Genomic DNA, 57671 nt, shown 5'->3' on the forward strand with positions numbered 1-57671 from the left:
CGCTCAACGCGGAGCTGGAGCTTCGCGTGGGGGAGCGCACCGAGGCCCTCTCTTCGGCCAACGCGGAGCTGCGTGACAGCGAGGCGCGCAAGGCGGCCATTCTCGAGGGCTCGCTGGATGGCATCATCGCCCTGGACGAGGCCAGCCGCATCCTCGAGTTCAACCCGGCCGCTGAGCGCATCTTCCGGCTGCCCCGGGCCCAGGCTCTGGGGCGTGACTTCCTGTCGCTGGGGCTGGCAGCCTCTGTCACTCCCGAGCAGCAGCAGCGGGTGCGGCGCGCGCTGCGGGCGGACGCCGAGCCGGGCCTGGCCACGCGCCTGGAGCTGTCCGGTGTGCGCGCCGATGGGGATGTGTTCCCCTCGGAGTTCACCCTGATCCGCGTGGCGGCCGAGGGCCCTCCCCGCTTCACCGCCTATGTGCGCGACATCACCGAGCGCAAGGTGGTCGAGCGGATGAAGAGCGAGTTCGTCTCCACGGTGAGCCACGAGCTGCGCACTCCGCTCACCTCTATTCGCGGCTCGCTGGGCCTGCTGGAGGGCGGCATCATGGGGGTGCTGCCCGCTCCCGTGCTGGACATGGTGCGCATCGCCCGCACCAACACCGAGCGCCTCATTCGGCTGATCAACGACATCCTCGACCTGGAGAAGATGGAGGCGGGCAAGCTGGAGCTGCGCCTGCAGCCGGTGGAGGTGGCCGAGGTGGTGGAGAGTACCTTCGGCGGCGTGCGCGCCATGGCGGACGCGGCCAAGGTGGCGCTTCGCTCGGAGGCCGTCGGCGCGGGCCTGGTGCGCGCCGATAGGGACCGGCTCATCCAGGTGCTCACCAACCTGGTCTCCAACGCCATCAAGTTCTCTCCCGCGCAGGGCGTGGTGACGGTGCGGGCCTCGCGGGAGGCGGGTGGGCTGACGCGCTTCGACGTGGTCGACCAAGGCCCCGGGGTTCCGCCGGAGAAGCGCGGGCGGCTGTTCGGCAAGTTCCAGCAGCTCGACAGCTCGGACACGCGCTCCAAGGGTGGCACGGGGCTGGGGCTGGCCATCTCCCAGGCCATCCTCGAGCAGCACGGCGGCCGAATCGAGGTACACGGTGAGCAGGGCGCGGGCGCCACGTTCTCCTTTTCGCTTCCGGTGATGAAGGGGGACTCGGGCTCGCTGTCCATGGCTCGCGATGAGTCTCGCTATAACGTCCTGGTGGTGACGGCGGACGCGGAGGTGTCCTCGCTGCTGCGCGGGCTGCTGACCAGCGAGGGCTATCGCAAGCTGAGCGCCTCTTCGCTCTCCGAGGCGGAGAAGCTCATCGAGGCGGGCGCGCCGGACGCGCTGGTGTTGGAGCCTCGGCTGCCGGATGGGGAGGGGCTGGAGTTGGTGCGCAGGCTGCGGCAGGAGCCGCGCACCCGCGAGCTGCCGGTGGTGATGATGGCCGAGCGCACCTCTGCGTCGGACGGGGGCGACACGACCCGGGTGGAGTGGGTGGGGCGGCCCTTCGATGAGACGCACTTCCTCCGGGCGCTGCGCTACGCGGTGCGCGTGCCCGGCCCGGCGCGGGTGCTGGTGGTGGATGACGACGCGGATCTGCGGCGGCTCCTGCGCATGCGCCTGGAGCGGCTCGGCATGGCCTGCATCGAGGCGGAGAATGGCGAGCGCGCGGTGGAGCTGGCGCGCGAGGTGCCTCCGGACCTCATCGTCCTGGATGTGATGCTGCCCCGGCTGGATGGCTTCGAGGTGGTGGACATGTTGCGCCAGAGCAAGTTCCGCGGCACGCCGCTCATCGTCTTCACCGTGCGGGAGCTGTCCTCCACGGAGCTGCGTCAGCTCACGCTCGGAATCACGCGCTACTTCCCCAAGAAGGCCGGGGCCGAGGTCGAGCTCGTTGACGCGGCGGCGGAGCTGCTCACCGGGCTGCTGGAGGCGAACGCGCCCCGCAAGGTGGCCTCATGAGCGGCGGGAGGGTGCTCTTCCTGGAGCAGGACGGGCAGCTCCAGGTGCTGGTGCCCGCGTACCTGCGGGAGCGGGGCTACCAGGTGGAGTCCGCTCGCAGCGTGCAGGAGGCTCGGAGCGTGCTGGCGCGCACGGCGGTGGACGCGGCCGTGGTGGACGGGCTGCTGCCCGGGACGGTGGGCATGGACTTCGTCCAGGAGCTGCGCCAGGCGCGGCCCGCATTGCCCATCCTCTTCGCCTCCGGCTTCTGGAAGGACGTGAAGGTCCGAGAGCAGCGGCTCAAGCAGCTGCGGGTGACGCGCATTCTTCAGAAGCCGTACACGGTCCAGGAGCTCTTCGTCTGGGTGGAGCAGGCGCTGGCGATGCCCAAGCCTCTGCTCCCGGTGCCCGCGCCGCCTCCTGCCACGGGGGTGCCGGCGGACCTGGCGGCGGAGCTGGCGGCGCTCAATGCCGAGTATGGCCGGCAGCTCGAGCCGAGGCTGGCGACGGTGAAGGCTCAGGTGGAGCAGGCGCGGGGCGGTTCTCGCGAGGCGCTGGAGGCGGCGTACAACGGTGTCCACAAGCTCCACGGCTCGGCGGGCTCGTTCGGCTTCGCCTCGGTGGGCGTGGCCGCGGGACGCGTGGAAGCGCAGCTCAAGCCGGTGCGCGCGGGCGCCTCTCCGGACTGGAGCGCCATCGAGGCCGCGTTGCGTGAGCTGCTCGCGGTGGGCGCTTCGGCTGTCGCGCCGCCGGCTCCCGCGCAGGAGCCAGCGGGGACTCCGGAGTCGGGCGGTGCGGCGGAGTCCGCCTCGACGGTGAGCGCGCCGGGCACGGTGCTGCTGCTGGACGAGGACGCGGAGTGGTTGGCCGAGGTGGAGCGGATGGGCCAGGCGCAGGGCGTGCGCGTGGTGGTGGCCCTGGGGGTGGAGGAGGCGCTGGAGCGGACGCGCGCGCAGTGGCTGGACGGGGCGCTGCTGCACGTTCACCTGGGCGAGCCGGAGGGCGGCTTCGCGGCGGCTTCGCGGCTTCGGAGCGAGGAGGCGCTGAGCTCGCTGCCGCTGGCCTTCTTCAGCGCGGACGGCGACTTCGCGCACCGGGTGGCGGCGGCCCACGCGGGCGGCTCGCTGTACCTGCCCAGGCCCTTCTCACCGGTGGACTTCACCGGAGCGGTGGAGCGGCTGGTGGCGGCCCGGCGCCCCGAGCGCTCGCGGGTGCTGGTGGTGGACGACAACCCCGAGTCCCTGCGCGGGCTGCGCCAGGCGCTGTCGGGCCAGCAGGTGGAGGTGCTCTGTCTGGAGGACCCCTACCGTCTGGTGGAGGCGCTGGCCGAGCACCGGCCGGACCTGTTGTTGCTGGACGTGGAGCTGCCGGGGCCGAGCGGCTTCGACTTGTGCCGCATCGCCCGCTCCATGCCCGAGTGGCAGCAGTTGCCCATCCTCCTGCTCACCTCGCGCCAGGGGACGGAGTTCCGCGTGGCGGCGTTGGAGGCGGGCGCGGATGACTACCTCGCCAAGCCGGTGCTGAAGGAGGAGCTGGTGGCGCGCATGCGCTCGCGGCTGGAGCGGGTGCGGCTGTCGCGCGAGCGCTCCGAGCGGGATGCGCTCACGGGCTTGCTCCTGCGCCGGCCATTCGTGGACAGCGTGCGCACGCGCCTGTCCGAGGCCGAGCGCCAGCACCGGCCGCTGGCGCTGTGCTTCCTGGATGTGGATCACTTCAAGCGGGTGAACGACACGTACGGGCACCTGGCGGGAGACCGCGTGCTGGCGCGGCTGGGGCGGCTGCTGGCCACGCGCTTCCGCAGGGAGGACGTGCGCGGCCGGTGGGGCGGCGAGGAGTTCGTGGTGGCGCTGATGGGCGAGACGGCCGAGAGCGCGCGCGACATCCTCGCGCGCACGGCGGTGGAGCTGGCGCGCATGGAGTTCGAAGGGGAGCGCGGTGAGCGCTTCCACGTCGCCTTCAGCGCCGGCATCTCCGAGGCGCCTCGGGAGGGGGCCACGGTGGAGGCCCTGCTCAAGGAGGCGGACACGCGCCTCTATCGAGCCAAGGCGAACGGGCGCAATCGCATCGAAGTCTGAGGAACTTCTTACAGGCGCGGGGCTGCAATTTCTTCTAGTCGCGGACCGGGTGATCCACGAAAGGGGCCATTTCCCAAGCGGGCAGCCGGGCGCGTGGCTTGCAAAACCGATGGGTCGACTTCGGAGAGCCCACCATGTCCCGCACGCGCACACGTCTGACTCCGTACTACCGCATCGACCTCTCGCCGGATGCCTGGCACGAGGTGGGGTGTGTGACAGCGGATGACTTCCTGGTGCTCCAGGGGGTGATGGATCTGCTGGCGGTGGAGGGCACGCCGTACGAGCAGGGCCTGGGCCCGCACTCCGTCACGGTGTCGGGCTTCGAGGTGCATTACACGCGCGATGACGTGGCGCGCACCCTCACGTTGCACCGGGTCGTACGGACGCACGCGGAGGCGGCCGCGGCCTCGTAACCCTCTTTAGGAATCGGAGATCAGGCCGGCGACGAGGGCCGACTGCCGGGCGTCGGCGATGGCTGCCTGGATGCGCTCCGACTCGGGGAAGACCTTTTCCGCCTGGGCGCTCAGTGCCAGGGCTTGAGGTAGTCGTCCTTCCATGGAGTGAAGGCGGATGAGCCCTGCCCACGCATCCTCGAGGCTTTCCAGCGCCTTGGACGCGCCTTCTTCCAGGAGCTTGCAGGCCTCGTCGGGCGACGCCCGGTGGGTATCCAGGAAGTAGGCGAGTTCGATGAGGGAGTCGGCGCTTCGATTCGAGACCTGGACGGCGTGCTCCAGCAGCCGGTGGACCTCGGCCAGCATCTCTTCGACGTCGACGCCTGGCTCGTCCGCGAGGCGCAGCAGGCGGGCCAGTTCCAGGAGGTTGGGAGTGAAGGCGGGGCAGGCCTCCACCAGCTCCCGGTGGAGCTTCAGTTGATCAGCGGAGCCTCGCGGCTCCTGACGGGCCGCCTCACGGAGGGCTTGGAACTTCGCCAGCAAATCTTGGGGGCTGAGGTGGGCCATGACGCGCTCAATCTCCCCGTTTCTCCATCAACCCTGTACGCCTGGATGCCGAAGGTGAACAGCCCCGCGAGCAGCAGGCTCCAGCGCATCCGGGGCTCCTCTAAGCCCAGGCTCAGGAGGAGCGGGGCGGCAACAGGCGGGTGACGCGCGCCAGCAGCGTGTGGATGGAGAAGGGCTTGGCCACGAAGTCCGCGGCGCCCTCGCCGTACAGCTTCAGCACATCCGCGTCCCGCACACGCGCCGAGAGCACCAGCGCCTTCACGGGCGAGGAGGCCTCGCGCAGCGCGCGCAGCACGTCGATGCCCGAGCGCCGGGGCATATGCACATCCAGCAGCAGCAGATCCACTGGCGTGAGGTTGGGGTTGAGCAGACGCGTCAGCGCCTCCTCGCCGTCCTCGGCCGTCTCCACCACGTAGCCCTCCTGCTCCAGCAGGCGCTGGAGCACCCGGCGCAGCGCGGGCTCGTCATCCGCCACGAGGATGCGGTGCGAGCGAGGCTGTCCCGCCGCTCCTGGCTCCGTCGGGCGCGGAGTCGGAGGCACGCGCGGCGCGACGCTGGCCGGAGTCTCTCCGGTAGGCAGGCGGATCGGCGGGAACGTGGGGGCACTGCCCGAGGGCCGGGTCGGCGGCGGAGCGTGCGGCTCGGGGCGCGCGGTAGGAGCGGGGCGCGTCGCCGGCGGCTGGACGGCCGGCAGCGAGGAGTGGGACGGAGTCTTGGACGGAGTCGCGAGGGCGGGCCGTGAGCCGGACAGGGCGGAGCCCTCCGTGCGCGGCGGCATGCTGGGGCGCTCGAGCCGGGAGGCATCCGAGCCGCGTCCCAGGTTCAGCTCGGCGGCGGTGAGCAGCGCCTGCGCGCCCATGCTCGGCTGCGCCCGGTTGTCGGCCACCCCGAGCAGGGCATCCGCCGTGCCCGGAGGCGCCTGGAGGAACGCCTGCAGCGCGCGAGCATCCTCGCCGGCGCGCACCAGCGCCAGGGTGCGCTCATCCCAGCGTGCCAGCACGTCACTGGGGCGCAGCCGGGGCGTCAGCCGCGCGGAGTGCTCGGTGAGGGCCTCCGGCTTGGGGAAGCGCAGCAGCGCCACGGCGACGGGCGCGGTGCCCGACTCCAACTGTCGCGCCAGCGTGCGCTGCAGGGCGTGCGCGGAGGCCAGGCCCGTGGTCGCCTCCTTCTCTGCGGCGGCGCGCAGCAGGGCCCGGCGCTGCAGGTGGGCCAGCACGCGCACGCGCAGCTCGGCGGGCTCCACGGGCTTGATGAGGTAGTCGTCCACGCCGAGCTGGAAGGCGCGCACCCGCTCCGAGGTGGCATCGCGGGAGGTGTGGAAGACGACGGTGAGGTTGCGCCAGGCCGGCTCGCTGCGAAGCTGGGACAGCAGGTCGAACCCATCCAGCGCGGGCATGGCCACATCCAGCAGGAGCAGGTCCGGGTGGTGGCGCTGCAGGCTGGAGAAGAGGTTGCGCGCGTCGGAGAGCGTCACCACCTCGAGGCCCGCGGCCTCCAGCACGGCGCGGGCGGCGGCGAGCACGGCGGCGTCATCATCCACGGCGAGCACGCGGAAGCGCGTGGGGCTGGTGCGCTGGAGCGAGGCCAGCTCGCGGGCGAGCGCCGGGGCGGGGGTGCCCAGCGAGAGCACGGCGTCGGTGCCCTCCCGAGGGCCGTTGCGGGCCTCGGAGGCGGACAGCAGCTGGACGAGCAGCGGCGGCGAGCCGGTGGAGCGCAGGGCCGAGCGCAGCGCGGGGGAGACGGCGGGGCCGACCACCACGCGCTCCACGGGCCGGTCGGCGGTGAGCAGGCGGACGGCCTCCTCGTCCGAGCCGGCGTGGACGCCGTCCATGCCGAAGGAGTCCAGGTTGCGGATGAGCTCGGCGGCGAAGTGGGCATCCGACAGGCGTATCAGCACGCGGGGCCGGTGGGGCACGACGGACAGGGTGCTCGGGGGCTGGGAGAAGGCATCCAGCAGCGCCTGGAGCAGCACGAGGACGCGCGGGGAGAAGGGGGGCGAGTCGCCCTCGGCGAGCTTCTCCAGCTCGGAGGCGACGCGTACCACCTCGGTGAAGCCGAGGGTGCCGGCGGTGCCGCGCAGGCTGTGGACGCTCTGGGCGAACAGGGTGGCGGCGCCGGGGGTATGAGCCTTCCAGGCGTCGGCGTTGCGGCGTAGCTGGGCAAGCCGCTCGGGGGCACTGGAGCGGAAGCCATCGCGCACCGTCGCGAGGGCCTGGGCCATCTCTTCTGCGACACCACGCTCGGACATGGAAGACCGTAGGCTCGGGGTGAGGACGCCAGGGCGATCGCCCCGGCGTGACCCGCAGATTTAGCACGTCACGAGAAGAGTTGCCGGGACCTAAGAGGTGGGCGGAGGCGGGGTGCCCGGTTGCTCGCTATCACCGGGGAAGAAGGGCTCTCCTGGAAGGGCCGGAGGCGGGAGCGGGTAACTCCGCTTGATCGGGGAGCAGCCGGAGCGTCAGGCTTTGACGCATGAGTCCAAAGCCCTGCCCGGACGATGCGTATGCCTCCTGAACTGAAGGAGGTGCTCACCTGGGACGAGAACCGGCTGCGCGCGAGCGGCGAAGGCCTGGCGGTGCTGGTGGGCGCCGTGATGGAGGGGCCGGGGTCTGAGCGGACCTCGGCGCTGGAGGTGCTGGGCCGGGTGCTCGCGTGGAACCCACGCCGTGCCGCACAGCGAGAGCTGCCGAGAGGGCTGGAGACGCTGCTCGACAGCCCCGAGGTGGAGGTGCGGTGGGTGGGCGCGCGGCTGGTCGATGCGAGCCGCATGCCCGAGGCCATTCCGAAGCTGAGGCGCGGACTGGGGGATGCGGACGCGAGACTGCGCGAGGCCTGTGTGGGCGCGCTGAGAGAGGCGGAGCTGGGGCCCGAGGCGCTCGGTGAGCACCTGGACTCGGAGCGGGCCGAGGAGCGCGAGGCAGCGCTGGAGCTGGTGACCCCTCAGGTGCGCGAGGCGCTGCGACCGAGGCTGCTGCGGCTGCTTCGGGACTCGGTGGCGGCGGTGCGCTACCTCGCGGCGGAGCGGCTCGGAGTGGAAGCGGAGGCGCCAGAGGCGTGGGCGGTGACGCTGGAGGCGGCGCGGGAGGGCCGGGATCAGGATCTGCGGATCAGCGCGCTCGAGCGCCTGGCGCGGTTCGGGCCGCGAGCGGAAGCGGTGCCCGTGCTGCTGGAGCTGTTGAGGGCGGACCCGGACGACCTGGTGCGAGAGGTCGTCGCGGGGGTGCTCGAGGCGCTGGCGCCCCTGCATCCCGAGGTGGCGGAGGCACTGGTCCATGCGTTGAGGGACAAGGACCTCAGCGTGGCGGAGCGGGCGGCGATGTCCCTGTCCAGGCGGGGCGCGGCCACGGAGGCGGTGGTGCCGCGGTTGCTGGCGGCGTTGGAAGACCCCGCGGTGGATGAGTTCGTGCGCGGAGCGGTGGCGCTCGCGTTGGCGCGGCAGGGAGCGCGGGCCGTGGTGCCAGTGCTGGTGCGCCTGCTGAAGCAGCCCGATGACCACTTTCGAGCGCGCGGGGACGAGGTGACGGGATGGGGGACGGAGCCGCCGTTGAAGCTCCAGGCGGTGGAGGCGCTCGGGGTGCTGGGACCGCTGGCGGAGGAAGCGGTGCCGGTGCTGCTCGCGAGCCTCCGGACGGGCGCGGTCGAGCGCCAGCCCGCGGATGCCGAGGCCCTGGAGCGCATCGGCACGGCGAGGGAGGAGCTGGAGGCGCTCCTCTGTGAAGTCCTCCCTGGCGCCGAGGGCTGGAGCAAGGCGCGGATGCTGGCGGTGTTGTCGCGGGTGAAGCCCGAGCGGGACGCCTCGCTGCGGCTGCTGGTGAATGCGCTGGAGCACGAAGATGCGCGAGTCCGCACGCAGGCGCGGACGCACCTGTGGCGCGTGATGGGAGATCGACCCGAGAGCCTGGAGCGCCTGGAAGCCTTCACGCGCGGGGAGGACGCCACGCTCCGACACGCGGCCACCGAGGCGCTACGGATGTTGGGCCGGCCCACGGAGGGAGGCCTGGCATGGCTGGGGGGGCAGCTCTCCTCGGCGAACGAGGAGGAGCAGGAGCACGCCATCACGGAGTTGAGGACGCTGGGGCGCCGGGCAGAGTCGCTGGTGGACAAGCTCACGGGGCGGCGGCAACGGCTCGGCCCCCGGTCGCGCGCGGCGGTGCTCACAGTGCTGGGCCCGTTGAGCGGAGGGCGGCTCGACGAGGCACGGCGGGCGGAGCTGGCGTCGGGATTGGAGGACGAGGATGCGCGGGTGCGGGAGGCGGCACTCTGGGCGCTGGCGGACTTCACCGACGTGGACGCGCAGACATGGCAACGCGCGGAGGCGCGGCGGGAAGACCCGGAGCCGCAAGTGCGAGAGGCGGCGGAGGCGGTGCTCGGCAAGCACCGGGGCGCACGAACCGAAGAAGTCCCGAGCGCGGAAGCGCCCACGGCGCAGGCAGCCCAATCCCTCCAGCGGTTCACCTTCGCGCTCTACGCCGTGCTGAGAGAAGGCGAGGGCAACCGTGTCTTCTCGCCCCTGTCTCTCTTCACGCTGTTGGCCATGGTGATGCGCGGAGCGCGAGGCGGCACGGAGGAGGCGCTGCGAAGGGCGCTGCGCTGGCCCACGGAGCCGGAGAGGATCTCCCAGGCCCTGCAGTTCCTGAGCGCGAAACTACACCTCCCTACAGCCCAAGATGCGGTCCCGCATATAAAGGAGGGGGACGAGGGGGCGGCGCTGGTGTCGGCGAACGGCTTCTGGGGGCAGGAGGGCTACGCGTTTCGAGCGGAGTACCTGTCGGAGCTGGCGGAGCAGTTCGGAGTGACGACGCAGCGGGTGGACTTCGCGGGAGCACCGACGCAGGCGAGTGAGCGCATCAACACCTGGGCGCGGGAGCAGACGCGGGGCCGCGTTACGAACCTCTTCTCACCAGAAGAGCTGTCGGAGGCGACGCGGTACGTGATGGCGAACGCGGTGTACTTCCGTTCGCGCTGGGCGCAGCCCTTCTACGAGGGCACGCGGGAGGCGCCATTCCACCTGCTGGATGGGAGGGAGGTGGACGTGCCGATGATGAGCCGGGAGGGCCGCTTCGGCTACGCGAGAGGGTCGAGGTACCAGCTCATCGAGCTGCCCTACCGAGGCGGACAGACATCGATGGTGGTGCTGCTGCCGGACGCGGGCTTCTTCGAGCGCATCGAGCGGCTGCTGACGGCGGAGGGAGTCGAGGGGCTCCTGGCGAAGCGAACGCAGGAGGACTTCACGCTGAAGCTGCCGCGCTTCCACTTCGAGCAGAGCGTGAACGTGACGGAGCTGGCGGAGCGGCTGGGGCTCTCGGCGCTGTTCGGGGCCGAGGCGGACCTGTCGGGGATGACGCCGATGCGAGAGCCCTTCGCGGGCCAGCTCCGGCACGACGCGACCCTCACGGTGGACGAGGAGGGGACGGAGGCGGCGGCGGTGATGCGGGTGTACCACATGGGCGGAGTGCCGCAGGTGGTGGTGGCCAACCGTCCATTCCTGTACCTGATCCGGCACGAGGCCACGGGGGCGGTGTTGTTCCTGGGGCGGGTGATGGATCCGAGAGGCTCACAGCCACAGGGGAACGCGAGAGGGTGAAGGTGTAGCCTCGGGCGGGCGATGACGGTGACGAAGCTGGAGATAGCGGGGTACCGCTCGGTGCGGAGGTTGGTGTTGCCGGTGCATCCGGTGACGGTGGTGGTGGGGCCGAACGGGAGCGGGAAGACGAACCTGTACCGAGCGCTGTACCTGTTGCAGGCGGCGGCGGAGGGGCGGCTGGCGAGGACGCTGGCGGAGGAGGGGGGCACGCCGAGCGTGGTGTGGGCGGGGCCGAGGGAGCACAAGAAGCCGGTGCGGCTGACGGTGGGAGTGACGTTGGATGACGAGCTGGCCTACGAGCTGAGCTGCGGCATTGCGCCGAGTGACCCATCGGAGCCAGCGACCCTGTTCGTGTTGGATCCGGAGGTGAAGGAGGAGCACCTCTGGGTGCTGGTGGGAGGACGGCGTGGGGTGTTGATGGAGCGCAAGGACCGCACGGCCTTCCTGCGAGACTCGGAAGGAAAGCGGGTGACGTTCCCGACGCAGCTGTGGAGCGCGGAGTCGGTGTTGGATCAGCTCGCCGAGCCGCACCGTTTCCCCCGGCTGTCGGAGGTACAGCGGACGTTGAAGTCGTGGCGCTTCTACCACCAGTTCCGAACGGACCTGGAGTCACCGGCGCGGCAGACGCAGGTAGGAGTGCGCACGGTGGCGCTGTCGAACGACGGAAGAGACCTGGCGGCGGCGCTGGGAACCATTCACGAGATTGGCGACCGAAGGGGACTGGCGAAGGCACTGGACGATGCGTTTCCGGGCTCGGAACTGGAGGTGCAGGCGCCACAGGGACGTTTCAGCCTGCTCTTACACATGCCGGGCTTGAGCCGGCCGATGGCGGCGAGCGAGCTGTCGGACGGGACGTTGCGGTACCTGTGCCTGCTGGCAGCGCTGCTGAGCCCGAGGCCGCCGCCATTCCTGGCCTTGAACGAGCCGGAGACGAGCCTGCACCCGGACCTGCTGGGACCCCTGTCGCGCCTCATCGTGGAGGCAGCCAAGAACAGTCAGATCTGGGTGACGACGCACGCGGAGGCGCTGGCGGAAGCCATCTCCCGACGCACGGGCTACGAGCCGGTGCGGCTGGTGAAGCAAGGCGGGGCCACGGACGTGGAAGGCACGTCCAACCCAGAGGACTGAGCGCTCACCCGCCAGAGCCAGGAGCGAAGCGCGCCTCCAGTGCCGCCACCTTGGACAACCGGCGCACATGGCGCTCCTCGCCCGTGAAGTGCGCGGAGAGGAATGCCCGTACCAGCTCCTCGGCGAGAGCGGGGCCAACGACGCGAGCACCGAGCACCAGCACGTTCATGTCGTCATGTTCGACGCCCTGGTGAGCGGAGTAGGTGTCGTGACACAGGCCGCCGCGAACACCCGGGAGCTTGTTGACGGCCACGGAAGCACCGACGCCACTGCCACAGATGAGCAGGGCGCGGTCGGCCTCTCCCCGCCGCAAAGCCTCGCCAACCGCCTGGGCGAAGTCCGGGTAGTCGACGGGCTGGGGGCCATGGGTGCCCTTGTCGACCACCGAGTGTCCCAAGGCCTCCACCACGCCGCGCAGCTGCTCTTTCAACTCGAAGCCCGCGTGGTCAGCGCCCAGAGCGACGCGCAAGGTAGCCTCCTCGATTCAGAAACCTGTCTGACAACCAGACAGGTTTGGCCAGAGCGCGCCCCAAGAGCGCCTTGGACCCACGGAGTAAAAGGAGCCCGTGAGTCCAGGGAGAGCGGGACGGCCGGCGCGGGAGGACCCGTCCGCTGACGGGGGGCCCCGCGCCGAGACGAGGGACCCGCGACCTGCGTCCCCCATCCGTGAGCCCGTCTTCCAATCCGTGTCACCTACTTCCGTGCCTTGGCGATCGTCTCCTTGGCCACCTTCACCACGTTGTCCACGGTGAAGCCGAACTTCTGAAGCAGGTTCTTGAGCGGAGCGGATGCGCCGAAGGTGCGCATTCCCACGACGGAGCCGCGCAGACCCACCCAGCGCTCCCAGCCGAACGCGGCGGCCTGCTCCACCGCCACGCGAGCGCTCACGGAAGGAGGAAGCACCGAGTCCTTGTAGGCCTCGTCCTGCTGCTCGAACAGCTCCCACGAGGGCATGCTCACCACGCGCGCCTTCACCCCTTCGGCCTTGAGCTGATCATAAGCGGCGAGGCACAAGGATACCTCGCTGCCGGTGCCGATGAGGACGACCTCCGGAGCCCCCTCGCTGTCGGCGAGCACGTAGGCGCCCTTGGCCAACCCCGAGGCGGGCGCGTACTTGGTGCGGTCCAGCGTGGGCACCGCCTGGCGCGTGAGCACCAGCGCCACCGGGTGGTGCTTCTGCCGAGCGATGACGCGCCAGGCCTCGGTCACCTCGTTGGCGTCCGCGGGCCGCAGCACGATGAGGCCCGGAATCGAGCGCAGACCCGAGAGCTGTTCCACGGGCTGGTGCGTGGGCCCGTCCTCGCCCAGGCCGATGGAGTCATGGGTGAAGATGTGGATGGAGGGGACCTCCATGATGGCCGACAGGCGGATGGCCGGGCGCTCGTAGTCGCTGAAGATGAGGAAGGTGGCGCCGTAGCCGCGCAGCTTGCTCAGCGACAGCCCGTTCACGATGGAGCCCATCGCATGCTCGCGCACGCCGAAGTGGATGTTGCGCCCGGAGTGCTCCCCCGGCTTCATCGGCCCGGACAGGCTCAGGTACGTCTTGGTGGACGGGTTGAGGTCCGCCGAGCCACCCACCAGGAACGGGTGGTGCTTGGCCAGCGCGTTGAGCACCTTGCCGCTCGACTCGCGCGTGGCCACGCCCTTGGCATCCGCCGGGAAGCTGGGCAGCTCCGCGTCCCAGCCCTCCGGAGCCTCGCGCCGCTGCAGGCGCTCGAGCTGATCCGCCAGCGCCGGGTGTGCCTTGCGATACTCCGCGAGCGACTTCTCCCACGCCTCGCGAAGCTGCTTGCCCCGCGCGCCCATCCGCTCCTGGAAGCGCTCGCGCACACCGTCGGGCACCAGGAACTGCGAATCCTCGGGCCAGCCATAGTTCCGCTTGGCGCCCTTGAGCTCCTCGGCCCCCAGCGGCTCGCCGTGCGCGCTGGCGGTGCCCTCCTTTTTGGGCGCGCCGTAGCCAATCCGGCTGGTGACGATGATCAACGTGGGCTTGCCGCGCTGCTCCTTGAAGGTGCGGTACGCCTGCCCCAGCTCCTCCAGGTTGTTCGCGTCGGCCACGCGCAGCACGCGCCAGCCATACGCCTCGAAGCGCCGGCCCACGTCCTCGGTGAAGGCCAGGTCCGTGCTGCCATCGATGGAGATGCGGTTGGCGTCGTAGATCCAGCACAGGTTGGGCAGCTGCAGGTGCCCGGCGATGGAGGCGGCCTCGCTGGCCACGCCCTCCATCAAGTCTCCGTCACCGCACAGGGCCCACACGTCGTAGTCGAACAGGGTGAAGCCCGGCCGGTTGAAGTAGCCCGCCAGCCACCGCGAGGCGATGGCCATACCCACGCTGTTGGACACGCCCTGGCCCAGCGGTCCGGTGGTGGTCTCCACGCCGCTGGTCCACCGGTACTCGGGGTGGCCCGGAGTGACGCTGTCGAGCTGGCGGAACTTCTGGAGGTCCTCCATCGAAATGGCGGGTACCTCCTCCACGCGGTAGTCGCGGGTGACGCGCTTCACCCCGGCCAGGTGTAGCAGCCCGTACAGCAGCATGGAGGCGTGGCCATTGGAGAGGATGAACCGGTCGCGGTTGGGCCAGATGGGCTGCGCGGGGTCATAGCGCAGCTCCTGCTGCCACAACTGGTACGCCACGGGCGCCAGCGCCATGGGCGCGCCTGGGTGGCCCGAGTGGGCCTTCTCCACCGCATCGATGGCGAGGGTGCGGAGGGTGTTGATGCACTGCGTGTCCCGCGTGTCAGTCGTCATGGGTAGGAGTTCCTCGTCTGGCCCGTGCGTGGAGCGCACCATGCCGCAAGCGCGGCCCGAGCGCCGCACCAAACGCATGGAACCCAAGGCGTGGGGTGGGATGTCAGACCGGCTGCGTACACTTTCGCGACGAAATAGCCGGGGGGCTCGTTCGTTTCAGGAACGGGGCGGCTACTTCGTCGGAGTCGACGCTCTTTAGGGTCATGGGGTGGGAGTCATGGGGCATCTCTTCGTTCCTGCGGCGCTGGTGTTGTGGGTGGCGGTGGCGGTGGTGCGCATGTGGGCGACACCGCAGGTGCCTCCAACACCCGCTCCGGCGCCGCAGGAGCGTCAGTCACAGCAGCAGAACGAGCGCTGAAGCGGTTTCCCGAGGCAGCGCCTTCTCGGTCAGCAAGAAAGCACGGCCCCGGACACATGCGTCCGGCGGGTCTCAGGGCCTTGTCTGGCCATTTCAGGAACGAAGAAAAGGGCCCGTCAGGGCTGGCGGATATGGATTCAACAGGGGGGTTGGCGATGGTTCATCTGTTCATTCCCGCGGTGCTGGTGCTGTGGGTGGCGTGGGTGGTTCCGCGCTCCCGGCGGCGCAACCGTCGGTTCAAGGTCATCCGCGCTCGGTAGAAGCGCGCGGACTGGACGTAAACCAGGCCTCGGGGGTTTCCCCCCGGGGCCTTTTTTCTGACTCGGAGTGAAGCAGGGCTCACCACATCCGCGAGCAGCGGTGATATGTGCGGTGTATGTCATTCGAGAAAGCCCTCCGAGAGATGATTCAGCGTGAGCTGCAGCTCGCGCTCGCCCCGCTCCAGAAGTCCACCGGCCGGTTGGAGCGAGGGGTGGAGTCCCTCGGGGAGATCCGCCGCGTCACGGGCCAGCTCAAGCCCCTGCTCGGGCAGCAAGGCAGGATGGTGGCGCTCCAGCACGCGCAGGCCGTCGAGGCTCCCGCGCGCAAGGTCAAGGCGCCCGCCGCGAAGGCTCCGGTCGCGGCGCCTCCGGCGAAGAAGCGCGGCCGTCCCGCCCGTAGCACCGGTGCCCAGGCCTGCGCGGTGATCGGCTGCAAGCGGCCGGCGCGCTCCAAGGGGTACTGCTCGGCGCACTACCAGAAGCTGCGCCTGCTGGTGCGCACCAACCGCCGCCCGGCGGATTGGAAGGACGATGCCGCGCCCCAGTCCGCGCGCGAGGTGAAGCTGCCTCGGGGCCGCGCCGCCGCCCGTGAGCGCACGCCCGAGCCGGCCAAGCCGCGCGAGGCGCCCAAGCCCAAGGCCTGGGTGCGCAAGAAGGGCTCTCCGGGCATGGTCTCGCTGCACTAAGCCGCCCGCCTCCTTCCTGAGAGGGCAGGCGTGTTCACTCCAGAGCGAGGCCCTCGCCCCGGCGGCCCGGCGGCCCCACGCTGGTGTAACAAGAAGCGGGGCGGGGGACTGCGTGGAGGCCGTGGTGCTGGAGGAGAACGTCGCACCCCAAGCCGGCATCCTGCTGGTGGATGACCATCCCGCCAACCTCGTGGCGCTGGAGGCCGTGCTCGGCCCCCTCGGCGAGCGGCTGGTGAAGGCGGGCTCGGGGGAAGAGGCGCTGCGGTGCCTGTTGTCCGAGGACTTCTCCCTCATCCTGCTGGATGTGCAGATGCCGGGGCTGGATGGCTTCGAGACGGCCCAGCTGATCAAGGCCCGCGAGCGCACGCGCCACATTCCGCTGCTGTTCCTCACCGCCATCCACCGGGACGAGCAGTACATGCTGCGCGGCTACACGCTCGGGGCGGTGGACTACATGGTGAAGCCCTTCCCGCCGGAGGTGCTGCGCGCAAAGGTGAAGTCGCTGCTGGAGATGCACCGCCAGGGGCAGGCGCACTGGCGGTCGGAGGCAGTGCCGCCGCAACCCGCCGAGGAGGCCACCGCTCGGGGTACACAGGCCGAGGCGGTGCGGGGCCGGGAGTGGGAGCAGACGCGGGCCCAGAAGAGCGAGGTGATGCGGCTGATCACCGAGCAGGCCCCCTCGGCCCTCTTCGTCGTGGATGAGCAGGGCCATGCCTCCTTCATGAACCCCGCGGCGGAGCGGATGACGGGCTGGAGCTTGGAGGAGCTCCAGGGGCGGACGCTGCATGACGTGCTCCACTCCCGCCGCGAGGATGGTACGGCCCTGCCGCGCTGCGAGTGCGTCATCCTCCAGTCCCTCGAGCGGGGCGAGCCCCTGAAGGAGCACTCGGACGTCTTCCTGCGCCGGGATGGGAGCTTCTTCCCCGTGCGGTGCGCGCTGGGAATGCTGGAGCGCGGGGGGAGGCGGGTGGGCGCGGTGCTGGAGGTGCAGGACGTCACCGAGCGGGGCCGGAGCGAGCAGGCGGCGGTGTTCCTGGCGAAGGCGGGCGAGGCGATGGCCTCGTCGCTGGAAGAGGAGGAGCTGCTGGAGCGGGTGGTGAAGCTGTCGGTGCCGTGGCTGGCGGACTGGTGCGCGGTGGACCTGCGGGAGGAGGAGGGCCCCCTCCGCCGGGTGGTGGTGGAGCACCGTGAGCCGGCGAAGGCGGCCCTGGTGGAGGAGTTGGCTCGGCGCTACCCCATTCGCGAGACGGATGCGGTGGGGGTGGGCTGGGTGGTGCGCACGGGCGAGCCGGTGTGGAGCTCCGAGATGCCCGAGGCGCTGCGGGACCGGGTGGCGCGGGACGCGGGGCAACTGGAGCTGCTGCGGCAACTGGCCATCTGTTCCTACATCATCGTCCCGCTCAAGGCCTGGGGGCGGACGCTGGGCGCGCTGACGTTGTGCATGGCGGAGAGCCGGCGCCGCTACACGGCGGCGGACGTGCCGCTGGCGATGGACCTGGCGCGGCGGGTGGGGCAGGCGGTGGACAACGCGCAGCTGTTCCGCCAGGCGCAGGAGGCCATCCGCGTGCGGGACGAGTTCCTCTCGGTGGCCTCGCACGAGCTGAAGACGCCGCTCACGCCGCTGTCGCTGCGGCTGCAGGGGTTGCTGCGCGAGGTGGCCTCGCGGCCGGAGTCCCTGCAAGAGCAGCGGGTGGTGGCCAGCGTGGAGGCGGCGCGCCGGCAGGTGAAGCGGCTGTCGGACCTGGTCAACGGGCTGCTGGACGTGACACGGATTACGACGGGGCGGTTGACGCTGGAGCTGGAGCGGGTGGACCTGGCGGCGCTGGTGCGCGAGGTGGCCTCGCGCTTCCGGGAGGAGGCGGAGCGGGCGAAGTGCGAACTGGAGGTCCGCGCCGAGGGCCCGGTCGAGGGCCGGTGGGACCGGATGCGGCTGGAGCAGGTGGTGACGAGCCTGCTGAGCAACGCGCTGAAGTACGGGGCGGGCCGGCCGGTGCGCGTGGAGGTGGTCGCCGAGGGCGGAGTGGCGCGCCTGGTGGTGCGGGACGAGGGTATTGGCATTGCCCCGGAGCACCTGTCGCGCATCTTCGGGCGCTTCGAGCGGGCGGTGAGCGACCGGCACTACGGGGGCTTGGGGCTGGGGCTCTACTTCTGCCAGCAGATCGCCGAGGCGCTGGGCGGCAGGGTGGTGGCCCAGAGCGAGCCGGGGGCGGGGGCGACGTTCACGGTGGAGGTGCCGTGCGAGGGGCCCGGGGCTCCGGAGGAGTAGCCGGGCTCATGAGCCTGTCAGGCCGGGCAGCGGACGCGGGGGTTCCAAGCCAACACGGCAGGTTGCGCGGCCGTTGACAGACCTGCCGGGGGATGGGATTCGGGCGGCATGAGCGAGCAAGGCTATCCGGTGACCGTGGCGGTACGGCGCCCCGATGGGCGCGTGGAGCAGGTGCGAGTCGGCACAGCGTATAAGAGCGGTGACGGCTTCACGCTGAGCATGGGAGAGCTCTCCATTGGTGGCACGCCCGAGGCGGCCCCGGCTCCCGCGGCGCGTCGGGCCGCGAGTGGGGCAAGCGCCAGCAGCGGCGGTGGGGGCGGCGGCGGCGGCGGCGGCGAGGTGTTCCCCAACTACGGCCGCAGCAAGGGCGGCCCCATCCGCGGCGCGACGATGCAGGACCTGGAGTACTACGCCAACGGCGCGAGGCGCTCGCTGGGGGACCCGAGCAAGTCGCGCTGGCACGACAAGGAGCGCGCGCTGCTGGCGTCCATCGAGGCGGAGATTGCCCGCCAGCGCGGTGGCGGCGGCGGTGGTGGGGGTGAAGAGGACTACGGCGGCGGCGGTGGCGGCAGTGGCGGCATGGGCGACAACGAGCCGCCTCCGCACTCGGACGACGACAACATCCCCTTCTGAGCCCGGGTTCACCCCGCCGCGAGCTGAGGGCGCGAGGGTGCGGCGCAGGGCAGGGACAGGGTGAAGGTGGTGCCCTGGTCCCGGGCGCTGTGTACCTGCACGGTGCCCTGGTGGCTCTCGATGATGCGCCGGACGATGGGCAGCCCGAGTCCGGTGCCGGTGGCGCGCGTGGTGAAGAACGGCTCGAAGATGCGCGCCTGGACTTCGGGGAGCATGCCCGGGCCCGTGTCGGAGATGGAGAGCTGGAGGCGCCCGGCGCCCGCGTACACCTCGGCCGAGAGCTTCACGGTGAGGGTGCCTGCCTCGGGCATGGCCTGCAGGGCATTGGTGAAGAGGTTGGTGAGGGCGACGTGGAGCAATTGCGTGTCCACCAGCGCCAGGGGGAGCCCGGCGGCCACCTCTCGCCGCACCTTCACCCGCTCCTCGCTGCGCTGAGCCCGGAGCGCCGCGCTCAGGGCACCCTCCACCAATAGGTCCAGCGGCTCGGGCCGGGGGCGGGGCTTCACCGGGCGCGCGAAGTCCAACAGCCCATGCACCAGCTCATCCAACCGGTGGACCTCCTCGGTGACGATGTCGAGCAGCGAGGACTCCTCGGGGTTCGGCTTGCCACCGAGCAGGTGGCGCAGGGCGGACACGCAGTTGGCGATGACGGCCAGGGGGTTGCGCACCTCGTGGGCCACGGTGGCGGACAGCTCGCCGAGCGCGGCCAGGCGCTCGCGCTCCACCAGCTCCGCCTGGGTCTTGGCCAGCACCTCCAGGGAGTGGCGCAGCTCCTCGTTGAGCGCGCACACCTCGAGCTGGGCGCGGCGCCGCTCGCCGAGCGCGGCCGACAGCAGCAACCCCGAGAGGCTGGCGGTGCCGAGGAAGGACTGGAGGAAGGCCAGGTAGTGCGAGGAGGCGACCGCGGCGAGCGTGGCGAAGGGGCCCCAACCCTGGGAGGTGTGCCAGATGGCGATGAGCGAGAGCAGCATGGTGGCCGCGCTGGCGCCTCGGGCCTCGAAGCGCACGGCGGCCCAGAAGATGAACGGGAAGGCGAGGTAGCCCAGCGGGTGGAAGACGCTGCCGGTGGGACCTGGCAGGCCGCCGAAGACGAGATGCGTGGCCACGCTCAGGGCGACCAGGAGCGCGACCAGCTCCGCCACGCGCCATCGGCTCCAGCCCTCGAGGCCGCGCCTCCAGGAGAGCAAGAGCGGCGTCACCACCAGCACGCCCATCGCATCCCCCAGCCAGAACACCCGCCAGTGGTACCCGTAGGTGTCCCAGGAGGATTCACCCAGGAAGGTGAGCGCGGTGAGGGAGAGTGTCGCATTGAGCGCGGGGCTGAGCAGCGCGCACAGCACGAGCAGCCCGAGCAAGTCTCTCACCCGGTGCGGCTCGGGCTGGGGGCCGGCGAAGCGGCGCAGGAGCAGGGCGCCGATGAGGGACTCCAGGGCGTTGCTGCTGGCGACGATGAGGTTGGAGAGCCTCCAGGGGTGCTCGGGCAGGAAGACGGGCGGCTCCAGGAGGATGGCGGCGAGCAGCAGGGCCGGCCAGTGCCGCCGGGGCGACAGCAGCAGCGAGGCGAGCAGGACGCCACTGGGCAGCCACACGGAGGTGGGCTGATCCACCTCGGCGCTGAAGAAGCGCCCGAGCCGCACCGCGGCGGCATACAGCACGGCGAAGAGAGCCAGCCGGGCCAGCGGATGCCAGCGTGGGAAGGCGGATTCGGTTGATGTCACAAACCCCCCCACGGCTGCCGCGAGTGGTGCGCGTTGGGAGAGAGGCTCCTCTCTTCGCGCGGTCCCACGCCCGGGAAGAATGACACGGAGAGGGCCGCTGCCGGAAGGTGGTAAGAGGGTGCTTCATGTCTCAGACGCAACGCGCGAGGCCTTCGGACTACGAGCCACTCAGGGGTGCGGTGTTCGAGTCAGGGGTGCGGCCTTCACGGCGAGTGGGCGCCGTGTTCGCCGTAGGGGTGGCCGCGGCGCTGGTGACGGTGCCCTTGGCGCTGGGGTTGGGCATCTGGGTGGGCTCGCTCTCCTCCAAAACTTTGGTGGCGGCGCCGTCGGCGCTGCTCGGGGTGTGGGTGCTGCCGCCACTGGCAGTGGTGGCCGCGGAGGCCTGGCAGGGCCGTCGCCAGGAGTCGGGGCGCACCCGGGTGGGAGTCCCCCTCGCGGCGGCGCTCGGGGTGCAGCTCTTGGTGCTGATGGGCGCGGTGCTGGTGGGAGCCTCGGCACACGTGCTGGGAGACGCGATGCTGCTGACGCTGGTGGAGGCCGTACTGCTGCCCGCGGTGGTGAGCCGAACGGTGTGGCGGGCTCCATGAAGCGGAACGCGAGCCCCATGTCCCCCGCGCCGAGCTTCCTCCTGCTGCTCGCACTGGTGCTCCTGGCGCCGGGCCAGGCGAGCGCCACCTGCCCCGAGCGCGCCAGTTGGCCCACGCGGGACTGGCCCCAGGGAGAACTGCCGGCGGGGCGTGAGCAGGCGCTGAAGGCCTTCGAGGAGTACGCCTTCACGCTCACGGGAGCCGACGCGGAGCGCAAGGGCATCCGCACAGACGGGGTGCTCATCATTCATAAGGGGCGCGTGGTGTACGAGCGCTACGCGCGAGGCTTCGACGCCAGTCGCCGTCACCTGGGCTGGTCCATGTCCAAGAGCGTCACCAACGCGCTCACGGGGCTGGCGGTGGCGCACGGGGCGCTGACGGTGGACGACTCCATCTGCAAGTACGTGAAGGCGACGAACGAGGCCGCGTGCGCCATCCAGGTTCACCACCTGCTGGAGTTCGCCTCGGGGCTGGACTGGAAGGAGGCCTACGAGAACGGGCCGCTGCAGGGCTCCTCGGTGCTGGCGATGCTCTACGGCGAGGGGCGCCGGGACATGGTGGGCTTCATCACCTCGCACCCGCTGCGGGACGCGCCGGGCACGAGCTGGGAGTACTCCTCGGGAGACACCACGCTGCTCGCGGGGGTGGTGGGCGCGGCGATGAAGCCGAAGCTGGGCGAGGGGTGGGAGTGGAAGCTGTTGATGGATCCGGTGGGAGTGCGCAGCGCGGTGTTCGAGCGGGACGGGCAGGGCGTGCTGGTGGGCTCCTCGCTGATGCACGCCACGCCGCGCGACTGGGCGAAGCTGGGGTTCCTCTTCCTCAATGACGGGTGCTGGGAAGGCCAGCGCCTGTTGCCGGAAGGGTGGGTGGCCCGGTCGGTGGCCGTCTCCGAGCCGCTGAAGCTCAAGCGCTTCGAGTGGGACCCGGGAGATGTGCAGGGCCGGCAGTTCTGGCTCAACCGCCGGGTGCCAGGAGTCCAGGAGGAGAAGCCCTGGCCAGACGTGCCCGAGGACGCCTTCGCCATGCGCGGACACTGGGGGCAGTCGGTCACCCTCATCCCCTCGATGGACCTGGTGGTGGTGCGCATGTCGGATGACCGCCAGGCAGGGGCCTTCAAGCTGAACACCTTCCTCGCGCGGGCCATCGCCCTGGTGGAGGGCACGCCATGAAGCGGGCGCTCATCCTGGGAGCCGTGCTGCCGCTGCTGGCCTCGTGCGAGAGCAAGGGCCGGCGGCCATACGACAACAATGACCTCCAGTTGGTGACGGCGTACACGGCCAAGGACGCGTGCTCGTGCCTCTTCGTCATGGAGCGGGACGAGGCCTTCTGCCACGCCTTCGTGCAGGCGAGCCCAGCCGTGGCACGCCTCCGCATCGACACCGAGAAGAAGGTGGTGCGCAGCACGGCGCTGCTGCTCTGGGGGGCCAGCGCCCGCTTCGTGGATTCGCGTCAGGGCTGCGTGCTGGAAGAGTGAGCGCGGGCGCTCAACCCTTCCACAGCCCGTGACGGCGGGCCCTTCGCCCCAGCGTCACCGGATCCATGCCCAGCGCGGTCGCCGCGCGCCGCAGCACATTGCCGTGCTGCTCCAGCGCCTCGCGGATGAGGTCGCGCTCCACCTGCTCCATGCGCGCCTTCAGCCCGCCTTCCACCGAATTGCCGGCCGGGCGCAGGTTGGCGACCAGCGCCGGAGGCAGCAGCCGCCGCGTCACCATCTCTCCCGGCTGGGACAGCAGCACCGCGCGCTCCATCACGTTGCGCAGCTCGCGCGCGTTGCCCGGCCACACATAGCCGAGCAGCGCCTCCTCGGCGTCCGGGGCGATGCCGCTCGCCGAGCGCTTCAGCGTCCGGTTGAACATCTCCAGGAAGTGCCGCGCCAGCGAGAGGATGTCATCGGCGCGCTCGCGCAGCGGCGGAATGTCGATGGTGAAGCTGTTGAGCCGGTAGAAGAGGTCCGCCCGGAACCGCCCGGCGCGCACCTCCTGGGCGAGGTCCCGGTTGCTCGCCGCCACCACGCGCACGTCCACGTGGCGCACCTGGGTGCCGCCCACCGGCCGCACATCCCCGCCCTCCAGCACGCGCAGCAGCTTGGCCTGGAGGTTGGGCGTGGTGTTTTCGATTTCATCCAGGAAGATGGTGCCGCCGTCGGCCAGTACGAACAGGCCCGGGTGGTCGGCCACCGCGCCGGTGAAGGCACCCTTCACGTGACCGAACAGCTCGCTCTCCAGCAGCGTCTCGGTCAGCGCGCCGCAGTCCTGCACCACCAGCGGCACGTCCCCGCGGCCACTCATCCGGTGGATGATGCGCGCCAGCACCTCCTTGCCCGTGCCCGTCTCGCCCTGCAGCAGCACCGCCACCCGGTGGGGGGCCGCCACGCGCACCAACTCCATCACCCGGTGCATCGCCGGGCTGGAGAAGCCCGGCCCCTCGCTCCCCGACGGCGCCGGCGTCGCGGGCCCGCTGGTGAGCGCCCGTTCGCGCAGCAGGTTGCGCTCCAGCTCCAGCCCCATGCGCCGCTGCTCCGTGCGCACCCCGTACTCGCGCCCCGCGTCCAGCACGGCCTGCCGTACCATCTCCTCGTCCGGCGCGGGCCCCAGCGCGCGAAAGAGGCTGCCCGAGTTGAACAGGCCGATCAGCCGCTCCGGCGGCGCGGGCGCGCAGTAGACGATGCGCGCCGCCATGTCGCTCGGAGGCGTAGTGCCCGTGGTGTCCACCTCGTCCATGCGCCGCGCCGACAACTGCTCCACCAGCGCCAGCGCCTGCACCTCGTCCCACCCGGCCACCAGCAGCACGCCCACGTCTCCGCGCGTGAGCAGCGCCTGCACCTCCAGGGGCGTCTGCGCGAAGCCCAGCCGCGCGTGCCCCTCCAGCGCCGCGCGGATGATGCGCATCTGCGAGTCGGCCGCGTAGGCCACCGCCACATGCAGCGCGCTCTCCAGCAGGTAGCGCACCAGCGTGACACGGTCGGAGCCCTCGAAGGCCCGGAACGCCACGCCCAGCGCCGTCACCGTCTCGCCCTCGGCCCCTTCCGTGTCGTGCCGCCAGCGCACCTCGCCCCGCACCCGGATGCGCACGTGCGAGTCCGGCAGGCTGAAGGCCATCTCCAGCTCCTGCCCCTCGCGCGGGCCCTCTCCCGAGCCCCCGCGCGGCATGGCCACCAGCCCAATCCCCGTCTCGCTGATGTTGACCGACCAGCACCCATGCAATGCGGGCTGCGTCACCACCTGCACGTACAGGGGCTTGCGAGGGCTGCGATCGACGAAGCTGGAGTCGCGGGCGTGCTTCATACGTGAATCTTCATGCTTCAAAAATGAAGTATGCGCTTGTCCCGTCGGAAAATCACGCCTTGGCTGGCCTCCCATGACACAGAGGCTTCACTGCTGAAACCAGGCCGCCAGACAACCCCTTGGATTCTCAGGGGTTGGGGCATGGCCCGGATCCTGCTCTTGGGCAGGGGCAGACGGCAGCGGTCTGCGGTCCTCTTCAACAGGTCCATCCGAAAGAGCCTCCACCCATGCACGCGCAACTCGAGACGATACGGCCGGTGATGGACCTGGATGTGGAGCGACAGCTTCGCCATCGAATGGCCATGGCGGGACCCACAGATACGGTTCGCGGAATGTTCTTCAACGGGGTCCTGGACGTAGCGCAGGTGCTCGGTGGAAGCGAGGCCGTGGACCGCTGCCGTGAAGTGTCGGACGAGAAGCGCTTCATCGACTTCTTCAACTATCCAGTCTTCGACTTGCTGCGCATGACGCTGGCGGCCAGCAACCACCTGGGGCTGCGCGCGGGCGGCGCCGCCGGGGTGCTGCGGCGTCTGGGGACGCAGGGCGCCAAGGACTTCCTGGCCTCCGCGCCGGGCAAGACGATGCTGCTGCTCACGGGCAACAACCCCCGGCGCCTGCTCAACCAGCTGCCCTCCAGCTACCGCACCGCCGTGAGCTTCGGTGAGCGGCGGATGATCTGGTCGGTGGGCGAGCGCAACGGCCGGCTGGTGGTCCAGCGCGACTTCATGCCCCCTGCCTACACCAAGGGCTTCCTGCAGGGGATGTTGGAGGCGGTAGGCGCACGAAACGTAAGTGTGAGCGGGCGACCGACCGGACTGTTGGACAGTGAGTACGAGCTGACCTGGCAGTAACGCGCGGGCGAAAGAGGCATTACCCAATCGCGCGGGAACAACACGATGCCGGACTCGTTGAGAGACGGCCTGGGATGATCCCCTGGGGATGAGGGATGACGATGATGCGGCTGGATGAGGCGACGGTGCAGGCAGGCAAGGACGCGCAGCTGGTGCTGCCGCCCGAGTGCGTGTGCGGTGCGGGCTCGGCCCCGCGTCTGGCGCAGCCGGCCACGGTGCCCACCTGCTCCGAGTGCGGAGGCAGCCTCCTTCGGGCGGCCGAGTCCCCGGGCCCGGCTCGCCAGGAGCGCCGGCGCTTGCAGGAGTTCCTCAGCGCCTTCGTCTGAAGTTTCAGCCGCAAGCAGTTTTGACGTCGGGTGACGGGTTTGCCCCCCTTGGCGGAGGATTGGGGTGGGGGGCATGCCCGTCATCTTCTTTGTGGAGTGTGAGACAACCTGGGGTGGGGTGGTTCCGATAATGGAGGCGTAGCGACTGATCTCCTGGAGCCCGCACCCATGACGCCGTCCCTGACCCGCCGAGGGTCTTCCCGTACCACCGCCCCGGCCTCTTTCGCGACCCCGGCCAAGGCGGCGACCCGGAGCGCGCCCTCCAAGGGTGTGCCGGCCGCGGGCCTCGAGCGGGGCAACACGGGTGCGGCGGTGAAGCAGCTCCAGGACCGGCTCATTGACTTGCACTACCTGCCGGCCTCGGTGAAGCAGGGCGCGGGCTACGGCAGCTTCGGGCCGATGACGGAGAGCGCGGTGAAGGCGTTCCAGTCGGACCGAGGGCTGCCGCAGGTGGGCAAGTTCGGCCCGGCCACGCGCGAGGAGCTGCAGCGGGCGCTCGCCGGACAGCCGCCGCTCAACGGCACGCCGGGGCCCGCGCCGGGCGGAGGCGTCTTCCCGGCGCCGCACGGCTTCGCCGCCATCAAGGCGACCTTCGGCGAGGCGGGCAAGAACATGGTGACGACGAAGCTGCCGGTGGGCCCTGGGGGCAAGCCGGTGGACGTCACCCTGCACGCGAAGATGGTGCCGGTGATGAAGGCGTGCCTGGAGGACGCCGCGAAGAAGGACCTGCTCAAGCACATCAAGACCTTCGACGGCATGTACCCGGGCTTCGTGCGCAACAAGAAGGACGCCAAGACGGGCAAGGACCTGCAGCCGCCGCAGCCCTCGGTGCATTCGTGGGGCGTGGCCTTCGACATCAACGCCAACCCGCGGCCGGGCAAGGTACACCCCGACCTGGTGAAGCACTTCAAGGAGTGGGGCTTCACCTGGGGCGGGGACTTCAAGGGTAACGTCGACCCGATGCACTTCCAGTACGCCAGCGGCTACTGAGGCTGCCGAGCGCCCCCACTGGGACAAAATGCCTCAGGGTCCCTGCCCGGGAGGCCATCTACCCGAAAGGACAGGCTGTTCTCGGGGATGGGAGGGTGTGGCGCGACGCCACAATGCACACCCGCCCCAGTCCCCGCGAGCGCGAGCCGTGAAGGAGTCCCCTGGGATTCCAAGGCTTTGGCGCGGGACAGGGCGCGGCATCCGGGTTGCTCTGGAGCCTGCCCATGACCCCCCCGGCCCCTGGCCCGCGAAGGCGCGACGGAGCGTCACCCTTCGGGGCGCAGCGTGAGAACCATCTCGATGTCGGCGCGCGCGTAGCCTGCCTCGCGCGACACCTCGGGGCCGGTGCGCGTGGTGACGAAGCCATGCTTGCGGTACAGGCCGATGGCCGGCGCGAGCTTCGTGTTCGACACGAGGTAGACGCGCCGGGCGTGGCGCTCGCGGGCGAAGCGGAGCACCTCTTCCATCAGCGCGTCACCCAGGCCGAGCCCTCGGGCCTCGGGCGCCACGGCCATCTTGCACAGCTCGAAGGTGTCCGCGTCCTCGCGGCGCAGCGCGCATGTGCCCAGCACCTGCCCGCCGTGGAGCGCGAAGAACACCTCGCCGCCGCCCGCCACGAAGGCGCGGTGCGGATCCGCGAAGCTGGCCAGATCCGCCTCTTCCAGCGCGAAGTCCTGTTCGATCCACTGCCGGTTGAGCCGGGCGAAGTGCTCGCGCAGGGACTCCTCGTAGCGAACGACCTTCGGTGTCGTCATCCCTCCAGCGTACCGGACGTTGGAGACAGCCTTTTTGGTACCGCGCGTACAATCGATAAAATCTCGCGAACTCGCCTGACTTCACAGGGACGAGACACGAAAGCCGCTCTGGTCCGTGGCGCTCAAACGTGTCTCGCACATCTTTCATGATCGAAATTTCCGATGTCCTGTCCCTCCGGGTAGCCCCGAGGAAGGGATGGCTGGCCCTGCTGTGTCTCGGGGTATGGAGCGCCGCCTGCTCCCCCGAGACGCCTGTGTCCTCGGAGGCCACGCGAGCCCCGGCGCCCGTCGCCGTGTCGGGCGCGTCCCTGGTGGGCGTGGACGGCAACTACACCGTCACCACCGCCAACGAGCAGCTCAACCGCTACACGACGCTGGCGGCGAACGTGGCCGCCGGGGCCACCACCCTCCAGGTCTCGAGCCGCACCGAGCTGGACAGCCCTCAGTTCGGGACGCTGGCGGCGGGTGATCTGCTGATGATCATCCAGATGCAAGGCGCCACCATCGACACCGCGGACGCGGCGGGCTACGGCGCGGTAACGGCGCTCAACGGCGCGGGGCTCTACGAGCTCGTCACGGTGGCCAGCACTTCCAACGGCGCGGGAGCCACGCTCAACATCAACCTCAACACCACGGGGTGCAGCGGGCTGCGCAACGCGTACGTGGCGAGCTCCACGCAGGTGGTGCGCGTGCCGCAGCTGGCAAGCCTCACGGTGAACGCGGGGGCGAGCGTGGTGGCCACCGCGTGGGACGGCACCAAGGGCGGTGTGCTCGCGCTGCAGGTGCAGAACACGCTCAACCTCAACGGCACGCTGGACGCCTCGGCGAGGGGCTTCCGGGGTGGCGCGGCGGACAACGCTGGCTCGGCCATGGGCACGACGACGTACCGCACCCCGGACGCGACCCTCGGCGCCGAGAAGGGCGAGGGCATCGCCGGCTACCAGGATGTCTATGACGGACTCAACGGCCGCTACGGGCGCGGCGCGGCGGCCAACGGCGGTGGCGGCGGTGACGCGCACAACGGTGGCGGTGGCGGCGGCGCCAACGGCAACAACGGCAACCTGTGGACGGGCCAGGGCGTCATGCGCGGCACCGTCACGGGGGCGGCCGCGTGGGCGCTGGACCCGGGCTACATCGACAACGGCAACGCGCGGACGAATGCGAGCGGCGGCGGGCGCGGCGGCTACACCTACTCCTCCTCCAACCAGAACGCGCTGACCCTGGGGCCGGGGCAGGCCACCTGGGGTGGCGACAGCCGGCGCGAGGCGGGCGGCCTGGGTGCGCGGCCCGTGGCCAATGATCCGGGAACGCGGCTGTTCCTGGGCGGCGGCGGCGGCGCGGGCGACGGCAATAACGCCGCGGCGGGCCGGGGAGGCAACGGCGGTGGCCTGGTGTGGGTGGTGGCCGACACGGTCACGGGCACGGGGAGCATCGCCGCCAACGGAGCGCAGGGCACGGACACGATTCCGGGCCACAACGACGCGCCGGGCGGTGGCGGCGCAGGTGGCACGGTCATGGTGTCGGCGCGGGCGCTGAGCGGCATCACCCTCAACGCCAACGGGGGGCGGGGCGGCAACCAGCTCATCACCAGTGACGAGGCCGAGGGTCCGGGCGGCGGCGGTGGCGGTGGCTACATCGCGGTGGCGGGTGGCGTGGTGACGCGCAACGTTGCGGGTGGCCTGAGCGGGACGAGCACCTCCGCCGCGGTGACGGAGTTCCCGGTCAACGGCGCCACGGACGGGGCGGCCGGCCAGCTGGGCGCGGCGGTGGCGACGCTTCCGTTGTGCCTGCCTTCGGACCTGGCCATCACGCTGACGGATGGCGTGACGAGCGTGGTGCCGGGCAGCACGGTGACCTACACCCTCACCGTCACGAACAACGGTCCCAACGCGGTGACAGGAGCGGCGGTGACGGACACGTTCCCTGCGGCGCTGACGGGCGTGACGTGGACGTGCGCGCCGGCGGCGGCGTGCGCCACGACGAGCGGCACGGGCAACATCGCCGGGGCCTTGCTGACGCTGGGCAGCGGAGGCACGGCGACCTTCACGGTGACGGCGACGGTGAACCCGGCGGCTGTGGGCACGCTGAGCAACACGGCCACGGTGGCGCCGCCTCGGAGCAACACGGATCCAACGCCGGCGAACAACAGCGCCACGGACACGGACACGCTGACACCGCGCGCGGACATGTCGGTGACGCTCACCGATGCTCCGGATCCGGTGGATGAAGATGCGACGCTCACGTACACGCTGACCGTGACCAACGCGGGTCCGAGCGCGTCGTCCTCGGTGACGGCGACGCTGAGCCTGCAGGCGGGGGTGACCTACGTCAGCGCCACGGGCACGGGGTGGACGTGTAACCAGTCGGCTGGCGTGGTGACGTGTACGCGGCCTACCGCCGCTCCCGGGGCAGTGCCTGGCATCACGGTGCAGGTGACGGCGCCGGCGGTGGGGGGGACGGTGACGGCGACGGCCGCGGTGAGCGCGTCAACGACGGACCCGGTGTCGGGCAACAACTCGGCCTCGCAGACCACCACCGTCACGAACGTGAATGATCCGCCCAACGCGGTGGACGACGCGGCGATGGTGAACGAGGACAGCGGCACCACCGTGGTGGACGTGCTGGTCAACGACACGTTCGCCCCGGACGTGGGCGAAACGCTCACGGTGACGGCGGTGACCCAGCCAGCCACGGGGGGCACGGTGACGCTCTCGGGCGGGGTGGTGCGCTTCACGCCTGCGGCCAACTTCAGCGGCACGGTGACGTTCACGTACACCATCTCGGACGGCAATGGCGGCACCGACACCGCCACGGTCACGGTGACGGTGAAAGAGGTGAATGATCCGCCCGACGCGGTGAACGACACGCTGACGGTGGGCGAAGACAGCACGGCGACGGTGGTGAACGTGCTGGCCAACGACACGTTCGCCCCGGACGTGGGCGAGCTGCTGACGGTGACGGCGGTGACGCAGCCTGCCACGGGCGGCACGGTGACGCTCTCGGGCGGGGTGGTGCGGTTCACACCGGCGGCCAACTTCAGCGGCACGGCGACGTTCACGTACACCATCTCCGATGGTCGCGGCGGCACGGATACGGCGACGGTGACGGTGACGGTGACGGAGGTGAATGATCCGCCCGATGCGGTGAACGACGCGGTGACGGTGGCGGAAGACAGCGCGGCCACGGTGGTGGACGTGCTGGTCAACGACACGATTGCCCCGGATGTGGGCGAGACGTTGACGGTGACGGCGGTGACGCAGCCCGCCACGGGTGGCACGGTGGCTCTCACGGTGGGCGTGGTGCGGTTCACGCCTGCGGCCAACTTCGCGGGGACCACGACCTTCACGTACACGGTGTCGGACGGTCGAGGCGGCACGGACACGGCGACGGTGACGGTGACGGTGACGGAGGTGAACGATCCGCCCGACGCGGTGAACGACACCCTCACGGTGGCGGAGGACAGCGGCGCCACGGTGGTGAACGTGCTGGCCAATGACACGTTCGCTCCGGACACGGGCGAGACGTTGACGGTGACGGCGGTGACCCAGCCAGCGACGGGCGGCACGGTGACGCTGACCGGAGGCGTGGTGAGCTTTACGCCAGCAGCCAACTTCGCGGGGACCACGACGTTCACGTACACGCTCTCGGATGGCCGAGGCGGCACCGATACGGCCACGGTGACGGTGACGGTCACGGAGGCGAATGATCCGCCCGACGCGGTGAATGACGCGGTGACGGTGGCGGAGGACAGCGCGGCCACGGTGGTGGACGTCCTGGCCAACGACAGCTTCGCGCCGGACACGGGCGAGACGTTGACGGTGACGGCGGTGACGCAGCCAGCCACGGGCGGCACGGTGACGCTCTCGGGCGGAGTGGTGCGCTTCACGCCGACGGCCAACTTCAGCGGAACGGCAACGTTCACGTACACCATCTCGGATGGTCGAGGTGGCACGGATACGGCCACGGTGACGGTGACGGTAACCGACGTGAACGATGCGCCGGACGCGGTGAACGACAGCTTCACCGTGGCGGAGAACAGCACCAACAACGTGCTCGATGTGCTGACCAACGACAGCTTCGCGCCCGATGTGGGTGAGACGCTGACGGTGACGTCGGTGACACAGCCCGCCAGCGGCACGGTGACGCTCACGGGCGGGACGGTGCGCTACACGCCGCCGCCCAGCTTCAACGGCACGGTGACGTTCTCGTACACGGTGTCGGATGGGCGAGGGGGTACGGATACGGCCACGGTGACGGTGATGGTGGCCGGGACCAATGATCCGCCGACGGCGAACGACGACATTCTCACCGTGGCCGAGGACAGCGTGGCCACGGTGGTGGATGTGCTGGCCAACGACACGTTCGCGCCGGACACAGGCGAGACGCTGACGGTGACGTCGGTAACGCAGCCTGCCACGGGCGGCACGGTGACGCTGGTGGGCGGCGTGGTGAGCTTCACGCCGGCAGCCAACTTCGCGGGGATCGCGACCTTCACGTACACCATCTCCGACGGCAACGGCGGCACGGATACGGCAACGGTGACGGTGACGGTGACCGAGCTGAACGATGTGCCCGATGCGGTGAACGACGCGGTGACGGTGGCCGAGGACAGCGCGGCGACGGTGGTGGACGTGCTGGCCAACGACACGTTCGCCCCGGACGTGGGCGAGACGCTGACGGTGACGTCGGTGACGCAGCCTGCCACGGGTGGCACGGTGACGCTCACGGGTGGAGTGGTGCGCTTCACGCCGGCGGCCAACTTCGCGGGCACGGTGACGTTCACGTACACGATCTCGGACGGTCGAGGCGGCACCGACATTGCGACGGTGACGGTGACGGTGACGGAGGCGAACGATCCGCCCGACGCGGTGAACGACGCGGTGACGGTTGCCGAGGACAGCGGCGCCACGGTGGTGGATGTACTGGCCAACGACACGTTTGCTCCGGACGTGGGCGAGACGTTGACGGTGACGGCGGTGACCCAGCCAGCGACGGGCGGCACGGTGACGCTCTCGGCTGGGGTGGTGCGCTTCACGCCAGCGACCAACTTCGCGGGGACCACGACCTTCACGTACACGGTGTCGGACGGTCGAGGCGGCACCGACACGGCGACGGTGACGGTGACGGTGACCGACGTGAACGATGCCCCCGACGCGGTGAATGACGCCATCACGGTGGCGGAGGACAGTGCGGCCACGGTGGTGGATGTGCTGTCCAACGACACGTTCGCGCCGGACGTGGGCGAGACGCTGACGGTGACGGCGGTGACCCAGCCGGCGACGGGCGGTACGGTGACGCTCTCGGGCGGAGTGGTGCGCTTCACGCCAGCGGCCAACTTCAGCGGCACGGCGACGTTCACGTACACGGTGTCGGACGGTCGAGGTGGCACGGACACGGCGACGGTGACAGTGACGGTGACCGACGTGAACGACGCGCCCGACGCCGTGGATGACGCGGTGACGGTGGCGGAAGACAGCGGCGCCACGGTGGTGACGGTGCTGGCCAATGACACGTTCGCGCCGGACACGGGTGAGACATTGACCGTGGCGACGGTCACTCAACCCGCCACGGGAGGCACGGTGTCGTTGACCGGAGGCGTGGTGCGCTTCACGCCGACGGCCAACTTTGCGGGGACCACGACCTTCACGTACACGATCTCGGACGGCCGAGGCGGCACGGACACGGCGACGGTGACGGTGACGGTGACCGACGTGAACGATGCGCCGGTCGCGAACGACGACACGGTGACGGTGGCGGAGGACAGCGGCGCCACGGTGGTGACGGTACTGGCCAATGACACGTTCGCGCCGGACGTGGGTGAGACGCTGACGGTGACAGCGGTGACGCAGCCTGCCACGGGCGGCACGGTGACGCTGACGGGCGGAGTGGTGAGCTTCACGCCCGCCAACAACTTCGTGGGAACCACGACCTTCACGTACACGGTGTCGGACGGCCGAGGCGGTACGGACACCGCCACCGTGACGGTGACCGTGACGGAGGTGAATGATCCTCCCGACGCAGTGGATGACGCGGTCACTGTGGCGGAGGACAGTGCGGCCACCATCGTGACCGTGTTGACCAACGACACGATCACTCCGGATGCGGGCGAGACGCTGACGGTGACGGCGGTGACCCAGGCCACCCACGGCACGGTGACGCTGGCCGGGGGCGTGGTGCGCTACCAGCCCGAAGCCAACTTCTACGGTACCGATACCTTCACGTACACGGTGTCGGACGGCCGAGGCGGCACGGACACGGCGACGGTGACCGTGACGGTGACGGAGGTGAACGATCCTCCCAGCGCCACGAACGACAGCTTCACGGTGGCGGAGAACAGCACCAACAACGTGCTGGATGTGCTGATCAACGACACGTTCGCGCCCGACCCGGGCGAGACGCTGACGGTGACGGGAGTGACCCAGCCGGCGAACGGCACGGTGACGCTGACGGGCGGCGTGGTGCGCTACACCCCTCCGGCGGGCTTCTTTGGCTCGGTGACGTTCACGTACACGGTGTCGGACGGCCGAGGCGGCACGGACACGGGCACGGTGACGGTGGTGGTCTCCGGGACCAACGACCCGCCGACGGCGAACGATGACACCCTCACGGTGGGCGAGGACAGCGCGGCCACGGTGGTGAACGTGCTGGCCAACGATACGTTCGCGCCGGACGAGAACGAGACCCTGACGGTGACGGCGGTGACGCAGCCGGCGCACGGCACGGTGACGCTGATCTCCGGCACGGTGAGCTACCAGCCCGAGCCCAACTTCGCCGGCATCGACACGTTCCTGTACACCATCTCCGACGGCAACGGCGGCACGGACACGGCGACGGTGACGGTGACGGTGACGCCAGTGAACGATGCGCCTGGCGCGGTGGACGACACGCTGGAGGTGTCCGAGGACAGCGCGGCCACGGTGGTGGACGTGCTGGCCAACGACACGATCGCCCCGGACGACAACGAGACGCTCACGGTGACGGCGGTGAGCCAGCCTGCCAACGGCACGGTGACGCTGGTGGACGGCGTGGTGAGCTACCAGCCCGACGCCAACTTCTTCGGCACCGACACGTTCACCTACACCATCACCGACAGCAGCGGTGGCATGGACACGGCGACGGTGACGGTGACGGTGACGGAGGTGAATGATCCGCCCACGGGCGTGGCCGACAGCTTCTCGCTGGCCGCGGGCAGCGGCGCGGCGACGCTGGACGTGCTGGCCAACGACAGCATCGCGCCGGACGTGGGCGAGACGCTGACGGTGACGGCGGTGACGCAGCCTGCCACGGGCGGCACGGCAGCGGTGGCGCCGGACGGCTCGGGAGTGGTGTTCACGCCGGCGCCTGGCTTCACGGGAATCGTGACGTTGACGTACACGGTGTCCGACAGTCGAGGCGGCACGGCCATCGTCACCGTCACGGTGGACGTGGGCGCGGTGAACACGCCGCCGACGGCGAACGACGACAGCCTCACGGTGGACGAGGACAGCACGGCCACGGTGGTGAACGTGCTGGCCAACGACACGGCCGCGCCGGACGTGGGCGAGACGCTGACGGTGACGGCGGTGACGCAGCCCACCCACGGTACGGTGACGCTCACCGGAGGCGTGGTGCGCTACCAGCCCGAGGCCGACTTCTTCGGCACCGACACGTTCACCTACACGATTTCGGACGGCAACGGCGGCACGGACACGGCGACGGTGACGGTGACAGTGTCCGAGGTGAATGATCCGCCTGCCGCCGCCAATGACGTGCTGACGGTGAGCGAGGACAGCGTGCCCACAGTGGTGGACGTGCTGGCCAACGACACGTTCGCGCCGGACGTGGGCGAGACGCTCACGGTGATCGAGGTGACACAGCCTGCCAATGGCACGGTGACGTTGGTGGGCGGCGTGGTGAGCTACCAGCCCAACCCCAACTTCTTCGGCACCGACACGTTCAGCTACACGGTGTCGGACGGCAACGGCGGCACGGCCACCGCGACGGTGACGGTGACGGTGTCCGAGGTGAACGACCCGCCCACGGGCGTGGAGGACATCTACGCGGTGCCGATGAACAGTGGCGCCGCGACGCTGGACGTGTTGGCCAACGACAGCATCGCGCCGGACGTGGGCGAGACGCTGACGGTGACGGCGGTGACGCAGCCGACCAGCGGTGGCTCGGTGACGGTGGCGCCGGATGGCTCGGGGGTGGTGTTCACGCCGGAGTCTGGCTTCTCCGGCCCGGTGACGTTCACGTACACGGTGTCCGACGGCCGGGGCGGAACGGACACGGTGACGGTCACCGTGAACGTGGTCACGGAGAACAGCCCGCCTACGGCGGTGGATGACGCCATCACGGTGGCGGAGGACAGCGGCACCACGGTGGTGAGCGTGCTGGCCAATGACAGCACGGAGCCGGACACGGGCGAGACGCTGACGGTGACGGCGGTGACGCAGCCGACGGGCGGCACGGTGACGCTGGTGGGCGGCGTGGTGAGCTTCACGCCGGCGGCCAACTTCTTCGGAGTCACGACGTTCACGTACACGGTGTCGGACGGCAACGGCGGCACGGACACCGCGACGGTGACGGTGACGGTGTCCGAGGTGAATGATCCGCCGACGGGCGTGGCCGACACGTTCTCGGTGGCGGCGAACAGCAGCTCCACGCCGCTGAACGTGCTGGCCAACGACTCCAGCGCGCCGGACGCGAACGAGACGCTGACGGTGACGGCGGTGACGCAGCCCGCCGAGGGTGGCACGGTGTCGATCCCCTCGGATGGCTCGGGGGTGGTGTTCACGCCGTCCCTGAACTTCATCGGCACGCTGACCTTCACGTACACGGTGTCCGATGGCAACGGTGGCAGCACCACCGTCACGGTCACGGTGAATGTGGGCCTGCTGGACTCCGACAACGATGGTATCGATGACATCACCGAGACGGAGCTGGGCCTCGATCCGAACGACGCCGACAGCGATGATGACGGTGTCTCGGATGGCGAAGATGGCATCACCGATAGCGACGATGACGGCCTGATCGACGCGCTCGATCCCGACAGCGACAACGACGGTCTGAATGACGGCACCGAGCGTGGGGTGACGAACACCACGGCCTCGCCGGGCACCGACCTGTCCTCGCCGAACTTCCAGCCGGACAGCGATCCGTCCACGACCACGGATCCGCGCAATCCGGACACGGACGGCGACGGCCTGAAGGACGGCACGGAGGACGCCAACCACGACGGCCGCGTCGGAGACACGGAGTCGGATCCGAACGACCCCGACACCGACGATGGTGGGCTCAACGACGGCGACGAGGTGTCGGCGGGCGGAGATCCGCGCAACTACGCGGATGACCTGGCGGTGGCGGGTCGTGGCTGCGCCTCCACGGGAGCCGGGACGCTGCTGCCGCTGGCCCTGCTGTTGGCCCTGCCGCTGCTGCGCCGCCGTCGCGGCGCGGTGGGCACGTGGGGACTCCTGGGAGTGCTGGCCGCCGTGCTCTTCACGGCGCCCGTCAGCGCCCAGACGCTCCCGGCCTCGCAGGACATCGACGTGCAGCAATACAAGCCGGGCCCGGGCCTGAAGGATGTGCTGGGAGTCCACAGCCCGCGAGTGGGCAAGCACCTCGGCTGGAACCTGGGCCTGTCCTTCAACTACGCGAAGGATCCGCTCAACTTCCTCAACCCGCGCACCGACACGTTCGTCTACGAGATCGTCAAGAACCAGTTCACCTTCGACCTGATGGGCGCCATCGCGCTCTTCGACCGGGTGGAGCTGGGCGTGGCGCTGCCCATCACCTCACAGGGCTCGGGCTCGGGTGCCTCCGTGGCGCCGGTGCTCCCCGAGGGCGTGGACGCCACGGGCGTGGGGGACCTGCGCCTGGTGCCCAAGGTGAACCTGCTGTCCACGGACAGCGGGCTGCACCTGGGACTCGCGGTGCCATTGATGTTGCCCACCTCGGGAGGCAAGGAGTTCCTGGGCCGCAGCGGCCTGGCCGTCTACCCGCGAGTGCTCGGCGAGTGGAGCAGTGACGGGGGCACGCGGGTGCTGGCCAACGTGGGCCTCAACCTCCAGCCCAAGGAGCAGCTCTACAACCTGAACGTGGGCAACGAGCTCGCCTACGGGCTCGGCACGGAGATCCCCTTCCAGATGGGCCGGCACCGGCTCGCCGCCGAGGCCACGCTGGTGGGCGCGCTGGGGCTGAAGCAGTCCAACACCGAGGAGCGCCCGCTGGAGGTGCTCGCCGCGCTGAAGTACCGCTTCTCGGACGCGCTGGCGGCGCACCTGGGCGGTGGTCCGGGCATCACCCGCGGCTACGGCACGCCGGGCTTCCGGCTGTTCGCGGGCGTCATCTGGACCGAGACCGAGCGCGCTCTGCCGGCCCGCATCGAGGCTCCGCCGCCCGCTCCCGCGTGCCCCCAGGGCCCCGAGGACGTGGACGGCTTCCAGGACGAGGACGGTTGCGCGGACCCCGACAACGATGGGGACGGGCTCCTGGACGTGAGCGATCGCTGCCCCAACCAGCCGGAGACGAAGAACAGCTTCGAGGACGAGGACGGCTGCCCGGACGAGGTGCCCCCGCCGCCGCCGGTGGACACGGATGGGGACAACCTCACCGATGACCAGGACCGCTGCCCGGCCGCCGCCGAGGACATGGATGGCTTCGAGGATACGGACGGCTGCCCGGATCTGGACAACGACCGGGACAGCGTCGCGGACGAGAGCGACAAGTGCCCCACCGCGCCGGAGACCATCAACGGGGTGCAGGACGAGGACGGCTGCCCCGACAAGGGCGAGGTGAAGGTGCTGGTCGAGGGACAGAGGATCGTCATCCTGGACAAGGTCTACTTCGCCACGAACAAGGACGTGATTCTCGCGCGCTCGTTCAGCCTGCTGCAGCAGGTGGCGGCGGTGCTGCGCGCCAACCCGCAGCTCACCAAGGTGCGCGTGGAGGGCCACACCGACAGCCAGGGCGCGGACGCGAAGAACCAGGACCTGTCCCAGCGTCGCGCCAACAGCGTGCGCAAGCGCCTCATCGAGACGGAGGGCATCGCGCCCGAGCGACTGGAGGCGGTGGGCTACGGCGAGACGAAGCCAGTGGACACCAACGACACGGCTAAGGGCCGCGAGAACAACCGCCGCGTGGAGTTCACCATCCTGGAGACGAAGGCTCCCGAGGAGGAAATCGAGGCGCATTGAAGCACCTGTAGACCTTTTCGGGCTCCTGTCCGTTGAAGGCGAGACCTATCAACGGACAGGAGTCACCCGATGCGAAGTGGAACCTCTCTTCTCGCAGCGCTCGTCGTGTGCCTTGCGAGCGGCACGGCCCTGGCGCAGTACTCGAAGTCGGCGGGGCTCAACGCGCCCACCGTCGCGGCCACCCAGGAGTACATGGACGAGCAGGGCCAGCGCCAGCGGCGCGAGGTGCAGGTCCGGGCGGCTCCCGACAAGCACGGCAATGCCGCGGGTAGCCAGCACGACCTGGCGGTGGACGGGGCCTTCGACGGGCAGACGGTGGCCGTCCTCCACTTCTATGCGATGGAGAACTTCGACTTCTCGCTGCCCAAGCAGGCGCTGGCGGAGAAGGGGTTCTCGGTCTACCGCTGGGTGGGCCGTGCCCCGAGCCCGGAGGAGCTGGAGGAGAAGCTGAAGAAGGCCTGCCAGCTGTGGATCATCTCCAGCGACCAGCGGCACCTCAACGAGAAGCACCTGGCGGTCATCAAGCGCTTCTTCGACAGCGGCAAGGGCGTCTACATCTGGGGCGACAACGAGCCGTACTACGCGGACGCGAACGCGGTGGCGCAGAAGCTGCTGGGCACCGAGATGCGCGGCAACCTGATGGGAGACCAGGTGGTGGGCCTGCAGAAGGGCGCGGGCAAGCCGGGGCTCTTGCCGCGCCACCTGCTGACGACGGGGCTCGAGTACATCTACGAGGGCATCACCATCGCCACCATCCAGCCGAACCAGACGCTCACGCCGCTGGTGTACGGCTCGGAGGGCAACCTGGTGGCGGCCTTCCATGACCGTGGCGGCAAGCGGGCCATCCTGGATGGCGGCTTCACGCGGCTGTACGTGAAGTGGGACACCGCGGGCACGGGCCGCTACGTGAAGAACGCGGCGGCGTGGCTGGTGAACGTGGAGCGCTTCGGCGACACGGTGGTGGCCGAGCGGCTGCGCAAGGACGGCGCGCAGCCCCAGCAGTGAGTCACAGCTTGGACAGGTGCGTGCCGACGCGGATGATGAAGCGCACCCGGCGCGGATCCAACCCACCCACCAGGCGCGACGGCTCGGGCCCGGAAAGCGGCCAGCCCTCACTCTTGGGGGAAGCCTCCCCCGGGTTCGGTGCCACCGCTCGTTCTATCTGGGGCGGCGGAGCCCGGCGGGACTCGAGCGGCGGCACGTGCTCCTCCACCTCGTGGCCAAAGAGCCACGCGCCGCACCGCCAGAGCACCTCGTAGCGTTGCTTGAGCAGGGTCCAGAAGCGGTTGCGCAGCCCGGAGGCCTCCAGCACGGGGGCCGGCGCGCCGCTCTCTCCCCCGCTCCAGGGCGCCAGCAGTTGCCGCAGGTTCGTCGCCACCTGCTCCGCCTCCTCGAGGTCCGCCGCCGTCACCGGCGAGCGCCCGGAGATGCTCGCCTCGTGGCGCTTGAGCAGGGCGGTGAGCGCCAGACAGTCCTCGACGACATTCTGCCGGCCGCCGCTCAGGGAACTCACCTCGTCCTCGGGCAGCAGGCCCACCGCGGCGAGCGCCTCGGCGGCCTTGAGCAGTTTGCGCCGCGCCCGCAGCGCCTGCTCGAACAGTGGACGGAAGGAGACGGCCCGTAGCTGGCGATGCACCTGGAGCGCGGCGAAGGCCAGGCCTTGTGCGAGCTGCGGGAGGGACCGCAGCTCCTCGAGTTTCACTCCGGGTAGAGCGCTGACCACGGCCTCCTGGGCGAGGACATGCTCGACACCTTGTTTCACGTTGTAGCAGGCGAGAGCGATATCGGCCCGACACTCCTCGACAGCACTGGCCTCCAGGGCCTGGGCGGGCGCGAGGAAGGCCTCGTATGCCGCTTGCGAGCCGAGCGCCTCCAACTCGGCCGCCTCCTCGGTGCCGAGCCCGGATGGCGTGGGTGTGGGGTCCCCTGGCTCGGGCATGCGGCGAGCCTAGCCGTGGGCCGATCGGCCTCACAAGCTGCCCGAGAGGTTACCCTCACCCAGGGTCCCTGGTGCCTCGGCGGACGAGCAGGTTTCTAAGAAGGTGTGATCCGTCTCAAACCCGACATCGTGTATCATGAGAGTATTGGGGGAGCGACTTTGAGCCAGACATCCCGGGTGGACAGCGAGTCTGAGAGCGCGGAGCCCACGAAGGCCACGCCACCTGGCAATGACACCTCCATGGAGCAGGTGCTCCAGTTCATCTCGAGGCTGAAGGCCGACGAAGCCAATGTGCGCTACCCGGTGGGACAGGGGCCGCTGGCGCCTGTGATTCAGGCCCTCAACGGGCTGGCCGCCGACATTGACTCGCGCCGCTCCTCGACGACCGATGCGTTCGGCATCCATGCCCTGGTCCGGCAGGCGCCCAGCACGATGATCGCGTACGACACCGAGCATCGGATCCGCTTCATCAACTCCATCCCTCCGGGAGTCAGTTCCGAGGAGATCGTCGGCCGGTCCGCCTATGACTGGATCGCCCCGCATGACGTCGAGCGGGTGCGCGGTTTCTTCCAGAAGGTCCTCGAGACGGGCGAGCCCGTCGAGTACGAGACCCAGTCGACCCCCGAGGTGGGCAATGCCTGGTTCTCGGTGAGGCTGGGGCCGGTGCGCTCGGGCTCGGAGATCGTCGGCTTGACGCTGATCACCACCGACGTCACCGCCCAGAAGCTGGCCCAGCTGCGCCTGGAGGAGAGCCTGCGCCGGCTGGAGCAGTCCAACCGCGAGCTGGAGAGCTTCGCCTCGGTGGCCTCGCACGACCTGCAGGAGCCACTGCGGAAGATCCAGTCCTTCGGTGAGCGGCTGAAGTCCACCGCCGCCGAGGTGCTCAGCCCCGAGGCGCGCGACTACCTGGAGCGGATGCAGAACGCGGCCACCCGCATGCGCCGGCTCATCGACGATCTGCTGGCCTTCTCGCGGGTGAGCTCGAAGGCCCAACCCTTCGTCCCGGTGAACCTCTCCAACATCGCCGGAGACGTGGTGGGCGACCTGGAGGTCGCCATCGAGCAGGCGGGGGCCACGGTCACCGTGGGCCCGCTGCCGACGCTCAAGGCGGACCCCACGCAGATGCGACAGCTGTTGCAGAACCTGCTGAGCAACGCGCTCAAGTTCCGCCAGGAGAACGTGCCCCCGCGCGTCAACGTGCAGGCCACGGTGGACGCGAAACAGAAGCGCTGCGAGCTGCGCGTCGAGGACAACGGCATTGGCTTCGACGAGAAGTACCTCGGCCGCATCTTCAACCTGTTCCAGCGCCTGCACGGCCAGGGCAAGTACGCGGGCACGGGTATCGGCTTGGCCATCTGCCGAAAGATCGTCGAGCGCCACGGCGGAACCATCAGCGCCAGCAGCGTGCCCGGCCAGGGCGCCACCTTCATCGTCTCACTGCCACTCGAACCCCCCCAGAGCGTGTAGAGGATTCCATGCAACGAGCCAGGGCAATCACCATCTTGATGGCCGATGACGACGCGGATGACCGGGACCTCACCCGGGACGCCATGCGTCAGAGCCGCCTGCGCAACGAGCTGCGCTATGTGGAGGACGGCGAGGAGCTGCTCGACTATCTCAACCACCGGGGCCGCTACACCGACCCGAAGGATGCGCCGCTGCCGGGGCTCATCCTCCTGGACCTGAACATGCCTCGGAAGGACGGCCGCGAGGCCCTGCGGGAGATCAAGTCGCACCCCGGGCTGCGGCGCATCCCCGTCATCATCCTGACGACCTCCAAGACGGAGGAGGACGTGCTGCGCACCTATGACCTGGGTGCCAACTGCTTCATCACCAAGCCAGGCACGTTCGAGGAGCTGGTCGAGGTCGTGAAGGTCCTGGATAAGCACTGGGTGCAGACCGCCGAGCTTCCTCAAGTGGCTGTCTCATGACCTTCACATGAACTTCGGAGCCCCCACGCACCCGCTGCGCATCCTCCTCATCGAAGATGATGAGGATGACTTCATCCTGGTGCGGGACGCGCTGGAGGCGCTGGGCTCCGAGAAGAAGATGACGCTCGAGTGGGTGGAGGACCCGGAGCGGGGGTTGGAGTTGCTGCAGGCCGGCGGCCATGACGTGTGCCTGTTGGACTACCGGTTGGGCATCTACACGGGGCTGGAGCTGCTGGAGCTGGCGCGCCAGCGCGGGGTGCATACCCCCATCATCCTGATGACGGGGCTGGGGGATGACATGGTGGACCGCCAGGCGCTGGAGGCCGGGGCCGCCGACTTCATGGTCAAGTCGCAGATGACGCCGGTGCTGCTGCAGCGCTCCATCCGCTACACGGTGCAGCACGCGCGCACGCTGGCGGAGCTGCGCCGCTCCCAGTCGAGCTTCCGAGAACTCATCGAGCGGCTGCCCGACGGCATCTGCGTTCTGCGGGAGCGCCGGCTCATCTATGCCAACCCCGCGCTCGTGGCGCTGGTGGGGTGCGACTCCGCGGACGAGCTGCTGGGGCGGGAGCTCAGTGATCTGGCCAGCGCCTTCTTCCAGCCGGAGGACTGGCAGGCGCTGCGGCGGGACGAGCCCGGAGTGCTGAAGGCCCGCGGCCCCATGGCCTTTCGGGAGTTCCGCCTGCGGCGCAAGTCGGGCGACATCATCGTCGCGGAGATGGCCCGCTTCGCGGTGGTGTTCGACGGACAGCCGAGCGCCATGTGCATTGCCCGGGACCTGACGGAGCGCAACCAGATGCAGTCGCGGTTGATGCTCGCGGACCGCATGGCCGCGCTGGGGATGGTGGCGGGCATGGTGGCGCACGACATCAACAACCCGCTGGCCTACGTGCTCACCAACCTGCACACGCTGGAGTCGGACGTGCTGCCGCGCCTGCCGCTGGCGACGGGCGAGCGCGAGGAGGTGCGTGGGTTGCTCTCGGACGCCCAGCTCGGCGCCGTGCGGGCGCGGGAGGTCGTCCAGCAGTTCCGCATCTTCTCCAGCGGAGAGAAGGAGCCCCGCGCCGAGCCCCTGGAGGTCCACCGGGTGCTCGAGTCGGCGCTGCGCATGGCGGGCAACGAGATTCGCCACCGCGCGCGGCTGGTGCGCGACTACACCGAGCCGCTGACGGCGCAGGCGAGCGAGGGTCCGTTGGGGCAGGTGTTCCTGAACCTGCTGGTGAACGCGGCCCAGGCCATCCCCGAGGGGGCGGTGGAGGGCAATGAGATCCGCCTGGTGACGCGGCGCGCGGCGGGGGAAGTGCGCATCGAGGTACACGACACGGGCGTGGGCATTCCGCCGGACCGGCTCACCCGGGTGTTCGACCCGTTCTACACCACCAAGCCGCGCGGGGTGGGCACGGGGCTGGGGCTGTCTATCTGCCGCGACATCGTCTCGGGCTTCGGCGGGCGCCTGGAGCTCGAGAGCGAGGTGGGGCGCGGCAGTGTCTTCCGCGTCATCCTCCCCGCCGCGGCGACGCCCGAGGTGGTGGCCCGCTCTCGGCTCACGACCGAGCCAGTCCTCGCCAAGGTCCGGCGTGGGCGCATCCTCATCGTGGACGACGAGCCGCTGGTCAGCCAGGCCATCCGCCGGGCGCTCCAGCGCGAGCACGAGGTGATGGCGCTCACCAGCGCGCGCGAGGCCCACCAGCGGCTCACGGGCGGAGAGAGCTTCGACATCATCCTCTGCGACATCATGATGCCGGAGATGAGCGGGATGGACCTACACGAGCAGCTGGCGCGTGTCTCACCCGCGCAGGCCGAGCGGATGGTGTTCCTGACGGGCGGGGCCTTCACGCCCAAGGCGCGCGAGTTCCTGAGCCATGTGAAGAACCCGCGCATGGAGAAGCCCTTCCTGCCCAAGGAACTCCAGGCGCTGGTGCACTCCCTGCTTTCTGGGTCGGCTGCCTCCCCCTCCTGAAGGGGTAGGATCACGTTCGCCTACCCTCGGGAAGCGTCTGCTTTCCAAGGCTCCCACAGAGCGTCGGTGCCTTCTGGCTTGTAGCGCGCGGTGCGTGTGAATAAATCCGCGCGCGGTGCGTCCGACGGCCAGGTTTGGGTCCGAAGGGGATGGGCGACGGTGGTTCCTCAGTACGCGGGGCGGGCCAGTAGCTTCTCAAATCCCTGAAGGCAGGCCTCATATGCGCGTGTCGAAGTGGTTGGCAGGTGCCCTGGCGGGAACGCTCGTGGGCTGCACCGTCGGCCCTTATCCCGAGGAGCCGGACTTCGATAACCCTCCTGACGGCTGGGAAGGCCCCATCAACCCGTCGAATCCGAGCACGGGCACGAATCAACCCGACTTCCAGCTCGAGTCGTTGGCGGGGCCCTCGACGGTGGGCTCGGCCTCTCAGGATTGGGTCCGCGCGCAGCTGTGCAACCGGGGAGATGTGACGGGCACCACCGAGGTGGCCTTCTTCCTGTCGCGCGACCGGAACATCGACACGCAAGACGCGCTGCTGGCCGTGAGCGCGCGGCTCACGGTGCCGGCGGGGAGCTGCCGCGAGGCGAGCGCGCGCCTCTCGCTGCCGAACCTGGATCAGGGCAGCTACATCCTGGGCGCCCTCGCGGATCCGCAGGGCAGCGTGCGCGAGGCGAGTGAGCTCAACAACGCCCGTTCGGGGAGCGCCTCCTTCGTGGACCTGACCCCGCCGCAGTCGCCGTTGCTCTCGTGGCTCCAGCCGGGAGGCGGCTCCTCGCAGCAGCCCCAGCTGGTGGTGCGCTCCGAGGCGAACGCCACCCTTCGCGTCTACGGCGGCGACGGCTGCGTCGGCGCGCCGGTGTTGACCTCGACGCTGGGCGGGGACTCGAGCGGGTACAGCCAGGTGAGCCTCAACCTCCCGTCCTATTCGGCGACCAGCTACTCGGTGCGCTCGTATGACTCGGTGGGCAATGCCTCGGGCTGCAGCAACATCCCGGCTCCTTCCGTCTATGACACGACGCCGCCGGCCCCGCCGGCCATCGTCGACGCGAACTGGCAGTACGGCAGCACCCAGCACCGGCTGCACGTGACTGGCACCGCCGAGCCGCTGAGCGAGGTGGGCATCTTCATCGACGTGGCGTGTACGGGGTTCCCGGCCGTCACGGTCTTCGCCAACGCCTCGGGCACCTTCACCGCCGTGCTCACGGTGGCGGCGAGCGGCCCGGGCAGCGTCCGCCGGGTGTACGTGGCGGCGCGGGATGCCGCGTACAACGAGTCCACCTGTGTCGAGGGTCCCACGTATACGACGCCGTGCCCGCAGGGCTACGCCGACTGTGACGGCAACCCGGCCAACGGCTGCGAAGCGGACCTGACGGCGGACGCGGACCACTGTGGCACCTGTGGCAACAGCTGCCCGGATCAGGGCAACGCCGAGGGCGTGTGCGTGGCGAGCACGTGCGGCGTGGCGTGCCCGGTGGGCCACTACGACTGCGATGGGAACCCGGCCAACGGCTGTGAGTCCACTTATGCGTGCGGCCCGGCCTCATGCACCATCGACCGCTCGGAGGAGCTGGTCATCACCTCGCTCTCGGTGGTGGAGGACATGGTCCGCACGCCGGTGGGCGGCCCGTGGCACTTCGAGGCGCTGATGCGGGCGATGGCGGGCAATCAAGACCCGTCGACGCTGGTGCGCCAGTGGCTGAGGACGTGGGCCACGCCGCAGACGATCAACGGGTTGGTCGTGCCGGCGCGCCCGCAGATGCTGACGAAGGTGCTCGGGCCCTGGGAGGACGTGAGCGGCGGGCCGTCGCAGCCGCTGAACTTCGCGCACGCACCGTTCCGGCTGCTGGCGATCGTCAACCGGATGGACCTGCGGCAGCCGGGGGTGCAGGCCGGAGAGGGGCGCTTCGTGTTCGGCGTGCTGGGCCCGAGCGGCAACCCGCTCGAGTTCACGGTCATCTTCGAGTACGCGCTGCCCGGGGCCACGCCGGAGGCCATTCAGCTCTGGGCTCGGGACTGGCATGAGCTGGGGCAGCTGGGGCTGAGCCACCCGGACTTCAAGATGAAGCTGCAGGCGCTCACGGATCGGTTCACGCTGGCGGGGGTGATGCCGGGGCGGCCGCACGGCAGCGCGCTCAACCAGATCCGCACCAACGAGGTGGAGCTGGGAGACCCGTGGGAGATGCGAGAGTTCGTGTTGACGGAGTCCGGGCTGCAGCCGACCACGGTGAAGCTGACGCCGGACCTGGGGTTCAACAACTCGAACGCGCTGGGCAACTTCATGCGAGAGAACCAGGCGGCCATCATCGCCGAGCAGTACACGGTGCCGGAGACGTTCTCGGGGCAGCGGTTCCTGGGCGCGGCGTCGCGGGTGCCGGAGAACCTGTTCTGGCGTGCGCCGTCGGTGAACCTGGAGGCGCGGCACAAGTTCTCGCTCAACACGTGCAGCGGGTGCCACGCGGGGGAGACGGGCACGGAGTTCTTGCACATCTCCAACCGGGCGTTTGGCCAGATGTCCACGCTGTCGCCCTTCATGCGAGGCGGCACCATCGTGGATCCGGTGACGCAGCAGCCGCGCCAGTTCGATGACCTGGGCCGTCGCGCGCAGGACCTGGCGACGCTGGTGTGCGGGACTCCGCCGGCGCCGGGCCTCAAGGGTTCAGACCTGACGTTCGAGTCGCTGCTGGGCTTCCCGGCGCCGTCGAACCTGCCTCGCTCGCGCGTCCACTGAGGCACGGTGTAGCCACGGGGGCTGACATGAGTCCCCGTGGCAGTGCCTGCTGTTGAGCGGACGGCGACTGCCCACGTGAAGATGCCGTGGGAGGTCGGTGCGCTCTGGTAGGGTACAACCGAGGAGGTTCCCTTCGGTTGACCCTACCTGCTGGATTCCCTGCCATGCTGCTGGTGTTGGTGTCGTTGCCGGGCCCGGTGGCATGGGCCCAGGCGGGGTTGTCGCCCGCGCGCGAGGTGAAGGCCCGGCGCGCGGAACTGTCCTCCGGAGCCGTGCCGGAGGTGCGCGTCGCGCCCGGCTATCTCACGACGCTGGAGTTCGATTCTCCGCTCGACCGTGACGCGCTCACGGTGGAAGGGCGGGAGAGTCGGTTCGCGTTGCTGGAGACCAACACGCGCACGCTCGTGCTCCGGCCCGCGGTGGAGCTGGCTTCCGGAGAGCGCCTGCTGGTGACGGTGGGCTTCGCGGATGGGCTGGTTCCCGCGAAGGCCGTGCTTGCGCTCGTGGCGCACCCGACCGAGGTGGATGGGCAGGTGCAGGTGGTGCGGCAGCCGCTCTCGAGCGAGGCGCTCCAGGCTCGACTGGAGGCAGCGCTGGCCCGGTGTGAAGCGGGAGGGTTGGCCAAGGTGGTGCTCTCGGGAGCCGTGGATGATCAGGGCGTCACCGTGGAGTTGCTCGAGGGCAGGTGCCACTGGAGGGGTTTGCAGGGAATTCCTCTTCAATCTCCCATGGTCTATCGCTCCTGGAAGTCCTTCGTGGTGATCATTCCCCTTCACCTTCCTGCTGGAGGAACTCCTTGGACGCCAGGTGAGGCGAGGCTGCTGGATGCCGAGGGTCGGGTGGTGCAGCGCATGCCCGTGTGGCTGGACGTGGTTCGCCTCACCCCTGGAGGGACGGGTTCTCTCGCGGTGGAGATGGACTTGCGCCCCGAGGATGCCGGCAGGTTCTTCGTCCTGGAAGTACGCGAGAAGGATGGGGAACGCGGAGTCGTGATCGAGAGAGTGAGGCTCTGAGCCATGGATGTGGAAACGCTGATGGTGCATCCCGATGCGCTGAAGCCAGAGACGCTGGTCAGCGGCTGGCGCATCTTGGGTAGGTCCGGCAAGGGTGGCTTCGGCGCTGTCTACCGCGTCGAGGACGCCGCACGGCCCGGGGAGGTGTACGCGCTGAAGATGTCTCTACGGCTGGGAGACCCAAGAGCCGAGCGAGAGACGACGCTGCTGATGACGAAGGCGATGCACACCAACATCGTACGTATCCACGGCCACGGACGCTGGCCGCATCCGAAAGAGGGCTACCACTACATCGTCATGGACCATGTGGAGGGGCCCAACCTCATTGACTGGGTGGAGGGTACCAACCCCTCTTTCCATCAACTGGGCGCTGTGCTCGACAAGCTCGCTCTGGCGCTGGGCTTCTTGAATGAGCACGACGCCTGGCACCGCGACGTCAAGCCGGAGAACATCCTGGTGCGTTCCTCGGATGGCGAACCCATCCTGCTGGATCTGAGCGCCGGCGACTACGAAGGGGCGCAAACCCTGACTGAACAACCCCTGCCGCCGGGAACCCGGCATTGCCGTAGCCCGGAGGCGCTTCGATTCAATCAGCGCAACTGGGATCGCAAAGGGGTTCACTACGAATACAAGGCCACGGACGAACTGTACGCCCTGGGAGTCACTGCCTACCGTGCCCTGACGGGTCACTGGCCGTTTCCTCTGGAACTGCCACGAGAGGTGCTCGAAGACGTCATCCTGTGGCGGGTGCCTCCCTCACCCGAGACCGTCAACCGACGGGTGCCGCCGGAGCTGTCTGCCCTCGTCATGCGGCTGTTGGACAAGGATCCCGAAGCACGTCCCCAGAGTGGCCGGGAACTTCACGAAGCCGTAGTGGCCGCGTCCGCGTTTGGAGAGGCTGCGGTGTGGGAGGCGACCTGCTTCGAGTGGGAGAACGAGCCAGACGGGCTGCAGCGCCGCATCCGGCGACCGGAGCCACCTACGCTTCTTCCAGGTCCGAAGCCGCCAGCACCACCCAAGTCTGTGCCCTTTGCGTTGGCGACTGTTCCAGCCCCTGGCGGCGCTCTGCATGCGCAGGACGCTCCAGCTCTTGATCCTTCCTTCGCACGAGACGGTATCGCGCGGGAGAGAGCTCCTTCGCGAGCTGTTCCTGTGCCAGCGCGAGCATGGAGACGATGGGTGCTTCGCTTGGGGCTGATTTTGCTTCTGGGCGGAGGGCTGGCCCTGGGAGTGGTGTATTTCAGTCCTACCTTGCAAGTCGGGTTGCCATCATTCGCGAAGACTACCCATGAAGTGGCGAATTCGCCCGAGTCCCCCGATGCTAGGGAGGCCGCAGTACCGCCCTCGGCGGAAGCCACCCCTGCGGTCGTCGCGACCCCCGCGACGGGATCGGAGGAGCCCACTCCCGTGAAGACGAAGAAGGCCACCGGCAACAAGTCCGCGACTCAGCGGAAGTCTAAAAACCTCGAGAAAGCCGCTGCGGCGGTCGCGTGCCTGGAACTGAGTGCCGGCTGTGCCAGTACCCAGGTAAAGCCCTTTGAAGAAGTAGAGAAGTGCCCACCTGAGGCGCTTGCCGCGATGAAGAAGCTAGGCCTGAGACTGGGGAGTGCTGGGAATCTCGTGGTCGATGTCCAGCAGCCGGGTACATCGGGCGATACAGGGCGCTACCAGGACGGCCCTATTACGAGTGTCCTCTTGGGCGAGCCGACTGCAACCCTCCCAGCGGGGAGCCTGATCCTCGGTACGCTCTGGACGAGCAGTGGCAGGATCGACCGGTGGGGGGATGCGAAGGTCTATGGTCGCTATACGGAGGTGCGCACGCCGAACGGCCAGCGCTATCCCGTCTGTTTCACGCTGGGAGATGAGGACGGTGTTCCCCAGTTGGAGGGATCTCAGCCCGGTGCCGCTCTGCTCCCGCGCTCCGTGCCCTTCAAGATCGTCAAGCGCTACATCTTTGAGTGAGCTGACAGCTCGTGCCCCGGGTGTCCGACGCAGAGCCCGGGGCCGGGGAGCGGCTACACCTGGGTCTTCACCACGTCCTTGATTCCGGTGGTGGCCTTCTCGACGACCTTGCTCGTCAGGTCCAACTCCAGCGTGTACTTGTACATGGAGGCCTGTAGCGACAGTAGCTCCGCGTTCGAGAACGTCTTTCCCGAGGCGCTCGTCTCGATGAGCTTCTCCAGGCGCAGGTGCCCCGCCTCCAGCTCTCGTACGACGTGGGACACCAGGTTGGTCGTTGGCTTCTCCGTGCTGGCGACTGTCTCCACCGCTCGTACGGACTGGGCGGACTGTGGCTGGGCTGCTCCGCTCGTGGCCTGGGCCTTGTCCGCCAGTACCGCGTCGAACTTCGAGTCTCCCTGCTTGTTTGGCTGCGCCACCCCCTGATCCGGCAACGTCTGAAGCGCTCCCTGGGCGGCTGGCACGTTGATCATCGGGCCCGTCATCGCTCTGTCTCCTGGCGAAGTGTCTTCCAGCTGCCAGTATCCCCAGCGCACCTGACACCTCCCGGCGCTACACTGGCGGCATGCTGCGAGCCCTCGCGCTGCTCTCGTCCGTCCTGGCCCAGGCCCCTGCCGCCACTCCTCCGGCGGTGGACCCCAAGCTGCCCTTCGTCACGACCCTGCACCTCGAAAATGACGTGCTCGTCCAGAGCGACCGCTATTACTCGAACGGCATCCGCCTCGAACACCATGGCGAGTATGACGCCTGCCGCGAGCTGGCCCTAGCCCTCGGGTTCCCTGACTCGGTCGATCACCGCTACCCCTGCGGTGGCTCGCTCGCGCAGAACATGTACACCCCCAGCCGCATCGTCCCCAACGAAGGCGAGCTGCCCTGGCCCGACCCCAATGACCGCCCCTATGGCGGGTGGCTCCATGGCGGGTTGCTGTTCCAGCACCTCGCTGTCGATGAGGAGCCCACCGACTCCTCCCGGCTCACGCTTCAGGCCACCGTGGGAGTCATTGGTCCTCCCGCCGGAGCAGGCGTCGTGCAGCGGGAGTGGCACGGAGCGCTCAACAACATCTTCGGCCACGTCGTGGCCAGGATTCCCGTCGGCTGGGAGGCCCAGCTTCCCACCGAGCCCGCCTTCCACGTCTCCGCGCTGCGCGAACAGCCCCTGTTGTGGAGCCGCTACGTGGATGCCACCTGGTCCGCTGGCGCCATGGTGGGCACCGTCTTCACCAACGCCAGTCTCGGCGGCACCGTGCGCGCCGGCCTGCTCGCCCGGCCGTTCGGACTCGCGCCCATCATGCCCTCCGTTCGCAAGGCCAAGCGCGCCCGCGAGGAGGCCGAGGGCAAGGCTCCCGAGGTCTCCTCGACGCCGGACGTCCCGGAGCGCACCTTCGAGGCCTATCTCTTCGCCCGGGGGCAGGTGCGGTGGGTGGCGCGCAACCTGTTCCTGGATGGGACGTTCTTTCGCAAGAGCATCAGCGTTCGCAAGACGCCCTTCGTCGGTGACACCGACTTCGGCTTCGCCTTGCGCGGGAGCAAGTTCGAGTTCGACCTGAGCTTCGTCTTCCGCTCACAGGAGATGGCCGAGCCCCCAGACCCTCGGCTCTCCGGTCACCGCTTCGCGCGGCTTCAGCTCAGCTACTTCCACTGAGCTGCTCGTAGGGCGTGAGCCGCACCGAGAGCGTCGCGCTCGGGGGGCGATGGCTCCACGCCTGGAAGGACTCGCGGAACTCGTCCAGTGTGCGCGAGAGCGGGCTGCCAGCACGCACCGAGAGCGCCTCCGCGCCGTTCGCGCCCCTGGCGGCGAGGCCGATGGTGAAGGGGCCCTCTGGGTTCGTGTTCGGGAACGGTCGGGCGAAGAGCCTCCGGTCTCCCTCCAGTCGGTACACCAGTGCCGTGAGGTGTCCGAGCACCCAGCCCGCGGCCATCTCTCGCGCCTCGGACGTCTCGGCCTCGACGGTGACCTCCAGACGGGTGCTCAGGTCCTTTGCGAGGTCCACGGGCGTGAACAGTGCCTGCCAGGCTTCGGGGGTGCCTTCCTCGCGTGCCCGGTGGAGCAGGTCTTGTGCTCGGGCGAACTCCTCTCGGAGCACCTGCAGCGTCGAGCGCGACACGTTGCGCGCGGTGTTTCGCAGCGGCTGCGCGGGGGCGATGATCGGCATCAAATCCCTTTTCCCGTTCGGGCTGTAGCGCGCCGTCTCTGGCGTCAGTGTCACCGGCTGGGGCCACGGCCAGGCGGCGAATGTCTCGAAGAAGTGCGCCAGCTGGCGCTCCTCCGAGCTCGACGCCTCCCGAGGCGCTCGCACGCAGTCCCAGGCCACCAGCACCGCCCAGGACAGGCCTCCCAGGTAGCCCAGCGCGTGCGAGTACACACCGTGCGTCTTGGCCCATGCTCGCACCGCGCGCAGGACCGTGCGGAAGCGCTCCAGCCCCGCGCCCTCTCGTCCCACGACTTCGAGCAGCGCGTTCGTGTCAGCCCAGCCGTTGAGCGAGCGGAAGCCTGCCGTGTCCAGTTGCTCGCCGTGCTGGGTCAGCAGCTCCGCCGGCGGACAGGGCTCCACGCCCTCGGGACGGCTCGCGTAGGACACGTCGAAATGCACCCCGTCGAGCGTCAGCTTCACCATCGGAATGGCGGCGTCCTCCACGAAGCGTCCGCCCCCGAAGCCTTTCTGTCCGGACAGCTCGGCGAGGAGCGCTTTGGCGAAGCCTTCGCGTGACAAGTGCGAGGGGCCGATCGCGATCGCGTCCACATCGCTGCTCGCGCTGCCCGTTCCGAGCAGGTACGAGCCATAGGGGTGCAGCTCCAGCCCGAGCTTCGCGCACACCGCTTCGAGCCGGCTCACCGCCTGCGTGCGTTGCTGGCGGGACTCGGCGGACTCCCACTCCCCGCGCGCCTTCAGCATGGAACGCAGCGCCTCTCCGGACTCCCGAGTGGGAGCAGGGCTTCCCTCCGAGGGGGGACTGGAGGGCCTTGGCCCCTTGCCTCCACCGAGCGCCACGCGCCGACGCACCTCGAAGGGGTGGTCGCCGTGCCGGCTGATCAGGCACACCTCGCGCACCTCGAAGGTGAGCGGCTTCCAGTCTCGCTCCCACGCGGCGAAGGTGCGTCTGACCTCAGCGGGGCTGGAGCGCGGGAGCTGGCCGACGCTCAGGTGTGGCGTGAAGCCTCGCTCGGACTTCCGGCCCTGCTCGTCGCACTGTGGCAGCGCCGCCTCGAGCGCCGACTGCAAGGCTTCGAGCGCGCCGTGGGGATGGGCCTCCGGGCGGAGCCAGGCGGTCACACTCGAGCGCTGCTCGAAGGAGTCGAAGCTGGTGAGCGTCACCTGGAAGGGCTTCACGTCCCGGAGCGCCTCGGCGATGAGCGCCTCCGCCTCGGCGAAGTACTCATCCGGAACGAAGGGGTAGAGCAGCGTCACGTGTGGCATCCAGCGCAGGTAGGTCCGATCGTGTCGGGACCGGATCGCCTCGATGGGACTCCACAGCTCTTCCGGTGGAATGAGCACCACGGCCGCCTGATGTACCGGCGGCACCGAGAGTACCCGGGGGGGCCCAGCCGGCTCGGGCGCGGGCGCCGCTCGGGTCGGCGCACCTCGGAGCAGCGTGCAGCTCAGCCCGAAGTGGTCCGAGATGAAGAGCGGATCTCCTCCCGGCGACGGCTTGCCAGAGATGGGCGTCTCGCCGAAGAGGCTCACCTTTTGAGGCTTCAGTCGCCCCAGCGGTGAGCGCACCAGCATCCGGTCGAGGCGCTGGCTCCGCTGGGTGGTGGTGGTGAGCGCCGCCATGGCGTTGCGCGCCGGGTCGTACGTGTAGCCGGCTTCTCCCGGGCGCAGCGTGCTCCAGGCATCCGTGAAGCCCGCGTCCGCGAAGGCGTGGGCCTCGGGCGCGTCCTCGTCTCCCAGGTTGAAGTCGCCCATCAACAGGAGGTCGGGCGTCTCAGGCGCCTCATCAAACGTGCGCGCCCAGTCGTTGATCACCCGGACCTGCTTGGCCCGCATGCCGATGCCCGCGGCGTCCCGGCTGCTCGTCAGGTGCAGCGTGGCCACCCACAGCGGACCGCCGCGCAGCGAGAGTTCGCCGGCAATCACCCGCTTGTCGCGCGAGAAGACGCACTGGTTCAGCGTGGTGAAGGGGAAGCGGGAGAGGAGGACCTGGCCGTAGGGCGTCACCGTGGTGGCGGCCGGTCCCTCCGAGAGGAAGAAGTGCTCGCGCACCCAGGGGGCCTCGAGCAGCGCGGAGAGGAAGGGCCCGGTCACTTCCTGCAAGGCCAGGACATCCGCGTCCACCGAGCGCAGGAGGGAGAGGGCCGCTGCGGTACGTCTCCGGGTGTCGAGCAGCTCCGGGTCGTACAGGTCGAAGAGGACGTTGAAGGAGGCGACCGTGAGCTCCGCGAGGGAGGGCAGGGGCTCGGAGTCGCTGGCGCCCCTCAGGGCTTCTACCCAGGCTCCTGTGCGCGCGTCGTAGCGGTAGGAGGGAATCGGGGTGAAGCGCGGTGTCTCGTGGTGGGCGTGGTGATGCGAGGGCGGTGGGGGTGGCGGCGCGGGCTCTTCCGCGGCCGCCGGGGCCAGCGTCGCCAGGGTGTCGATGCGTTTGCGCCGGTCCCACACCACCTCGGGGCCTCGGCGGAAGTACCAGACGCGGTGCCAGGGAATCTCTCCGTCCGGGACGAAGGCCTCGAAGGGCATCTCCTCCATCTCCTCGGAGTGCGCGTCGTAGCCGATGACGAACTCGCGCGCGTCGAGCCGAGGGTCCCAGCGGATGCGGTGGTACACCTCGCGGCTCGTCGTGAAGCGTTCCTGAGACATGACTGCGGCCCTCGGGAAGGGGAGAGGACTCGGCGCGACCTCGGTTTCCGGACCGGTATACGCCGAGCATGCCGGGGAGGGGGCCTCCCGAGCGCCGCTCATGACGCCTCTTGCGTATGGGGGCTGACATCTCGCCGCCTCCAGGGCTTCGAGGGCGTTCATACTGGGAGGCGCCTCGGGCACGCTGCCCTCCAGGAGGTCTCACCGTGTCGCGGATCCATGTCGCGGGGAAGGTCGTGCTGCTCGGGGCGGTGCTGGCCATGCCAGCCTTCGCCCAGGAGAAGGGGGACAAGGATGTGTGCGGCAGCCGTCCCCGCTGCGAGGTGAAGGACTCCACCCCCGCGCTCAAGGGTCATACAGTGGTGGAGCTGGCGCTCGGGCCCCGTGACCCGGAGGAGGGCGCCGAGTGCGAGCAGCGCGAGTGGTGGCTGCGACGCCCCGATAAGTCCGTGGTGAAGCTCCTCGACGCCTGCAACGACGGGTATGGCGCCGCCGGCATGGGCGAGGACGAGGTGGCCATCGACGGCAACCGCTTCACCGCCACCCGCAGCGGCGGCTCCAACTGGCGCTGGTCCAACACCGTCGTGGCCCAGCTCTCGCCCCTGTCGCTGCTGCGGGAAGAGCACCGCACCTTCGCGACGGTGTCTCCCGAAACCTCCGAGTCGCGCTTCGACTTCGTCACCTTCGAGAGCCGGGTGAGCCGGCAGGTGGCCGACTGCAAGCTGGACCCCGGAGACGTCTCCCCCGACAGCGACACCACCTCGACGGAGGCTTCCGTGCTGCCGCGCGTCGAGCTGCCCGCCGACTTCCTCCAGGAGGGCTGGAAGCGCACCGGGCTGGGGCGCTGCTCGGCTCGGAGTGGCTTCGTGCTCCTGGGCAAGCCGCAGGACAAGGTGGAGGCCGATGCGCACCTCCTGGCGGTGCTCGCCCAGGACAACGTGCTCTTCCTCGAGGTGAGCGACGACACCTGGACCGGGCCCAGCGCCAAGTGGCTCGCCGATGATCATGTCGAGCTGTGGCTGTCTCCCGAGGGCCCGGAGGCCGCCGACCCGTGCGAACGCAGCGGCAAGGACGTGGGCCTGGTGCAGTGGGCCATTCGCATCGCCGATGGCAAGGTGTTCCCCGCCTATGGAGATCCGAAGCCCCCGCTGCAGGCCGAGGTGGTGCGCGAGGCCGGCCGCGCCCGGCTCAAGGTGAAGCTCCCCTCCGAGGTGCGCGCCCTCTCCGCTGTGTACAGCGACAGCGACGCGGGCAAGAAGCAGGAGCTCCTGGTCGCCACCAGCCAGGTCCAGTTCGGCCGCGCCGCCACGCTCTCTCCCGTGCGCGAGTTCGAACGCGCCGAGCTCTCCTGTCAGCTCAAGGGCGCCGAGCTCACCCCCGTGCCCGCCGAGCTGCGCCCCGCGTCCGGAGAGTCCGCGCTCTCGGTCGAGTGAACCCCACGCCTCACGCCCAGTGACGCGCCACGCGCCCCCGGTGCGATGGGTGCAGCTACGGCTGCGCCCCACATCCGGTGCCGTGACCGCTCAGGCGCTACACCCGCGCCGTAGAAGTCCGCGCCCGCCGCCTTTCTTCCCCACACAGCACGGCAAAACGCGCTCATTCGTTTTTTCTTGGATCCCAAGGAAATGGGCTGTCTCAAGATCCCGAGTGTTGAACAGTCGCAGTAAGCCGGGAATCCCCGAATGAGAAGGAGACGCGACATGAGTCATGGACGCGGGATCCGTGGAATCGCAGCAGTCGTCGTACTGGCAACAGGAGGTGGGTGCAGCCTCATCGATTCGGAGGACGGCTCGGGCGCGCGTGGCGCCGGCAACCTCTCGGACACGTGCCAGGTCGTTCCGCCCTTTACCCCGAACTTCCAGCCCGAGCTCCAGTGGGAGTGGACGGGCAGCACGCTGGCCCCCGAGTTCAAGCAGGTGATGATGACGCCCATCGTCGTGGAGGTGAACGGCGACGGCATCCCCGACGTGGTCTTCAGCACCTTCGCCGGCAACGACTGGCGCGAGGGCGTGCTGCGCGCCATCAGCGGCGATGACGGGCATGACCTCTGGGCCTCCATGGATCCGGCCCACCGCATCAAGGCCGCCGCCAGCATCGCCGCCGGCGACATCGACAACGACGGCCTGGTGGAGATCTGTGGCATCCCCCACAACGGTCGCGGAATCATCTGTTACGAGAACGACGGCACCTTCAAGTTCCGCTCGGCCGAGGACGCCTTCGACTACAACGAGTGGGGCGGCCCCTCGCTGGCGGACCTCGACGGTGATGGCACCGTGGAGATCCTCGACGGCAACCGCGTCTACAGCAACACGGGCGCGCTGAAGTGGGTGGGCTCCGATGGCATGGGCGGCGCCCAGTACACCGGCCCCGTCTCCTTCGCCGCCGACATCGACCAGGACGGCACGCAGGAGCTCGTCAACGGTCGCTCCATCTACAACCCCGACGGCTCGCTCCACTGCGCCAACACGGACATCCCCCACGGCTTCGCGGGCGTGGGCAACTTCGATGGCGACATCCAGGGTGAAGTCGTCGTCTCGGGCCACGGCAAGGTGAGCCTGATGGATGACAACTGCGCCCTGAAGTGGAGCATCGACATCCCCGGCGGCTGCGCCAACGGCTGCGGCGGCGCGCCCACCATCGCCGACTTCGACAATGACGGCACCGTCGAGGTCGCCGTCGTCGGTGACAACGCCATCTCCATGCTGGAGACCAACGGCACCGTGAAGTGGACGAGCACCATCCAGGACTGGAGCTCGGGCAAGTCGGGCTCCTCCGCGTTCGACTTCGAGGACGACGGGCAGATGGAGCTGCTCTACGCCGACGAGGTGTCGCTGCGCATCTACAACGGCGCCACCGGCCAGGTGCGCTTCGAGACGCGCCACAGCACCGGCACCACCCACGAGAGCCCCATCATCGCCGACGTGGACGGTGACTTCGCCGCCGACATCGTCGTGGCCACCAACAACACCGCCTATCCGCCCTACAACGGCATCCGCGTGTACCACGACCGCCTCGAGGGCTGGGCGCGCACCCGCCGCATCTGGAACCAGTCG

Annotated in this window: 36 protein-coding genes (2 of these 36 running past the window's edge); 26 read left to right on the forward strand and 10 right to left on the reverse strand. The window is 69.6% G+C overall.

Features of this window, described 5'->3' with window-relative positions; all coding sequences use genetic code 11:
- The 3 genes from SYV04_RS33625 to SYV04_RS33635 form a co-directional block, all read left to right on the forward strand.
- Positions 1-1934, forward strand: partial view of a response regulator gene (locus tag SYV04_RS33625; RefSeq protein ID WP_321550088.1) — the 3' portion only. The gene continues 610 nt to the left of window position 1, outside the view; only the last 1934 of its 2544 coding nucleotides appear in the window; the start codon falls outside the window, past its left edge; its stop codon occupies positions 1932-1934.
- Entirely contained in the window at positions 1931-3988 is a 2058-nt protein-coding gene (locus SYV04_RS33630) for a response regulator (RefSeq protein ID WP_321550089.1), read from the forward strand. Before SYV04_RS33625 ends, SYV04_RS33630 begins: the two co-directional genes overlap by 4 nt.
- Positions 3989-4122: 134 nt before the next feature.
- On the forward strand, positions 4123-4401 hold the full coding sequence (locus SYV04_RS33635) for a hypothetical protein (protein ID WP_321550090.1): 279 nt from the start codon (positions 4123-4125) through the stop codon (positions 4399-4401).
- A gap of 6 nt (positions 4402-4407) precedes the next feature.
- Here the strand turns inward: SYV04_RS33635 and SYV04_RS33640 are convergent, their stop codons facing one another.
- Together SYV04_RS33640 and SYV04_RS33645 are read right to left on the reverse strand one after the other, a co-directional pair.
- On the reverse strand, positions 4408-4947 hold the full coding sequence (locus SYV04_RS33640) for a hypothetical protein (RefSeq protein WP_321550091.1): 540 nt from the start codon (positions 4945-4947) through the stop codon (positions 4408-4410).
- Positions 4948-5059: 112 nt separating this feature from the next.
- A complete protein-coding gene (locus SYV04_RS33645) occupies positions 5060-7168 on the reverse strand; it encodes a response regulator (RefSeq protein WP_321550092.1) in 2109 nt (702 codons plus the stop codon).
- Between the two features lie 282 nt (positions 7169-7450).
- Here SYV04_RS33645 and SYV04_RS33650 point away from each other — a divergent pair, with 282 nt between their 5' ends.
- On the forward strand, positions 7451-10531 hold the full coding sequence (locus SYV04_RS33650; protein WP_321550093.1) for a serpin family protein: 3081 nt from the start codon (positions 7451-7453) through the stop codon (positions 10529-10531).
- Positions 10532-10552: 21 nt separating this feature from the next.
- Positions 10553-11659, forward strand: a complete 1107-nt coding sequence (locus SYV04_RS33655) for an AAA family ATPase (RefSeq protein WP_321550094.1) — start codon at positions 10553-10555, stop codon at positions 11657-11659.
- A gap of 4 nt (positions 11660-11663) precedes the next feature.
- Here the strand turns inward: SYV04_RS33655 and rpiB are convergent, their stop codons facing one another.
- Positions 11664-12128 carry a ribose 5-phosphate isomerase B gene (rpiB, locus tag SYV04_RS33660; protein ID WP_321550095.1) on the reverse strand — a complete coding sequence of 155 codons (465 nt, stop codon included), beginning with the start codon at positions 12126-12128 and terminating at the stop codon, positions 11664-11666.
- Positions 12129-12352: 224 nt separating this feature from the next.
- Complete coding sequence (gene tkt / locus SYV04_RS33665) at positions 12353-14407, reverse strand: transketolase (RefSeq protein ID WP_321550096.1); 2055 nt, start codon at positions 14405-14407, stop codon at positions 12353-12355.
- Positions 14408-14624: 217 nt separating this feature from the next.
- On the opposite strand from tkt, the gene SYV04_RS33670 reads away from it, so the two are divergent.
- From SYV04_RS33670 to SYV04_RS33685, 4 genes are all read left to right on the forward strand, one after another.
- A complete protein-coding gene (locus SYV04_RS33670; protein ID WP_321550097.1) occupies positions 14625-14765 on the forward strand; it encodes a hypothetical protein in 141 nt (46 codons plus the stop codon).
- 403 nt (positions 14766-15168) lie between these two features.
- On the forward strand, positions 15169-15711 hold the full coding sequence (locus SYV04_RS33675) for a cell wall protein (RefSeq protein WP_321550098.1): 543 nt from the start codon (positions 15169-15171) through the stop codon (positions 15709-15711).
- Positions 15712-15835: 124 nt separating this feature from the next.
- Positions 15836-17977 (forward strand): hybrid sensor histidine kinase/response regulator, encoded by a 2142-nt coding sequence (locus SYV04_RS33680; RefSeq protein WP_321550099.1) that lies wholly within the window; start codon positions 15836-15838, stop codon positions 17975-17977.
- A 108-nt stretch (positions 17978-18085) separates the two neighbouring features.
- Complete coding sequence (locus SYV04_RS33685) at positions 18086-18610, forward strand: hypothetical protein (RefSeq protein ID WP_321550100.1); 525 nt, start codon at positions 18086-18088, stop codon at positions 18608-18610.
- A gap of 8 nt (positions 18611-18618) precedes the next feature.
- On the opposite strand, the gene SYV04_RS33690 is transcribed toward SYV04_RS33685, so the two are convergent.
- Complete coding sequence (locus SYV04_RS33690; RefSeq protein WP_321550101.1) at positions 18619-20328, reverse strand: MASE1 domain-containing protein; 1710 nt, start codon at positions 20326-20328, stop codon at positions 18619-18621.
- Between the two features lie 125 nt (positions 20329-20453).
- On the opposite strand from SYV04_RS33690, the gene SYV04_RS33695 reads away from it, so the two are divergent.
- From SYV04_RS33695 to SYV04_RS33705, 3 genes are read left to right on the forward strand one after another with little or no spacing between them, the layout of a single operon-like run.
- The gene (locus tag SYV04_RS33695) at positions 20454-20915 is read left to right on the forward strand and encodes a hypothetical protein (RefSeq protein ID WP_321550102.1); all 462 of its coding nucleotides are present in this window, start codon (positions 20454-20456) and stop codon (positions 20913-20915) included.
- Complete coding sequence (locus SYV04_RS33700; protein ID WP_321550103.1) at positions 20912-22084, forward strand: serine hydrolase domain-containing protein; 1173 nt, start codon at positions 20912-20914, stop codon at positions 22082-22084. Before SYV04_RS33695 ends, SYV04_RS33700 begins: the two co-directional genes overlap by 4 nt.
- Entirely contained in the window at positions 22081-22389 is a 309-nt protein-coding gene (locus SYV04_RS33705) for a hypothetical protein (protein WP_321550104.1), read from the forward strand. The genes SYV04_RS33700 and SYV04_RS33705 overlap by 4 nt, the downstream gene beginning before the upstream one ends.
- 10 nt (positions 22390-22399) lie before the next feature.
- Here the strand turns inward: SYV04_RS33705 and SYV04_RS33710 are convergent, their stop codons facing one another.
- Positions 22400-24199 carry a sigma 54-interacting transcriptional regulator gene (locus tag SYV04_RS33710; protein WP_321550105.1) on the reverse strand — a complete coding sequence of 600 codons (1800 nt, stop codon included), beginning with the start codon at positions 24197-24199 and terminating at the stop codon, positions 22400-22402.
- 227 nt (positions 24200-24426) lie between these two features.
- On the opposite strand from SYV04_RS33710, the gene SYV04_RS33715 reads away from it, so the two are divergent.
- The 3 genes from SYV04_RS33715 (at position 24427) to SYV04_RS33725 (ending at position 26366) form a co-directional block, all read left to right on the forward strand.
- A complete protein-coding gene (locus tag SYV04_RS33715) occupies positions 24427-25050 on the forward strand; it encodes a DUF2378 family protein (RefSeq protein ID WP_321550106.1) in 624 nt (207 codons plus the stop codon).
- A gap of 95 nt (positions 25051-25145) precedes the next feature.
- Positions 25146-25376 (forward strand): hypothetical protein, encoded by a 231-nt coding sequence (locus SYV04_RS33720; protein ID WP_321550107.1) that lies wholly within the window; start codon positions 25146-25148, stop codon positions 25374-25376.
- A 168-nt stretch (positions 25377-25544) separates the two neighbouring features.
- Positions 25545-26366, forward strand: a complete 822-nt coding sequence (locus SYV04_RS33725; protein ID WP_321550108.1) for a peptidoglycan-binding protein — start codon at positions 25545-25547, stop codon at positions 26364-26366.
- A 266-nt stretch (positions 26367-26632) separates the two neighbouring features.
- Here the strand turns inward: SYV04_RS33725 and SYV04_RS33730 are convergent, their stop codons facing one another.
- Positions 26633-27121: a GNAT family N-acetyltransferase gene (locus SYV04_RS33730; protein ID WP_340371387.1), complete on the reverse strand. Its 489-nt coding sequence runs from the start codon at positions 27119-27121 to the stop codon at positions 26633-26635.
- 146 nt (positions 27122-27267) lie between these two features.
- Here SYV04_RS33730 and SYV04_RS33735 point away from each other — a divergent pair, with 146 nt between their 5' ends.
- Complete coding sequence (locus SYV04_RS33735) at positions 27268-38295, forward strand: Ig-like domain-containing protein (protein ID WP_321550109.1); 11028 nt, start codon at positions 27268-27270, stop codon at positions 38293-38295.
- Positions 38296-38364: 69 nt separating this feature from the next.
- Positions 38365-39300, forward strand: a complete 936-nt coding sequence (locus SYV04_RS33740) for a hypothetical protein (RefSeq protein ID WP_321550110.1) — start codon at positions 38365-38367, stop codon at positions 39298-39300.
- Between the two features lies 1 nt (position 39301).
- On the opposite strand, the gene SYV04_RS33745 is transcribed toward SYV04_RS33740, so the two are convergent.
- The gene (locus SYV04_RS33745) at positions 39302-40234 is read right to left on the reverse strand and encodes a hypothetical protein (RefSeq protein WP_321550111.1); all 933 of its coding nucleotides are present in this window, start codon (positions 40232-40234) and stop codon (positions 39302-39304) included.
- Positions 40235-40393: 159 nt separating this feature from the next.
- Between SYV04_RS33745 and SYV04_RS33750 the strand changes: the two genes are divergently transcribed.
- From SYV04_RS33750 to SYV04_RS33775, 6 genes are all read left to right on the forward strand, one after another.
- Positions 40394-41701, forward strand: coding sequence for a sensor histidine kinase (locus SYV04_RS33750; RefSeq protein WP_321550112.1), 1308 nt, complete (start codon positions 40394-40396; stop codon positions 41699-41701).
- Positions 41702-41709: 8 nt separating this feature from the next.
- Positions 41710-42165 (forward strand): response regulator, encoded by a 456-nt coding sequence (locus SYV04_RS33755; protein WP_321550113.1) that lies wholly within the window; start codon positions 41710-41712, stop codon positions 42163-42165.
- A 7-nt stretch (positions 42166-42172) separates the two neighbouring features.
- Entirely contained in the window at positions 42173-44125 is a 1953-nt protein-coding gene (locus SYV04_RS33760) for an ATP-binding response regulator (protein ID WP_321550114.1), read from the forward strand.
- Positions 44126-44345: 220 nt separating this feature from the next.
- Positions 44346-46853, forward strand: coding sequence for a hypothetical protein (locus SYV04_RS33765; protein WP_321550115.1), 2508 nt, complete (start codon positions 44346-44348; stop codon positions 46851-46853).
- A 164-nt stretch (positions 46854-47017) separates the two neighbouring features.
- Positions 47018-47866 (forward strand): DUF2381 family protein, encoded by an 849-nt coding sequence (locus SYV04_RS33770; RefSeq protein WP_321550116.1) that lies wholly within the window; start codon positions 47018-47020, stop codon positions 47864-47866.
- A 3-nt stretch (positions 47867-47869) separates the two neighbouring features.
- The gene (locus SYV04_RS33775; protein ID WP_321550117.1) at positions 47870-49828 is read left to right on the forward strand and encodes a serine/threonine protein kinase; all 1959 of its coding nucleotides are present in this window, start codon (positions 47870-47872) and stop codon (positions 49826-49828) included.
- Positions 49829-49881: 53 nt separating this feature from the next.
- Here the strand turns inward: SYV04_RS33775 and SYV04_RS33780 are convergent, their stop codons facing one another.
- Entirely contained in the window at positions 49882-50310 is a 429-nt protein-coding gene (locus SYV04_RS33780) for an ATP-dependent helicase HrpB (RefSeq protein ID WP_321550118.1), read from the reverse strand.
- Positions 50311-50390: 80 nt separating this feature from the next.
- Between SYV04_RS33780 and SYV04_RS33785 the strand changes: the two genes are divergently transcribed.
- Positions 50391-51467 carry a lipid A deacylase LpxR family protein gene (locus SYV04_RS33785; RefSeq protein WP_321550119.1) on the forward strand — a complete coding sequence of 359 codons (1077 nt, stop codon included), beginning with the start codon at positions 50391-50393 and terminating at the stop codon, positions 51465-51467.
- Here SYV04_RS33785 and SYV04_RS33790 read toward each other — a convergent pair.
- The gene (locus SYV04_RS33790; protein ID WP_321550120.1) at positions 51451-54618 is read right to left on the reverse strand and encodes a poly(A) polymerase; all 3168 of its coding nucleotides are present in this window, start codon (positions 54616-54618) and stop codon (positions 51451-51453) included. The genes SYV04_RS33785 and SYV04_RS33790 overlap by 17 nt on opposite strands.
- A 206-nt stretch (positions 54619-54824) precedes the next feature.
- Here SYV04_RS33790 and SYV04_RS33795 point away from each other — a divergent pair, with 206 nt between their 5' ends.
- Positions 54825-56051, forward strand: coding sequence for a hypothetical protein (locus tag SYV04_RS33795; RefSeq protein WP_321550121.1), 1227 nt, complete (start codon positions 54825-54827; stop codon positions 56049-56051).
- Between the two features lie 267 nt (positions 56052-56318).
- A protein-coding gene (locus tag SYV04_RS33800) for an HYR domain-containing protein (protein ID WP_321550122.1) crosses the window boundary here: on the forward strand, positions 56319-57671 show its 5' end (the start). It continues 1662 nt past the right edge of the window; the window shows 1353 of its 3015 coding nt (coding positions 1-1353); it begins with the start codon at positions 56319-56321; the stop codon falls past the right edge of the window.

The organism is Hyalangium ruber, from assembly GCF_034259325.1.
Classification (GTDB): domain Bacteria; phylum Myxococcota; class Myxococcia; order Myxococcales; family Myxococcaceae; genus Hyalangium_A; species Hyalangium_A rubrum.

What these genes read in the sequence shown, in the direction of transcription:
- SYV04_RS33630 (WP_321550089.1), top strand. Translation starts at nt 1,931, where the DNA reads ATGAGCGGCGGGAGGGTGCTCTTCCTGGAGCAGGACGGGCAGCTCCAG.
- SYV04_RS33635 (WP_321550090.1), top strand. Translation starts at nt 4,123, where the DNA reads ATGTCCCGCACGCGCACACGTCTGACTCCGTACTACCGCATCGACCTC.
- SYV04_RS33640 (WP_321550091.1), bottom strand. Translation starts at nt 4,947, where the DNA reads ATGGCCCACCTCAGCCCCCAAGATTTGCTGGCGAAGTTCCAAGCCCTC.
- SYV04_RS33645 (WP_321550092.1), bottom strand. Translation starts at nt 7,168, where the DNA reads ATGGCCCAGGCCCTCGCGACGGTGCGCGATGGCTTCCGCTCCAGTGCC.
- SYV04_RS33650 (WP_321550093.1), top strand. Translation starts at nt 7,451, where the DNA reads ATGCCTCCTGAACTGAAGGAGGTGCTCACCTGGGACGAGAACCGGCTG.
- SYV04_RS33655 (WP_321550094.1), top strand. Translation starts at nt 10,553, where the DNA reads ATGACGGTGACGAAGCTGGAGATAGCGGGGTACCGCTCGGTGCGGAGG.
- tkt (WP_321550096.1), bottom strand. Translation starts at nt 14,407, where the DNA reads ATGACGACTGACACGCGGGACACGCAGTGCATCAACACCCTCCGCACC.
- SYV04_RS33670 (WP_321550097.1), top strand. Translation starts at nt 14,625, where the DNA reads ATGGGGCATCTCTTCGTTCCTGCGGCGCTGGTGTTGTGGGTGGCGGTG.
- SYV04_RS33675 (WP_321550098.1), top strand. Translation starts at nt 15,169, where the DNA reads ATGATTCAGCGTGAGCTGCAGCTCGCGCTCGCCCCGCTCCAGAAGTCC.
- SYV04_RS33685 (WP_321550100.1), top strand. Translation starts at nt 18,086, where the DNA reads ATGAGCGAGCAAGGCTATCCGGTGACCGTGGCGGTACGGCGCCCCGAT.
- SYV04_RS33695 (WP_321550102.1), top strand. Translation starts at nt 20,454, where the DNA reads ATGTCTCAGACGCAACGCGCGAGGCCTTCGGACTACGAGCCACTCAGG.
- SYV04_RS33700 (WP_321550103.1), top strand. Translation starts at nt 20,912, where the DNA reads ATGAAGCGGAACGCGAGCCCCATGTCCCCCGCGCCGAGCTTCCTCCTG.
- SYV04_RS33705 (WP_321550104.1), top strand. Translation starts at nt 22,081, where the DNA reads ATGAAGCGGGCGCTCATCCTGGGAGCCGTGCTGCCGCTGCTGGCCTCG.
- SYV04_RS33710 (WP_321550105.1), bottom strand. Translation starts at nt 24,199, where the DNA reads ATGAAGCACGCCCGCGACTCCAGCTTCGTCGATCGCAGCCCTCGCAAG.
- SYV04_RS33715 (WP_321550106.1), top strand. Translation starts at nt 24,427, where the DNA reads ATGCACGCGCAACTCGAGACGATACGGCCGGTGATGGACCTGGATGTG.
- SYV04_RS33720 (WP_321550107.1), top strand. Translation starts at nt 25,146, where the DNA reads ATGACGATGATGCGGCTGGATGAGGCGACGGTGCAGGCAGGCAAGGAC.
- SYV04_RS33725 (WP_321550108.1), top strand. Translation starts at nt 25,545, where the DNA reads ATGACGCCGTCCCTGACCCGCCGAGGGTCTTCCCGTACCACCGCCCCG.
- SYV04_RS33730 (WP_340371387.1), bottom strand. Translation starts at nt 27,121, where the DNA reads ATGACGACACCGAAGGTCGTTCGCTACGAGGAGTCCCTGCGCGAGCAC.
- SYV04_RS33735 (WP_321550109.1), top strand. Translation starts at nt 27,268, where the DNA reads ATGATCGAAATTTCCGATGTCCTGTCCCTCCGGGTAGCCCCGAGGAAG.
- SYV04_RS33740 (WP_321550110.1), top strand. Translation starts at nt 38,365, where the DNA reads ATGCGAAGTGGAACCTCTCTTCTCGCAGCGCTCGTCGTGTGCCTTGCG.
- SYV04_RS33745 (WP_321550111.1), bottom strand. Translation starts at nt 40,234, where the DNA reads ATGCCCGAGCCAGGGGACCCCACACCCACGCCATCCGGGCTCGGCACC.
- SYV04_RS33755 (WP_321550113.1), top strand. Translation starts at nt 41,710, where the DNA reads ATGCAACGAGCCAGGGCAATCACCATCTTGATGGCCGATGACGACGCG.
- SYV04_RS33760 (WP_321550114.1), top strand. Translation starts at nt 42,173, where the DNA reads ATGAACTTCGGAGCCCCCACGCACCCGCTGCGCATCCTCCTCATCGAA.
- SYV04_RS33765 (WP_321550115.1), top strand. Translation starts at nt 44,346, where the DNA reads ATGCGCGTGTCGAAGTGGTTGGCAGGTGCCCTGGCGGGAACGCTCGTG.
- SYV04_RS33770 (WP_321550116.1), top strand. Translation starts at nt 47,018, where the DNA reads ATGCTGCTGGTGTTGGTGTCGTTGCCGGGCCCGGTGGCATGGGCCCAG.
- SYV04_RS33775 (WP_321550117.1), top strand. Translation starts at nt 47,870, where the DNA reads ATGGATGTGGAAACGCTGATGGTGCATCCCGATGCGCTGAAGCCAGAG.
- SYV04_RS33780 (WP_321550118.1), bottom strand. Translation starts at nt 50,310, where the DNA reads ATGACGGGCCCGATGATCAACGTGCCAGCCGCCCAGGGAGCGCTTCAG.
- SYV04_RS33785 (WP_321550119.1), top strand. Translation starts at nt 50,391, where the DNA reads ATGCTGCGAGCCCTCGCGCTGCTCTCGTCCGTCCTGGCCCAGGCCCCT.
- SYV04_RS33790 (WP_321550120.1), bottom strand. Translation starts at nt 54,618, where the DNA reads ATGTCTCAGGAACGCTTCACGACGAGCCGCGAGGTGTACCACCGCATC.